This is a genomic window from Streptomyces spinoverrucosus, assembly GCF_006539505.1.
GTDB lineage: Bacteria > Actinomycetota > Actinomycetes > Streptomycetales > Streptomycetaceae > Streptomyces > Streptomyces spinoverrucosus.
The window spans coordinates 1-56159 of the sequence record NZ_BJND01000042.1 but is presented as its reverse complement, the minus strand read 5'-3'; the positions used below and the strand labels follow the sequence as shown (position 1 = coordinate 56159).

At 70.7% G+C, this 56159-nt stretch carries 50 protein-coding genes (1 of these 50 running past the window's edge); 31 read left to right on the top strand and 19 right to left on the bottom strand.

Annotated elements, in window-relative coordinates; translation table 11 throughout:
* Positions 1-13, top strand: partial view of a DUF4429 domain-containing protein gene (locus SSP24_RS26805; protein WP_141312272.1) — the 3' portion only. The gene continues 836 nt to the left of window position 1, outside the view; only the last 13 of its 849 coding nucleotides appear in the window; its start codon lies off the left edge, out of view; the stop codon is at positions 11-13.
* Positions 14-86: 73 nt separating this feature from the next.
* On the opposite strand, the gene SSP24_RS26800 is transcribed toward SSP24_RS26805, so the two are convergent.
* Positions 87-1103 carry an aldo/keto reductase gene (locus SSP24_RS26800; RefSeq protein ID WP_141312271.1) on the bottom strand — a complete coding sequence of 339 codons (1017 nt, stop codon included), beginning with the start codon at positions 1101-1103 and terminating at the stop codon, positions 87-89.
* Positions 1100-1666 (bottom strand): MerR family transcriptional regulator, encoded by a 567-nt coding sequence (locus SSP24_RS26795; protein WP_141312270.1) that lies wholly within the window; start codon positions 1664-1666, stop codon positions 1100-1102. The genes SSP24_RS26800 and SSP24_RS26795 overlap by 4 nt, the downstream gene beginning before the upstream one ends.
* Positions 1667-1775: 109 nt before the next feature.
* Between SSP24_RS26795 and SSP24_RS26790 the strand changes: the two genes are divergently transcribed.
* A complete protein-coding gene (locus tag SSP24_RS26790; protein ID WP_141312269.1) occupies positions 1776-2249 on the top strand; it encodes a GNAT family N-acetyltransferase in 474 nt (157 codons plus the stop codon).
* A gap of 19 nt (positions 2250-2268) precedes the next feature.
* On the top strand, positions 2269-3093 hold the full coding sequence (locus SSP24_RS26785) for a serine hydrolase domain-containing protein (protein ID WP_141312268.1): 825 nt from the start codon (positions 2269-2271) through the stop codon (positions 3091-3093).
* A gap of 6 nt (positions 3094-3099) precedes the next feature.
* On the opposite strand, the gene SSP24_RS26780 is transcribed toward SSP24_RS26785, so the two are convergent.
* Positions 3100-3750 carry a pirin family protein gene (locus SSP24_RS26780; protein WP_141312316.1) on the bottom strand — a complete coding sequence of 217 codons (651 nt, stop codon included), beginning with the start codon at positions 3748-3750 and terminating at the stop codon, positions 3100-3102.
* Between the two features lie 359 nt (positions 3751-4109).
* Between SSP24_RS26780 and SSP24_RS26775 the strand changes: the two genes are divergently transcribed.
* The 6 genes from SSP24_RS26775 (at position 4110) to SSP24_RS26750 (ending at position 11558) form a co-directional block, all read left to right on the top strand.
* Positions 4110-5315, top strand: coding sequence for a PucR family transcriptional regulator (locus SSP24_RS26775; RefSeq protein ID WP_141312267.1), 1206 nt, complete (start codon positions 4110-4112; stop codon positions 5313-5315).
* A gap of 89 nt (positions 5316-5404) precedes the next feature.
* Positions 5405-6316: an ACP S-malonyltransferase gene (locus SSP24_RS26770; protein ID WP_141312315.1), complete on the top strand. Its 912-nt coding sequence runs from the start codon at positions 5405-5407 to the stop codon at positions 6314-6316.
* A gap of 34 nt (positions 6317-6350) precedes the next feature.
* Positions 6351-7352 (top strand): ketoacyl-ACP synthase III, encoded by a 1002-nt coding sequence (locus SSP24_RS26765; protein WP_141312266.1) that lies wholly within the window; start codon positions 6351-6353, stop codon positions 7350-7352.
* An 81-nt stretch (positions 7353-7433) separates the two neighbouring features.
* Positions 7434-7682, top strand: coding sequence for an acyl carrier protein (locus SSP24_RS26760; protein WP_141312265.1), 249 nt, complete (start codon positions 7434-7436; stop codon positions 7680-7682).
* A gap of 82 nt (positions 7683-7764) precedes the next feature.
* On the top strand, positions 7765-9036 hold the full coding sequence (gene fabF / locus SSP24_RS26755; protein ID WP_141312264.1) for a beta-ketoacyl-ACP synthase II: 1272 nt from the start codon (positions 7765-7767) through the stop codon (positions 9034-9036).
* Positions 9037-9179: 143 nt separating this feature from the next.
* Positions 9180-11558 (top strand): SpoIIE family protein phosphatase, encoded by a 2379-nt coding sequence (locus SSP24_RS26750; protein WP_167529713.1) that lies wholly within the window; start codon positions 9180-9182, stop codon positions 11556-11558.
* A 12-nt stretch (positions 11559-11570) separates the two neighbouring features.
* Here the strand turns inward: SSP24_RS26750 and SSP24_RS26745 are convergent, their stop codons facing one another.
* Positions 11571-12461 carry a M24 family metallopeptidase gene (locus SSP24_RS26745; RefSeq protein WP_141312262.1) on the bottom strand — a complete coding sequence of 297 codons (891 nt, stop codon included), beginning with the start codon at positions 12459-12461 and terminating at the stop codon, positions 11571-11573.
* A 74-nt stretch (positions 12462-12535) separates the two neighbouring features.
* Positions 12536-12841: an AMP-binding enzyme gene (locus SSP24_RS26740; protein WP_141312261.1), complete on the bottom strand. Its 306-nt coding sequence runs from the start codon at positions 12839-12841 to the stop codon at positions 12536-12538.
* A gap of 61 nt (positions 12842-12902) precedes the next feature.
* Between SSP24_RS26740 and SSP24_RS26735 the strand changes: the two genes are divergently transcribed.
* Positions 12903-13481 (top strand): helix-turn-helix domain-containing protein, encoded by a 579-nt coding sequence (locus SSP24_RS26735; RefSeq protein ID WP_167529711.1) that lies wholly within the window; start codon positions 12903-12905, stop codon positions 13479-13481.
* 9 nt (positions 13482-13490) lie between these two features.
* Here SSP24_RS26735 and SSP24_RS26730 read toward each other — a convergent pair whose 3' ends face one another.
* The 3 genes from SSP24_RS26730 to SSP24_RS26720 all read right to left on the bottom strand — a co-directional run bounded on the left by SSP24_RS26730 (position 13491) and on the right by SSP24_RS26720 (position 16449).
* Entirely contained in the window at positions 13491-14927 is a 1437-nt protein-coding gene (locus SSP24_RS26730; protein ID WP_218037107.1) for a DUF1254 domain-containing protein, read from the bottom strand.
* 93 nt (positions 14928-15020) lie between these two features.
* Positions 15021-15644 carry a hypothetical protein gene (locus tag SSP24_RS26725; protein WP_141312259.1) on the bottom strand — a complete coding sequence of 208 codons (624 nt, stop codon included), beginning with the start codon at positions 15642-15644 and terminating at the stop codon, positions 15021-15023.
* Between the two features lie 310 nt (positions 15645-15954).
* Complete coding sequence (locus SSP24_RS26720; RefSeq protein WP_141312258.1) at positions 15955-16449, bottom strand: DUF3145 domain-containing protein; 495 nt, start codon at positions 16447-16449, stop codon at positions 15955-15957.
* A gap of 247 nt (positions 16450-16696) precedes the next feature.
* On the opposite strand from SSP24_RS26720, the gene SSP24_RS26715 reads away from it, so the two are divergent.
* Both SSP24_RS26715 and SSP24_RS26710 read left to right on the top strand, forming a co-directional pair.
* A complete protein-coding gene (locus tag SSP24_RS26715) occupies positions 16697-17590 on the top strand; it encodes an SGNH/GDSL hydrolase family protein (protein ID WP_141312257.1) in 894 nt (297 codons plus the stop codon).
* Positions 17591-17600: 10 nt separating this feature from the next.
* On the top strand, positions 17601-18569 hold the full coding sequence (locus SSP24_RS26710) for an aldose epimerase family protein (protein WP_141312256.1): 969 nt from the start codon (positions 17601-17603) through the stop codon (positions 18567-18569).
* Positions 18570-18637: 68 nt separating this feature from the next.
* On the opposite strand, the gene SSP24_RS26705 is transcribed toward SSP24_RS26710, so the two are convergent.
* Positions 18638-21076 (bottom strand): beta-glucosidase family protein, encoded by a 2439-nt coding sequence (locus SSP24_RS26705; RefSeq protein ID WP_141312255.1) that lies wholly within the window; start codon positions 21074-21076, stop codon positions 18638-18640.
* Positions 21077-21178: 102 nt separating this feature from the next.
* Here SSP24_RS26705 and SSP24_RS26700 point away from each other — a divergent pair, with 102 nt between their 5' ends.
* The 3 genes from SSP24_RS26700 (at position 21179) to SSP24_RS26690 (ending at position 23415) form a co-directional block, all read left to right on the top strand.
* Positions 21179-21754 (top strand): TetR/AcrR family transcriptional regulator, encoded by a 576-nt coding sequence (locus SSP24_RS26700; protein WP_141312254.1) that lies wholly within the window; start codon positions 21179-21181, stop codon positions 21752-21754.
* A gap of 58 nt (positions 21755-21812) precedes the next feature.
* Complete coding sequence (locus SSP24_RS26695; protein WP_141312253.1) at positions 21813-22076, top strand: hypothetical protein; 264 nt, start codon at positions 21813-21815, stop codon at positions 22074-22076.
* 115 nt (positions 22077-22191) lie between these two features.
* Positions 22192-23415: a pyroglutamyl-peptidase I gene (locus SSP24_RS26690; protein WP_141312252.1), complete on the top strand. Its 1224-nt coding sequence runs from the start codon at positions 22192-22194 to the stop codon at positions 23413-23415.
* 1 nt (position 23416) lies between these two features.
* Here the strand turns inward: SSP24_RS26690 and SSP24_RS26685 are convergent, their stop codons facing one another.
* Positions 23417-24205, bottom strand: coding sequence for an EI24 domain-containing protein (locus SSP24_RS26685; protein ID WP_141312251.1), 789 nt, complete (start codon positions 24203-24205; stop codon positions 23417-23419).
* A gap of 259 nt (positions 24206-24464) precedes the next feature.
* On the opposite strand from SSP24_RS26685, the gene SSP24_RS26680 reads away from it, so the two are divergent.
* Positions 24465-26978, top strand: a complete 2514-nt coding sequence (locus SSP24_RS26680; protein WP_141312313.1) for a M14 family zinc carboxypeptidase — start codon at positions 24465-24467, stop codon at positions 26976-26978.
* A gap of 52 nt (positions 26979-27030) precedes the next feature.
* Entirely contained in the window at positions 27031-28239 is a 1209-nt protein-coding gene (locus SSP24_RS26675; RefSeq protein WP_141312250.1) for a serine hydrolase domain-containing protein, read from the top strand.
* 88 nt (positions 28240-28327) lie between these two features.
* On the opposite strand, the gene SSP24_RS26670 is transcribed toward SSP24_RS26675, so the two are convergent.
* Positions 28328-28747 (bottom strand): organic hydroperoxide resistance protein, encoded by a 420-nt coding sequence (locus SSP24_RS26670; protein ID WP_141312249.1) that lies wholly within the window; start codon positions 28745-28747, stop codon positions 28328-28330.
* A gap of 105 nt (positions 28748-28852) precedes the next feature.
* Positions 28853-29875, bottom strand: coding sequence for an NADP-dependent oxidoreductase (locus tag SSP24_RS26665; RefSeq protein WP_141312248.1), 1023 nt, complete (start codon positions 29873-29875; stop codon positions 28853-28855).
* A gap of 126 nt (positions 29876-30001) precedes the next feature.
* Between SSP24_RS26665 and SSP24_RS26660 the strand changes: the two genes are divergently transcribed.
* Positions 30002-30442 (top strand): MarR family winged helix-turn-helix transcriptional regulator, encoded by a 441-nt coding sequence (locus tag SSP24_RS26660; protein WP_141312247.1) that lies wholly within the window; start codon positions 30002-30004, stop codon positions 30440-30442.
* A gap of 101 nt (positions 30443-30543) precedes the next feature.
* Positions 30544-31263, top strand: coding sequence for a class I SAM-dependent methyltransferase (locus SSP24_RS26655; RefSeq protein ID WP_141312246.1), 720 nt, complete (start codon positions 30544-30546; stop codon positions 31261-31263).
* 14 nt (positions 31264-31277) lie between these two features.
* Here the strand turns inward: SSP24_RS26655 and SSP24_RS26650 are convergent, their stop codons facing one another.
* The 4 genes from SSP24_RS26650 to wecB are packed head-to-tail and all read right to left on the bottom strand — an operon-like array spanning position 31278 to position 37075.
* A complete protein-coding gene (locus SSP24_RS26650) occupies positions 31278-33461 on the bottom strand; it encodes a glycosyltransferase (RefSeq protein ID WP_141312245.1) in 2184 nt (727 codons plus the stop codon).
* Entirely contained in the window at positions 33458-35365 is a 1908-nt protein-coding gene (locus SSP24_RS26645) for a hypothetical protein (RefSeq protein ID WP_141312244.1), read from the bottom strand. The genes SSP24_RS26650 and SSP24_RS26645 overlap by 4 nt, the downstream gene beginning before the upstream one ends.
* Positions 35365-35994 carry a class I SAM-dependent methyltransferase gene (locus tag SSP24_RS26640; RefSeq protein ID WP_141312243.1) on the bottom strand — a complete coding sequence of 210 codons (630 nt, stop codon included), beginning with the start codon at positions 35992-35994 and terminating at the stop codon, positions 35365-35367. Before SSP24_RS26640 ends, SSP24_RS26645 begins: the two co-directional genes overlap by 1 nt.
* Positions 35987-37075 carry a non-hydrolyzing UDP-N-acetylglucosamine 2-epimerase gene (gene wecB, locus SSP24_RS26635; RefSeq protein WP_141312242.1) on the bottom strand — a complete coding sequence of 363 codons (1089 nt, stop codon included), beginning with the start codon at positions 37073-37075 and terminating at the stop codon, positions 35987-35989. Before wecB ends, SSP24_RS26640 begins: the two co-directional genes overlap by 8 nt.
* Positions 37076-37113: 38 nt before the next feature.
* On the opposite strand from wecB, the gene SSP24_RS26630 reads away from it, so the two are divergent.
* The 3 genes from SSP24_RS26630 to SSP24_RS26620 are packed head-to-tail and all read left to right on the top strand — an operon-like array spanning position 37114 to position 41116.
* Positions 37114-38565 (top strand): glycosyltransferase family 4 protein, encoded by a 1452-nt coding sequence (locus tag SSP24_RS26630; RefSeq protein ID WP_229865137.1) that lies wholly within the window; start codon positions 37114-37116, stop codon positions 38563-38565.
* Positions 38566-38610: 45 nt separating this feature from the next.
* Positions 38611-39918 (top strand): nucleotide sugar dehydrogenase, encoded by a 1308-nt coding sequence (locus tag SSP24_RS26625; RefSeq protein WP_141312241.1) that lies wholly within the window; start codon positions 38611-38613, stop codon positions 39916-39918.
* A 34-nt stretch (positions 39919-39952) separates the two neighbouring features.
* Positions 39953-41116 carry a glycosyltransferase gene (locus SSP24_RS26620; RefSeq protein ID WP_141312240.1) on the top strand — a complete coding sequence of 388 codons (1164 nt, stop codon included), beginning with the start codon at positions 39953-39955 and terminating at the stop codon, positions 41114-41116.
* On the opposite strand, the gene SSP24_RS26615 is transcribed toward SSP24_RS26620, so the two are convergent.
* Positions 41072-41830, bottom strand: coding sequence for an SCO2400 family protein (locus SSP24_RS26615; RefSeq protein ID WP_141312239.1), 759 nt, complete (start codon positions 41828-41830; stop codon positions 41072-41074). The two genes, SSP24_RS26620 and SSP24_RS26615, sit on opposite strands and share 45 nt — an antisense overlap.
* Before the next feature lie 257 nt (positions 41831-42087).
* On the opposite strand from SSP24_RS26615, the gene SSP24_RS26610 reads away from it, so the two are divergent.
* The 8 genes from SSP24_RS26610 (at position 42088) to SSP24_RS26575 (ending at position 52339) form a co-directional block, all read left to right on the top strand.
* A complete protein-coding gene (locus SSP24_RS26610) occupies positions 42088-43254 on the top strand; it encodes a mandelate racemase/muconate lactonizing enzyme family protein (protein WP_141312238.1) in 1167 nt (388 codons plus the stop codon).
* Positions 43251-44255, top strand: coding sequence for a zinc-dependent alcohol dehydrogenase (locus SSP24_RS26605; protein WP_141312237.1), 1005 nt, complete (start codon positions 43251-43253; stop codon positions 44253-44255). Before SSP24_RS26610 ends, SSP24_RS26605 begins: the two co-directional genes overlap by 4 nt.
* A 134-nt stretch (positions 44256-44389) precedes the next feature.
* Positions 44390-45358, top strand: a complete 969-nt coding sequence (locus SSP24_RS26600) for a hypothetical protein (RefSeq protein ID WP_141312236.1) — start codon at positions 44390-44392, stop codon at positions 45356-45358.
* Positions 45359-45454: 96 nt separating this feature from the next.
* Positions 45455-46564, top strand: coding sequence for a multiple monosaccharide ABC transporter substrate-binding protein (chvE, locus tag SSP24_RS26595; protein WP_141312235.1), 1110 nt, complete (start codon positions 45455-45457; stop codon positions 46562-46564).
* 32 nt (positions 46565-46596) lie between these two features.
* The gene (gene mmsA / locus SSP24_RS26590) at positions 46597-48147 is read left to right on the top strand and encodes a multiple monosaccharide ABC transporter ATP-binding protein (RefSeq protein ID WP_141312234.1); all 1551 of its coding nucleotides are present in this window, start codon (positions 46597-46599) and stop codon (positions 48145-48147) included.
* Positions 48144-49388, top strand: coding sequence for a multiple monosaccharide ABC transporter permease (mmsB, locus tag SSP24_RS26585; protein WP_141312233.1), 1245 nt, complete (start codon positions 48144-48146; stop codon positions 49386-49388). Before mmsA ends, mmsB begins: the two co-directional genes overlap by 4 nt.
* Before the next feature lie 53 nt (positions 49389-49441).
* Positions 49442-50587, top strand: coding sequence for an aldose epimerase family protein (locus tag SSP24_RS26580; protein ID WP_141312232.1), 1146 nt, complete (start codon positions 49442-49444; stop codon positions 50585-50587).
* A 102-nt stretch (positions 50588-50689) separates the two neighbouring features.
* Positions 50690-52339 carry a pyridoxal phosphate-dependent aminotransferase gene (locus tag SSP24_RS26575; RefSeq protein WP_141312231.1) on the top strand — a complete coding sequence of 550 codons (1650 nt, stop codon included), beginning with the start codon at positions 50690-50692 and terminating at the stop codon, positions 52337-52339.
* Between the two features lie 90 nt (positions 52340-52429).
* Here the strand turns inward: SSP24_RS26575 and SSP24_RS26570 are convergent, their stop codons facing one another.
* Positions 52430-53863 (bottom strand): family 43 glycosylhydrolase, encoded by a 1434-nt coding sequence (locus SSP24_RS26570; RefSeq protein WP_141312230.1) that lies wholly within the window; start codon positions 53861-53863, stop codon positions 52430-52432.
* Positions 53845-54831: an arabinan endo-1,5-alpha-L-arabinosidase gene (locus tag SSP24_RS26565; protein ID WP_174864717.1), complete on the bottom strand. Its 987-nt coding sequence runs from the start codon at positions 54829-54831 to the stop codon at positions 53845-53847. The genes SSP24_RS26570 and SSP24_RS26565 overlap by 19 nt, the downstream gene beginning before the upstream one ends.
* A gap of 312 nt (positions 54832-55143) precedes the next feature.
* Between SSP24_RS26565 and SSP24_RS26560 the strand changes: the two genes are divergently transcribed.
* Positions 55144-55764: a DUF4328 domain-containing protein gene (locus tag SSP24_RS26560; protein ID WP_141312229.1), complete on the top strand. Its 621-nt coding sequence runs from the start codon at positions 55144-55146 to the stop codon at positions 55762-55764.
* The last annotated feature ends 395 nt before the right edge of the window (positions 55765-56159 follow it).

Here is a 56159-nt window from a genome sequence, read left to right as displayed (position 1 = left end):
GGCTGAGCTTTGATTTCGGGTGCGGGTCGTGGGGGCTGGTCGCGCAGTTCCCCGCGCCCCTGGCGGCGTGCAGTCCCCGGCGTCGGTTACTCCCTGCCTGCCGACGTGAACGTCATGTCCGCGTAGCGGGTGCCTGCCACCTTCGCGGCCACCGGGTCCAGCAGGGCGAGTTCCTCCTGCGTCAGCGTGATGCGCGTCGCCGCCGTGTTCTCCTCGACTCGGCTCGGCTTGCGCGTTCCCGGGATCGGGACGACAGCGAGGTCGTGTACGGCCGCCTGCTGCTGGACCCAGGCCAGGGCGATCTGGCCGAGTGAGGCGCCGTGTGCCTCGGCGACCGCCCGGATCGGTTCCAGGAGCGCCGCGTTCGCCGTGGCGTTGGCGCCGGTGAAGCGGGGCTGCTGGCGGCGGAAGTCGTCGGCGGTGAGGTCCTGCTCCGCGTTCACGAAGGAACCGGTGAGGAAGCCGCGGCCGAGCGGGGAGTACGGGACCAGGGCGACGCCCAGTTCACGGGCGGCCGGTACGACCTTCGCCTCGATGTCCCGGCTGAACAGCGACCACTCCGACTGCACGGCGGCGACGGGGTGCACGGAGTGCGCGGCGCGCAGTTCGTCGGCGGTGACCTCGCTGAGGCCCAGGTACTTGACCTTGCCCTCGCGGACCAGCTCGGACATCACGCCGACCGTCTCCTCGATCGGCACGTTCACGTCCCGGCGGTGCATGTAGTACAGGTCGATCACGTCGACGTCGAGGCGCTTCAGGCTCGCCTCGACGGCCTGGCGGATGTACGGCGGGTCGTTGCGGATGACCCGCCGGGTCGGGTCGTCCGGCGGGATCGACAGGGCGAACTTGGTCGCGATCACGACCTCGTCGCGGTGCGCCGTGAAGAACGGCGACAGGAACCGCTCGTTCTCACCGGCGCCGTACGCGTCCGCCGTGTCGTACAGCGTGACGCCCAGCTCCAGCGCCCGCTCCAGCGTCGCGCGGGACTCGCCGGTGTCGGAGGGGCCGTAGGCGAAGCTCATGCCCATGCAGCCGAGGCCCTGCACACCGACCTCGGGCCCGCCGTCGCCGAGCCGTACCGTCGCTATCGTGCTGTCGTTCATCGGGTCCTCTCCCCTTCGTGCGAGGCGTCGTGTGAGGTTTGGTGCGAGGCGTCGTGCGAGGCGTGCGCGCGGCCGGCGTCGCCGTAGAAACTGATCTTGCGGTCGAGTACGGCGAGCGTGTCCTGGAGTTCGGCGATCCGCTCCAGGACGTCCTGGCGGGTCGTCTCCAGCAGCTCGCGCCGCTCCGCGAAGGTGCCGTCGCCCTCGCGCACCAGCTCCGCGTACCGCACCATGTCGGCGACCGGCATACCGGTCAGCCGCAGCTTGCCGACGAGATCCAGCCAGTCCAGGTCGCGGTTGGTGTAGCGGCGCTGGCCGGTGTGCGACCGGTCGATGTGGGACATCAGGCCGATCCGCTCGTACCAGCGCAGGGTGTGGGCCGACAGGCCGGTGAAGGCGACGACCTCGCTGATCGTGTAGCGGTCCTGGCCGTCGGGGCGCGGGTGCCGGCGGGGCGGGGCGGAGCAGAGGTCGGTGCGGTTGGGGCCCTCCTCGTGGATCCCCTCGCGGGCCTCCTCGTGGGCCTTTTCGGTGGCTGCTGCCGTGGTCTGCATCACCGTCATGCGCTCCACGCTATGACCTTGGAGTGCACTCCAAGCAAGCGTGGACGGAAAGAGGAGGTCAAGAAAATCGGCAGGACGTGCGGGGGGTGCGGTGGCTAGCGTGCGGGTCATGAGTCTCGTACGCCGTGCCCTGCCGGACGATGCCGAAGAAGTACTGCGCCTGCGCCAGGTGATGATCGACTCGGTCTTCTCCGGCGGCTCCTCCGCCACAGACTGGCACATCGAGTCCCTGCCGGTGCTGCGGGAGCGGCTGGCCGATCCCGACGGGGACTTCGCGGCGTTCGTGGTGGACCATCCGGACCGGCCGGGGGCGCTGGCGGCGCTGGTGGCCGGAACGCTGGAGTACCGGATCGGCAAGGCGAGCAACCCACGCGGGCGGGTCGGACACGTCTTCAGCGTGGCCACGGATCCGGACGCACGCAGGCGGGGGTACGCGCGCGCGTGCATGGCGGAACTGCTGGAGTGGTTCCGCGAGCGGGAGGTCGGGCAGGTCGACCTGACCGCGTCCGCGGAGGCGGAGCCGCTGTACGAGTCGCTGGGCTTCGCACGGACCGGGGACCCCTTCATGCGGTTGATGCTCTGAGCGGGATTAGGCTCGGGGCATGTCCTTGCAGAGCTTGGCGTTGATCGACAACTGGCCGGTTCCCACCGCTGCGGCGGGGGTGGTACGGGCCGACGGTGCCGTGCTGGGGGTGCGGGGGCCGGTCGGGCAGCGTTTTGCGCTGGCGTCGGTCACCAAGCCGCTGGCCGCGTACGCCGCGCTGGTGGCGTACGAGGAGGGTGCGATCGACTTCGAGGAGCCGGCCGGGCCGCCCGGGTCGACGGTACGTCATCTGCTGGCGCACACCTCGGGGCTGGCCTTCGACGAGCACCGGGTGACGGCGCCGCCCGGGGAGCGGCGGCTGTACTCCAACGCCGGGTTCGAGCAGCTCGGGGACCATGTCGCCAAGGCGACGGACATCCCGTTCGCGGAGTATCTGCGGCAGGCGGTGCTGGAGCCGCTGGGGATGACGTCCACCAGTCTTGAGGGTTCCCCGGCGAAGGACGGGGTCTCCACGGTCGAGGATCTGCTGCGGTTCGCCGCCGAGGTGCAGGCGCCGCGGCTGCTCGATCCGCGTACGGTCGCCGAGGCGATGAGCGTGCAGTATCCGGGCACGAAGGGCGTCCTTCCCGGGTACGGTCACCAGAACCCCAACGACTGGGGGCTCGGCTTCGAGATCCGTGACTCCAAGTCGCCGCACTGGACGGGCGGTTCGTCGTCACCGCGGACGTTCGGTCATTTCGGGCAGTCCGGTACGTTCCTGTGGATCGACCCGGATGCGGGGCTGTCCTGCGTCGCCCTGTCGGACCGGGCGTTCGGACCCTGGGTGATCGAGACGTGGCCGGCGTTCACGGACGCGGTGCTGGCGGAGGCCCGCACGGCCTGAGGCCCATCAGGTCATCTCCCACATCAGCAGCTCGGTCGGCGTCACCCCCACCGCCTCCACGTCCTTCGCGTCCGTGATGCGGGCCGCGTCGCCCGGGCCCAGGTGCTCGGCGTCCACGGTGACTTCGCCGTGCACCACGTGGACGTAGACGTGCGGGGCGTCGGGGACCGCCGTGCGTTCGCCCGCGGCCAGTCGGCGTACGTGGAGCATCGCGCCGGCCTCCGGGACCGCGTACGGCGTCGCGTCCGCGATGCCGCGGACGATCTCGTACGCCGGGTCGCCGCCCGGCGACAGCGGGGCCAGCCACATCTGCACGAACGTCAACGGGCGCTCGCCGTCGTTGCGTTCGACGTGCCGCACGCCGGACGCGGCGCTCAGGCGCTGCACGTCACCGGCGCGGACGACCGTCTCGCGCCCCGTGGAGTCACGGTGCGTCAGCTCGCCCTGCGCGACCCATGTGACGATCTCGGTATGGCTGTGCGGGTGCTCCGCGAAACCGGCACCGGGGGCCAGGCGCTCCTCGTTGCACGCGATCAGGGCGCCGAAGCGCAGGTTGTCGGGGTCGTAGTGGGGGCCGAAGGAGAAGGCGTGACGGGACTCGATCCCGGCCTCCGCGTCACCTCCGGGGTAGCGCTCACCGGCGCGCCGTACGTCCATCACGCCCACCACCGTAGACCCGCCCGGGCCGACCGAGGCCCACACCGCGCAGGCCGACCGGCACCCGCCCCGACTCGGGGGCGGAGCAGCGCCCTGCAGGGGCGCGGGGAACTGCGCGACCAGCCACCACGCGCCCGCAGACGATCGACGGCCCATCGCGGCACCCGCGGAGCGCTTGGCTCCGGCGCAACCCCCACCGCAACCCACCCCGGGCCCCCCGCCCCACCGCACCCCACCCCGAGCCACATCCGCGCCCCCCCACCCGCAAACCGCACCCGCAAACCCCCGAACCCCCCGCCCCCACCCCTCACCCCCACCCGGCCACACGCCCCCGCGTCCGGATAAGGCAGTCTTGTCCCGTGCCCGAACCCGAAACCAGCGACCCCCGTACCGCCTCCCACGGCGTGCATCCGCACTCCGCGACCCTGAAGCGGCTGGAGAAGTCCTCCGGCAGTCTCGCCGCCCAGGCCATCGCGCGGATGGACGAGACGCTGCCGTGGTACCGGGCCATGCCCCCGGAGAACCGTTCCTGGATCGGGCTGGTCGCGCAGGCCGGTATCGCCGCGTTCACCGAGTGGTTCCGGCACCCGGACGCCCCGCAGGCGATCTCCACCGATGTGTTCGGAACCGCGCCGCGCGAGCTGACCAGGGCGATCACGCTGCGGCAGACCGTGGAGATGGTGCGCACCACCATCGAGGTCATGGAGAGCGCGATCGACGAGGTCGCCGCCCCCGGCGACGAGCGGATTCTGCGCGAGGCGCTCCTGGTGTACGCGCGGGAGATCGCCTTCGCCACCGCCCAGGTGTACGCCCAGGCCGCCGAGGCACGGGGTGCCTGGGACGCCCGGCTGGAGTCGCTGGTCGTGAACGCCGTGCTGAGCGGCGAGGCCGACGAGGGCGCGGTGTCGCGGGCGGCGGCGCTGGGCTGGAACGCGCCGGAGCATGTGTGCGTGGTGCTGGGGACGGCGCCCGACGGTGACTCGGAGCTGACGGTGGAGGCCATCCGGCGGGCGGCACGGCATGCCAAGCTCCAGGTGCTGACGGGTGTGCTCGGGGACCGGCTCGTCGTCATCGCGGGCGGCAGCGACAATCCGCTCGCCGTCGCCAGGTCGCTGATCGGGCCCTTCGCCGCAGGTCCGGTGGTCGCGGGACCGATCGTGCCGGATCTGCTGGCCGCGACCCGGTCCGCGCAGGCCGCCGCCGCGGGGCTGAAGGCGTGTTTCGCCTGGCAGGACGCGCCGCGGCCGGTGCTGGCGGACGACTTGCTGCCGGAGCGCGCGATCGCCGGAGACCCGAGCGCGCGCGAGCAGTTGGTGGAGGAGATCTACAGACCACTGGAGGAAGCCGGTTCCGCGCTGCTGGAGACGCTCAGCGTCTATCTCGAACAGGCGAGCAGTCTCGAAGGCGCCGCCCGGATGCTGTTCGTCCATCCCAACACCGTCCGCTACCGGCTTCGACGTGTGACTGACGTCACCGGCTGGTCGCCATCCGATGTACGTTCCGCGTTCACGTTGCGCATCGCGCTGATCCTGGGGCGTCTGGCCGATGGGGATCTCCAGCCCTAGTCTTTTGTCGGGGGCCCACAAAACCCCTTCCCGTTCTTCGTCCTTGTCCCCACGGGCGGCCGTGCCCGTACCCAAGAGAGAGTGTGAGAGTGCTCGTACTCGTCGCTCCCGGCCAGGGCGCCCAGACGCCCGGCTTCCTGACTCCCTGGCTCGAACTGCCCGGTGCCGCCGACCGCGTCGCCGCCTGGTCGGACACCATCGGACTGGACCTCGCCCACTACGGCACGAAGGCCGACGCGGACGAGATCCGCGACACGGCCGTGGCGCAGCCGCTGCTCGTCGCCGCCGGGATCCTCTCGGCCGCGGCACTCGGTGACATGTTGCCGGGCGCGGTCGCGGGCCACAGCGTCGGTGAGATCACCGCCGCCTCCTTCGCCGGCGTCCTCGACGACACCGCCGCGCTGACCCTCGTACGCAAGCGGGGCCTGGCCATGGCCGAGGCCGCCGCGATCACCGAGACCGGGATGTCGGCGCTGCTCGGCGGCGACCCCGAGGTGACCGTGCCGCATCTGGAGAAGCTGGGCCTGACCCCGGCGAACGTCAACGGCGCCGGGCAGATCGTGGCCGCGGGAACGCTGGAGCAGCTGGCCGCGTTGAACGAGGACAAGCCGGAGGGCGTGCGCAAGGTCGTCGCGCTGAAGGTGGCCGGCGCCTTCCACACCCACCACATGGCGCCCGCGGTCGACAAGCTGGCCGCGGCCGCCCAGCAGCTGACGCCCGCCGACCCGAAGGTCACCTACGTCTCGAACCGGGACGGTCAGGCGGTCGCCTCCGGCGCCGAGATCGTCGAGCGGCTGGTCGGCCAGGTCGCCAACCCGGTCCGCTGGGACCTGTGCATGCGGACGTTCCAGGAGCTCGGCGTCACCGCGCTGCTGGAGGTGTGCCCCGGCGGCACCCTGACCGGGCTCGCCAAGCGCGCCCTGCCCGGCGTGCAGACGCTGGCCCTGAAGACCCCCGACGACCTCGACGCGGCCCGCGAGCTCATCGCCGAGCACGCCTGACGCCCTGCTGACGCCCTAAGGAGCCGACTGCAACATGTCGAAGATCAAGCCCAGCAAGGGCGCCCCGTACGCGCGGATCCTCGGCGTGGGCGGCTACCGGCCCACCCGGGTGGTGCCGAACGAGGTGATCCTCGAGAAGATCGACTCGTCCGACGAGTGGATCCGTTCGCGCTCCGGCATCGAGACCCGGCACTGGGCGAACGACGAGGAGACGGTCGCCGCGATGTCGGTCGAGGCGTCCGGCAAGGCGATCGCCGACGCCGGGATCTCCGCCGAGCAGATCGGCGCGGTGATCGTCTCGACCGTCACGCACTTCAAGCAGACCCCGGCCGTCGCCACCGAGATCGCCGACAAGCTGGGCACGGCCAAGGCCGCCGCCTTCGACATCTCGGCCGGCTGCGCGGGCTTCGGCTACGGCCTGACCCTCGCCAAGGGCATGATCGTCGAGGGCAGCGCCGAGTACGTGCTGGTCATCGGCGTGGAGCGGCTGAGCGACCTGACCGACCTGGAGGACCGGGCGACGGCCTTCCTGTTCGGTGACGGGGCCGGCGCGGTCGTCGTCGGCCCGTCGAAGGAGCCCGCGATCGGCCCCACGGTGTGGGGCTCCGAGGGCGACAAGTCCGAGACCATCAAGCAGACCGTGCCGTGGACGGACTACCGGTCCGGCGAGGTCGAGCGGTTCCCCGCCATCACGCAGGAGGGCCAGGCGGTGTTCCGCTGGGCCGTGTTCGAGATGGCGAAGGTCGCCAAGGAGGCGCTGGACGCCGCCGGACTTGATCCGGCCGACCTGGACGTCTTCATTCCGCACCAGGCCAACGAGCGGATCATCGACTCGATGGTGAAGACACTGAAGCTGCCGGAGTCCGTCACGGTCGCCCGTGACGTACGCACCACCGGCAACACCTCGGCCGCCTCGATTCCGCTCGCGATGGAGCGGCTTCTGGCGACCGGCGAGGCGAAGAGCGGAGACACCGCGCTCGTCATCGGATTCGGGGCGGGTCTCGTGTACGCAGCGACGGTCGTTACTCTCCCCTAGGCACTCCGTGCCGGATCATGCGGTCCGGTGCGGGAAGCAGCACCGCCACACCCTCTGGAACACTACGAAGGAGCGCCTGACATGGCCGCCACTCAGGAAGAGATCGTCGCCGGTCTCGCGGAGATCGTGAACGAGATCGCCGGGATCCCCACCGAGGACGTCCAGCTGGACAAGTCCTTCACCGACGACCTGGACGTCGACTCGCTGTCCATGGTCGAGGTCGTCGTCGCCGCCGAAGAGCGCTTCGACGTGAAGATCCCGGACGACGACGTCAAGAACCTCAAGACCGTCGGCGACGCGACCGAGTACATCCTCAAGCACCAGTCCTGAGGCCCCTGGGCCGGTTCCTTCCGGCCCCGCCACCCGGCGGTGGCGCCGCTGAATCCTCGTATCCGTTGGAGAAAGAATTCCCGTGAGCCCGACCAATCGCACCGTGGTCGTCACCGGTATCGGCGCAACCACACCGCTGGGTGGCGACGCAGCCTCTACCTGGGAGGGCCTGGTCGCCGGACGTTCCGGCGTCAAGCCCCTGGAGCAGGAATGGGCCGCCGAGCAGGCGGTCCGCATCGCCGCGCCGGTCGCGGTGGAACCCACCGAGTCCATCCCGCGGCCGCAGGCCCGCCGCCTGGACCGCTCGGCGCAGTTCGCGCTGATCGCCGCGAAGGAGGCGTGGGCCGACGCCGGTTTCACCGCCAAGGCCGGTGAGGGCGCCGAGGTCGACCCGGACCGGCTCGGCGCGGTCATCGCCTCCGGCATCGGCGGTGTGACGACCCTGCTCGACCAGTACGACGTGCTCAGGGAGAAGGGCGTACGCCGGGTCTCCCCGCACACCGTCCCCATGCTGATGCCGAACAGCCCCTCCGCGAACGTGGGTCTGGCCGTGGGCGCCCGGGCGGGCGTGCACACCCCGGTCTCCGCGTGCGCGTCGGGCGCCGAGGCCATCGGCTACGCCATCGAGATGATCCGCTCCGGCCGCGCCGACGTCGTCGTCGCCGGTGGTACGGAGGCGGCGATCCACCCGCTGCCCATCGCCGCGTTCGGCAACATGATGGCGATGTCCAAGAACAACGACGACCCGCAGGGCGCGTCCCGTCCCTACGACGTCGACCGCGACGGCTTCGTCCTCGGCGAGGGCGCCGGTGTCATCGTCCTGGAGTCCGCCGAGCACGCCGCGAAGCGCGGGGCGCGGGTGTACGCCGAGGCGGTCGGGCAGGGCATCTCCGCCGACAGCCACGACATCGTGCAGCCGGAGCCGGAAGGACGTGGCATCAGCCACGCCCTGCAGAACCTGCTGGAGCGGACCGACCTCGACCCGGCGGAGATCGTGCACGTCAACGCGCACGCCACGTCGACGCCGGCCGGTGACATCGCCGAGCTGAAGGCGCTGCGGAAGGTGTTCGGTGATGACGCCGACCACATCGCGGTGTCCGCGACGAAGTCGATGACCGGGCATCTGCTGGGTGGTGCGGGCGGTGTCGAGACGGTGGCGACCGTGCTCGCGCTGTATCACCGGGTGGCTCCGCCGACCATCAACGTCGAGAACATCGACCCCGAGGCCGAGGCGAATGCCGATGTGGTGCGGGGTGAGGCGCGGAAGCTGCCCGTCGAGGGTCGTATCGCCGCGTTGAACGACTCGTTCGGCTTCGGTGGGCACAACGTGGTGCTGGCGTTCCGGACGGTTTGATTTTCGGTTGATCCGGGCCCGCCGTGACGTCGGCCTCCAGGACCCAGTTGTGGTCCTGGAGGCCGACGTTGTCGTGTGCCCGAGCCGAGCACGTCAATCACCGCCGATTGCGAGGCAGTAGCCACTGTGGGCAAATAGGAATAGTGAGTGCACGGCCGCGCGACGCCGCGCTCGTCCTCGACGAGCGGGGCACCGTCGCCCAGTGGAGCCCGGAGGCCGAGCGGCTCCTCGGCTACTCCGCGGAGGAGGCACTGGGCCGCCACGTCACCATGTTCCTGGACCAGCCACTGGGCGACATGGAGTCTGCCGGACAGATCACCGCGCGACACCGCGACGGCCGCCGGGTGGCGGTCGACGCGGCGATCAGCCCGCTGCCCCGACCCGGCGGGGACTGGAACTGGTCGGTGCGGCTGATCACCGCGTCGGACACTGTTCAGGAAGAGATCGACGCCGCACTGCTCCGGGCGCTGCTGACCGATTCCCCGCTCGGTGTTCAGGTTGTCGACGGCGACCTGCGGCTCGTGCGCCTGAATCTTTCCGGCCCGGGAGTCCGCGGTGTCGTGGGTACGGAGGCCATCGGCCGCCACATCCGCGACATCGCGCCAGGCCTGATCGACGAGGGGGTCGAGCAGAAGATCCGTCACGTGGTCGGGAGCGGTCAGCCCCTGAGTTTCCTGCACAGCGGCCGACCTCCCGCCGATTCCGCCCACGATCATGACTACTTGGTGACCCTGCTGCCTCTCAGGGACTCGGTGGGGCGCGGTATAGGGGCCCTCGTGGCCTCCCAGGATGTGACCGAGCAGGAAAGGGCGCGGGCACGCCTGGACTTCCTGGCGCAGGCAGGTACCCGGATCGGCACCACGCTCGACGTCCTCACCACGGCGAAGGAGCTGGCTGCCGCCGCAGTTCCGGCCATCGCTGACATCGCCACCGTCGACGTACTGGACGGCGTGCTCCACGGCGAGGCGTCCCCACCAGGCCCCGTCAGCAAGCAGTCCAGACTGCGTCGGGCGGCCTTCATGAGCGCTCGGGTGCTCGGCGCCCTGCCCGCCTACGACACCGGGGAGCTGGTCGAGTACCTGTTCCCGTCTCACATCGCCGGCCTGACCGGGACGCGCCCCATCTTGGTACCGCACCTTCAAAGCGGCGAGATGCCCGCCGACGACCGCCGCACGCCGCGCATCCGCGCCCACACGGCCCACTCCCTGATGGTCGTGCCCCTCGCCGCCCGCGGTGTGGTCCTCGGCCTGGCGAGCTTCTACCGGGCACGGGAGCCGGATCCGTACGGTGAGGAGGACCTTTTTCTCACTTCCGAACTCTGCGCGCGGGCAGCCGTGTGCATCGACAACGCACGCCAGTACACCCGCGAGCGCAACGCCGCCCAATCGCTGCAGCGCGCCCTGCTGCCGCGGTCCGCGCCGCCGCAGAGCGCCGTGGAGGTGGCCTGGCGCCATGAATCGGCCTACAGTCCGGGGGACTGGTTCGACGTCATTCCCCTCTCCGGCGCGAGGGTTGCGCTGGTCGTGGGCTGTATGGCCGGCCAGGGCATCGACGCCGCCGCCGCGATGGGACAGCTGCGCATGGCCATCAATACGCTCGCGGCCCAGGACCTTGCCCCCGACGAACTGCTCGGTCAACTTCACGACCTGGTGATGGGATTCAGCGACGAGCCCGCCGACGATCCCCGCACAGCATCGGCCAGGAACCACATGCAGGGGGCGACCTGCCTGTACGCGGTCTACGACCCCGTCTCGCGCCGCTGCACGCTTGCCCGAGCCGGCCACCCGTCGGTGGTGGTCGTCAGCCCGCAGGGCAAGGTCGATATCCCTGACATCCCAGAGGGTCCCCCGCTGGGCACCCAGCACCCGCCATACCGGACCGCAGGCATGGAGCTGCCGGAGGGAAGCACGCTTGCGCTGTTCACCAGCAGTCGGACACCGGCCGACACCTCTGACCGGTCACCTGCGGCCCACATGCTGTATCAGATCCTGAGCAGCAACCCGTACCGCACCCTGGGGGACAGCTGCGACGCGTTCATCCGTGCCTACGAACCCACCACAGGCGAGGGTTTCCTCCTGCTGCTGGCACGTACGCGGGCGCTGTCCGCGGACCGGGTGGCGACCTGGACCCTCCCCCCGGACCCCGCGGTCGTCACCACCGCCCGCACTTTGAGCCTTCGGCAGCTCGCCAACTGGGGTCTGGACGACCTGGACTTCACGACCGAACTGATCGTCAGCGAGCTCGTCACCAACGCCATCCGCTACGGGGCCGGGCCTGTCGGCCTCCGCCTGATCCGCGACCGCGGGCTCATCTGCGAGGTCAGCGACGGCAGCAGCACCGCCCCGCATCTGCGGTACGCCTACGAGACCGATGAAGGTGGCCGCGGCCTCTTCCTGATCGCCCAGCTCGCCCACCGCTGGGGCACCCGCTACTCCGCTCGGGGAAAGACCATCTGGACCGAGCAGACCATTCCGTGCGTGGGCACGGTCGGCCCAGGAGGAGGATCCGGCGACTGCTTCTGATCCTTCTGACGTTCAGCGGGCGCTGTGCTGCTTCCAGTAGCGGGTGTGCGGCAGGTCGTCGTCGAGCCAGTAGGCATCGTCCTCGGTGACCACGAGCATTTCCTCCCATTTCACGCCGATGTCGCCCTTGCCGATGTGCGGCTCGACGGCCCACAGGCCGGGCTCGCAGGGTTGGTCGGCGCCCTCGTTCCACAGCGGCGTCCGGTTCAGGCGCGGGCGGATGGCGGACGAGAGGAGATGGCCGCTGAGGTAGGCGAGGGCCTGCGGGCTGAATCCGTTGATCCGGAACGTGGGCAGGCGGGTGCCGGGAACCTTGCCGACCTTGTGCGCGATGACCGAACCGGGGTAATAGCTGTGGATGTTCTCAAAGCCCTGGTCGGCGATCAGCTCGTCGACCTGCCGGTAGATCTGGGCCTGGGTGGCACCGCTCCGGACGAGCTGCAGGATGAGCGTGCGGTACGGTTCGAGCGCCATGCGCGCCTCGTGGAACTCCTCGCTGTCATCGCCGCCGAGTGTGCACGAGTAGCCCATGTCGCAGGCGATGTTGCCGACCACGGGTCCCACGTCGAGGATGACGGCCTCGCCCTGGCGCAGGGGCCGGTCGGTGGGCTGGAACTGCTTGCCGAAGTGGGCCATCTTGGGGTTGAGGAGGCTGCCCAGTGCCCCGCCTTTGGGCTTGGTGAAGTCCCGGAACCGGGTCCGCTCGCCGAACCACGCGAAGCCGTAGTGGAAGAAGCGGCTCACTCCGTGGTCACGCAGCCAGTCCTCGACGGCCCGCGCGGCCTGCTTCTCGGTGATCCCTTCGTACAGCTGCGCCTCGACGGCTGCCACCGCGTCGTAGGCCAGTCGTTGGGCCGCTTTGAAGTCGGCGAGTTCCTGCTGGGTGAAGTGTTCCTTGGCCATGGGATTGCAACCTCTCGGAGGGAGTGCCGTGCTGGGTGTGCGGGTCGTGCGGCGGCCGTCGGCGCTGCCAGTGGCTACGACGAGGCGGGCGTGCCCCGGAGCTCGCGCTTGAGGATCTTGCCGGTGGCGTTGGTGGGCAGGGCGGGCAGGAACTCCACGATGCGCGGGTACTTGTAGCCGGCCATCGACTCCTTGCACCAGGCGATGAGCGCGTCCTCGGTGAGGTCGGCTCCAGGGGCGAGGACCACGCACGCCTTGACCTCTTCGCCGTGGCGCTCGTGCGGGACGCCGATGACCGCGGCCGTGCTCACCGCGGGGTGGGTGTGCAGGATTTCTTCGATCTCGCGCGGGTAGACGTTGAAGCCGCCGCGGATGATCATGTCCTTGGCCCGGTCACGATGTAGTACCAGCCGTCGGCATCCCGGCGGGCCAGGAACGGACATGCTGGTCGGGGTCTGCCACGGCCTCATCGGCAGGCTGCTCGGTGCCGACTGGAGACCGGTCGGCGTCACCCTCAACCACACCGGCCCGGACGACCCCAGTCCCTACCTCCGGGTCCTGGGCCCCGCCGTCACCTTCGAACAGCCGCGTTCCGGCATCATCCTGTACCCCTCCGACCTGGAGGCACCCAACACCCTCGCCGACCCCCGGCTGCGGCCCTACGCCCGGCAGTTCCTGCAGAACATCGCGCCCCCGCCCACCAGTGCCTTCACCGACCGCGTGCGCCAGGTCGTCGAGGCCCTTCTGCCCACCGGCCGCTGTTCCCTCGAACAACTCGCCCGCACCTTCGACATCGACCCGAGAACGCTTCAGCGGCGCCTCGCGGAGAGCGGCGAAGGCTACTCCTCGATCGTCGACTCGGTCCGCACCGGCATGGCACGCCGCTACGTGGGCGGCTCCAAGCGTCCCCTCACCGAGATCGCCGGCCTGCTCGGGTTCTCCTCCCTGGCCACCTTCTCGCGGTGGTTCCGCGGCCGCTTCGACACCAGCCCCAGCACCTGGCGCAACCGTCAGATGTGACTCGTACCGCTACTGGGCCTTGGTGACGGCGGGCGGCGTCCAAGTGCCGTTGATCACGCTCTCCTTCGGCCAGTACATGCGCAGCATCACGTTGAACTGGCCGGACGGGGCCGGGAGCCAGTTGGCCTTCTTGTCCTCGGCCGGGGCACCGTGCTGGATGTACAGATCCACCGAGCCGTCGGGGTTCGCGGTCGGTTTGGCGGTGTGCCCGACCGCGTATCGGTTGATCGGGTTGGGGACGAGGAAGCCGTCCGGGTTGTACATGGTCACTGACCAGAAGGCGTTTGCCGGAGGGGTCTGGCCGGGTGGGAAGTGGATGGTGTACTTGTTGGCGCCGGTGAGCTGCTGGCCCGTGTTGTCGACGAAGTTGATCGGGTAGATCGCGTCCTGCGGGAGGTTGGCGCCGAGCCCTTGCCAGTCGGTGGCCGCGCGCACTGTGTAGTTCGTGCCGTAGGTACCCAGGTCGGTGGCGACCCGCCAGCCGTTGACGTCCTTGCCGAGATTCGCGACGGCGGCCTGGATCTGCTTCTGGCCTTCGGACACGGACTGCTGCAGCGCCTTCGCGACATCGGGAGACACGTCGTTGAGGTCGAACGCCTTGCCCGGGCGGATGCCCAGCCGGGCGAGCTTGGCGACCATGGGGGCGTCGGCCGAGGCCGGGGGGTTGGCAGCCATCTCGGCGGCCAGGCGTGAGTAGAAGGCCTGGGCGTCCATCTGCTGCACCAGGGTCTTGGGCGCTGTGCTGGGGACGTTCGGGTCGACGCGCCCCTCGGGGGGCTTGTACGACTCGTCACCGTAGGCACTCAGCGGGCGGACGTCGTACTTGCTCACCAGCTGCTGCACCGCGGGCAGATCCGAGGGGCCGTTGAGCTGGGTGCGGCCGAGGATCCACGCGGTGTTGGTGGGCGACTTGATCTGCTTCACGCCGGCCGGCAGTCGACCGCGCCAGTCGGGGCCGGTGATGGCGTAGTCGCCTGCCTGCGTACCGGTCGTGCGCTTGCCCACCGAGTCGATCACGTTGGTCCAGGCGCTGAGGATCGGCATCAGGTAGTAGCGGCCGTCGGTGTCGGGTACGTGCAGCACGATCGGCTCGGCCGACAGATCCAGCCAGGCGTTCGTGTACAGCGTGTCGACGTTGGGCGAGACCACGGACTTCTGATCGGGGCCCGGGACGTCGGTCGCCTTCGCGAACTGGTTGATCGGCGCGCTGATGGTCGAGGGATCCGGGGTGGTGACGTTGGTCGACGCCTGCTCCGTGGCCTTCATCAGCACCAGCGGGTAGCCGTATATGTATGCCTGGACGGCGTCGTCGGTGAGGTCGTCCTGGGCGGGTGCGGCGCCCGCGGGGGCGGCCATGAACAGGGCGAGCACCGTCGCGACCGCGGAAGCGATTGCAGCGCGAGTCCGAGTTCTGCGGCGTGCGCGACGCTTGGTTACGAATGACATCCTGCTACCTCCTGGTCGCCCAAGCCATGGCGCCGTACGTGTGCGGTCGTGGGGTGGGCATGACCGTGGACGGTCGGCAGCGCACCTGCGGCGTCAGCGCGCGGTGGCCCGGGGACGCATTGCTGCTTCGTCGTACGGCGGAAGCGGCTTGATGAGGGGTTCGAGCATCGTGCGGGCATCCGACGCCGTGATGACGTCGGCGGGGTCGAGTTTGATGATCTCGGCCTTGTCCGGGTCGACCTCCCACACGTCCTCGCCGACAAGCCGGCAGCGGTCGTCGTAGGGCCAGACCATCTCCTCGGACGCCTTGTAGATGTACATCGCGTTCTCGTCGTCCACGTCGATCCCGACAGCTGCCAGGACCTTGCCCGGTTTGAACTGGTAGCCGGTCAGCTTGGAGGCGATCATGTGGTCGCTGACGGCGACTTCCTCGTCGTCGGCGTACATCACGCACTCGCCCGTCTCGGACCACTCCCGGTACAGGTTCTTGATCGCGTCCTGGCCCTCCAGCCGGACGTTCAGGCCCAGCGCGTGGAAGTGGTAGACGGGGTTCTCCACCATCATCTCGGGCGCGAAGATCTCCTCGTAGCGCCCGGCGATCTCCAGGTAGCGGTGGCGGTAGTACGCCTGGAGCATGAACCGGTGCCGGGGGTTCTCCGTCGTTTCCAGCAGGTTCTCTATCGCGCGGTTGGTCTTGGTGATGTCCAGCTTCGTCATGGCGATCCGGCCTCTCCCGGCTCTTCGCTTCCCCTGCGGCCCTTGGCGCAGTGGGCGAACGGGCTGCTCGCGGCGGCGTTCAGGGCCGGACGGCCCCTTCTCGGACGGATCGGAACTCTCGCTGATTCGCAACGGCACCTGCCCCTGGGATGTCGGCTCATCCGGCCCGTCGTGCTCGACGCGAAAGACCATCCCAGCATGTGATGCGTGCCCGTGACCTGCAACTCGGGCAGACGGCGCCAAGTGCGGGCCGGTGGGGGTTGTTCGCGCAGTTCCCCGCGCCCCTTGGGGACGGCACCTGAAGGTCGGTTCAGACCACCTGGTGCAACCAGCGGACCGGGGCGCCTTCGCCTGCGTACCTGAACGGCTCCAACTCGTCGTCCCACGGCTTGCCCAGCAGCTTGGCGATCTCGGCCTCCAGGTCCGTCTCCCCGCTCTGGCTGCGCTGCAGCGCCGCGCGGAGGCGGTCCTCGGGGATGAGGATGTCGCCGTGGATGCCGGTGACGGCGTGGAAGATGCCCAGGTCGGGGGTGCAGCTGTAGCGTTCGCCCTCGGCGGTGGGGCAGGGTTCGGCGGTGACCTCGAAGCGCAGGAGGTGCCAGCCGCGCAGTGCGGAGGCCAGCTTGGACGCCGTGCCGGGCTCGCCCTGCCAGGAGAACTCCGAGCGCCAGGTGCCGGGCGCGGCCGGCTGCCGGATCCAGTCGAGGCTGACGCGCATGCCGAGCACCCCGGCGACGGCCCACTCGACGTGCGGGCACAGCGCGCGCGGCGCGGAGTGCACGTACAGGACTCCACGTGTCGTCACCGGGACCTCCGGGCTGAGCGGGCGTGTTGCGGCTGGCTGGGCGGTGGTGGCCGGTCGGCCACGCTGATGGCGAGGCTACCGTGCGGCGGCGCAAGGAGTGTGACGTACCGTCGGTCCCAGGGCCCGGAAACTCCCGCCATTCACCCAGGGGGACGCTTGTACGGGCGTGACCCGTTGCACGCCGCGCGCCGGGAACCCTCGCGCGTTGTTATGGAGGGGGCCAAAGCGAGCGAGGGGTTGGCGGACGATGCGGAAGACCGGACAGCGGGGGCGGGCCGCGGTCGCCGTGTGCGCGGCGGCCGTGCTGGGTGTCGCGGGGTGCGATGCCGTGGGGGGCGACGCGTCGGGCCCGTCCACGACCGAGGCGCAGCGGGCGAAGCCGAGTCAGGCGCCGGTGTGGGACCCCAGCCCGGACTCGATCGCCGCCGTCGGTGACTCCATCACGCGCGGTTTCGACGCCTGCGAGGTGCTGTCGGACTGTCCGCAGGTGTCGTGGGCGACCGGCAGCAGTCCTGACGTGGCCAGTCTCGCCGTACGGCTGCTGGGCAGTGCGCGGGCCGCCTCGCACAGTTGGAACTACGCCGTGACCGGGGCGTCGATGGCGGATCTCCCAACGCAGATGGCGCGTGCGGCGGTGGCCGAGCCGGAGCTTGTGACGGTGATGGTGGGGACGAACGACGCCTGCCGGAGCTCGGCGTCGGCGATGACTCCGGTGGCCGATTTCCGCGCCGACTTCGAGGACGCGCTGCATACGCTGCGCAGTGCTCTGCCCAAGGCTCAGGTGTATGTGGCGAGCATTCCCGATCTGATGCGGCTGTGGTCCGAGGGCCGTACGCATCCGCTCGGCAAGATGGTGTGGAAGCTGGGCGTCTGCCCGTCGATGCTGCGCGACGCGGACGCCCTGGACGCGGCGGCCAACCAGCGGCGCGAGACCGTGCAGCAGCGGGTGGAGGACTACAACGGCGTGCTGGAGGAGGTCTGCGGGGCCGACGAGCGGTGCCGGTACGACGGCGGGGCGGTGTACGAGTACCGGTTCAGCACCGCGCAGTTGAGCGACTGGGACTGGTTCCACCCGAGCAAGGACGGTCAGGCGCGGCTGGCGGAGATCGCCTATCGGGAGGTCACCGCCGAGAAGCCTTAGGGTTTCGCTCATGAGCGAACACTTCGGCACACTTTCCGACGGCACGGCCGTGCACCGCTGGACTCTGGAGCGCGCGGGCGTACGGGTGCGGATTCTTTCCTACGGCGGCATCGTGCAGTCCGTGGAGGTGCCGGACCGGGACGGGCGGACCGCGGACGTGGTGCTGGGGTTCGGCGAACTGGACGGCTATCTGGAGCACCCCGGGCCCTACTTGGGCGCCCTGGTCGGGCGGTACGCCAACCGGATCGCGGGTGGCCGCTTCCCGCTGGACGGGCGGACGTACGCGCTCGCGCGGAACAACGGGCCGAACTCGTTGCACGGCGGTGAGCGCGGCTTCGACAAGCGGGGGTGGGAGATGACGCCGGTCGAGGACGGCGTCCGGCTCAGCCGGGTCAGCCCGCACGGCGAGGAGGGCTTCCCGGGGCGGCTGGAGGTCTCGGCGACCTACCGCCTCGATGCCACCGGCGCGCTGCGGATCGCGTACGAGGCGGTCACCGACGCGCCCACCGTGGTGAATCTGACGAACCACTCGTACTGGAACCTGAGCGGCTCCGGCAACGCGGGCGGGCATGAGCTGCGGATCGCCGCCGGGCGGTACACGCCGGTGGACGACGACCTGATCCCGACCGGGATCGCCCCGGTCGAGGGGACCCGGTTCGACTTCCGGACGGCACGGAAGACCGGTTCCGGGTACGACCACAATTTCGTGCTCGACAAGGGCGTGACCGAGACGGCGGTCGAGGTCGCGGAGCTGTCCGACCCGGCGTCCGGGCGGGTGCTGACGGTGGCGACCACCGAGCCGGGGCTTCAGCTCTACACCGCCGACCATCTGAGCGGGCCGTTCGCGCCCGGGGACGGCATCGCGCTGGAGACGCAGCACTTCCCCGACTCGCCGAACCGCCCGGAGTTCCCGGGCACGGTACTGCGGCCGGGTGAGGTGTTCCGCTCCGAGACGGTGTACGGATTCACCGCACGTTGATCCCGTGAGCCCCGGTCCGGATGTCAGGTCCCGGACCGGGGCTGCTCGGTGGGACGAATCGCCCTGGATCAGACGGTAGTCGTCAGCGTGATCCTGCGGTCCGCGATCGAGCGGCCCGCCTGGATCTCGTACGAACCCTTCACAAACGACCACGAGTTGCTCAACTCGTCCCAGATCTCGAACGCCCGGCGTGGCAGTTCGACGACGGCCTCGACGCTCTCCCCCGGCCCCGCCTCGACGCCCGCGAAGCCGGCCAGCCAGCGCGCCGGGCGCTCGGGGTCGGGCTCGGTCGGGGCGACGTACAGCTGCACGACCTCGCGGCCGGGGCGCTCGCCCGTGTTGCGGACGCGGACCTTCACCGTCGTACCGTCGATCTCGATGGATTCGTACGTCCAGTCGGTGTAGCCGAGGCCGTGGCCGAAGGGGTACGTCGGTGTCCTGCCCTCCTTGTCCCAGGCGCGGTAGCCGATGAAGACGCCTTCGGTGTACGAGAGTTCGCCGTCGGTGGGGGCGACCTGGGTGACCGGGGTGTCCGCCAGTGGGCCCCAGGTGGTGGGCAGGCGGCCGCCCGGTTCGTACGTCCCCGTCAGCACGTCGGCCAGCGCGGTGCCGCCCTCCTCGCCGGGGAACCAGGTCAGCAGCACGGCCGCGACCTGGTCACGCCAGGGCAGTTCCACCGGGGAGCCGGCGTTGACGACCACGACGGTGTTGGGGTTGGCGGCGGCGACGGCGCGGACCAGGTCGTCCTGGTGGCCCGGAAGCTTCAGGTCGGCGCGGTCGAAGCCCTCGGACTCCACGCGCTCGGTGGTGGCGACCACGACGACGGCCGTGTCGGCGGCGCGGGCGGCCTCGACGGCCTCGGCGATCAGTTCATCGGGGGCGCGCTGGGGCTCCTGGTGGACCAGGGCGAAGCTGACGACCTTCATCGGGATGCCCTCGGGGAGGTCGACGACGTGGGTGAGGGAGACCTCGACCGGCTCGCCCGCGGTGAGTTCGGCCTGGGCGCGGGGCACGGGGGCGCCGAAGAAGGCCCCGAAGGGGTCGTCCTTGGCGGGGCGCTGGATGTCGTCGTAGGACGTGGTGCCGTCGATGGTGAGGGTGAAGGCGCCCACGCCCTTGACGCCGAAGATGTGCGGGCCGGTCTCGCGGGGTGTGAAGGTGCCGGTCAGTTCGACGGTGTGGAGGGTGTCGTGGGTGACGCCCTCGGGGAGGTCGTTGCCCAGCCACTGGATCTGGCCGTTGGGGGCGAAGGCCGTGCCGATGATCTCGCCGGATGCGTCGCGGCAGATGGCGCGCAGTTCGAAGCCCTTGTCGGCGATGGCCAGTTCGGTGTTGGGGTCGGCGCCCACGGCGTAGCGCACCGAGCCCTCGGGGAGGGCGGCGGTGAGGCCGTCGAGCGGGGAGACGACGTGGTCGGGGAAGACGGTGGCGGAGCCGCCGCCAAGGACGCGGGCGTCGCGGGCGGCGGCGCCGATGAGGGCGACCGTGCCGGGCTTCAGGGGGAGCGCGCCTTGATTGCGTACGAGCACGAAGGAGCGGCGGGCGATCTCGCGGGCCAGTTCGTTGCCGTCGACGGGGGCGGGGAGTTCGGTGACGGCCGGGGCAGCGCTGTCCAGGATGCCGACGCGGGCGGCGAGGCGGAGGACGTTGCGTACGGCGTCGTCGACCTTCGCCTCGTCGACCCTGCCGTCCCGTACGGCCTGCGCGAGGGCCTCGCCGTAGACGGTGCGCGGGCCGGGCATCGCCACGTCGAGGCCGCCCTCGACGGCGCCGGTGGTGGAGCGGGCGGCGGTCCAGTCGGAGACGTTGATGCCGTCGAAGCCCCATTCGCCGCGCAGGATCTCGTTCACGAGGTGGTGGTGCTCGGTCATCGTCGTGCCGTTGACCGAGTTGTAGGCGGTCATGATGCCCCAGGGATGGGCGTTTTCGACGATCGCCTCGAAGGGGGCGAGATAGAGCTCGCGCAGGGCGCGTTCGCTGACGACGTTGTCCACCGTGAAGCGGTCGGTCTCGGCGTCGTTGGCGACGAAGTGCTTGACGGTGGTGGCGACGCCGCCGGACTGGACGCCCTGGACGTAGCCGCTGCCGATCCGGCCGGTGAGGTACGGGTCCTCGCTGTAGGCCTCGAAGTGGCGGCCGCCGAGCGGGGAGCGGTGCAGGTTGACCGTGGGGGCGAGCAGGACGTGGACGCCTTTGCGGCGGGCCTCCTGGGCGAGGAGGGTGCCGGCGCGGCGGGCCAGGGCGGGGTCCCAGGTGGCGGCAAGGGCGGTGGGCGAGGGCAGGGCGACGGAGGGGTCCTCGGCGGTCCAGCGCACGCCGCGTACGCCGATCGGGCCGTCGGACATGACGAGGGAGCCGAGGCCGATCTCGGGGAGGGCGGGCAGGGTCCAGGCGTCCTGTCCGGCCAGGAGGCGGGACTTGGTGTCGAGGTCCAGCTTGCGCAGGGCGGCCTCGACGGCTGCGTCGCGGGCCTGGTCGGCCGGGGTGGTGCTCGGGGATCCCGCCATGGGATGCCTCCTCGTGGAAGTCCGTGCGATGCCCCCATCGTGCATCCACCACCTGGTGACCGGTAGGTTTCGTTACCCCTCCGTTATCATCCGCCGGAGTCGATGTCGTACGGTGACGCCATGAGCGCGCGGGTCAGGAGCGAGGAACGGCGGGCCGAGATAGTGCGGGCCGCGCTGGAGGTGATCGCCGAGCGCGGATACCGGGGCGCGAGCCTGGCCGCGGTGGCGGAGCGGGTGGGGCTGACCCAGCAGGGGCTGCTGCACTACTTCCCGACCAAGGAAGCGCTGCTGGTCGCCGTGCTCAAGGAGCGGGACCAGTGGGACGCGGTGCCGGGCACCCAGTGGCGGGTCGACCTGCTCGCCTCGCTGGTCGAGTACAACGCGATGCGCCCCGGCATCATCCAGACCTTCTCCGCACTCCTCGGCGAGAGCGTCACGGAGGGGCACCCGGCGCGCGCCTACTTCACCGAGCGCTACACGCGGGTCCGCGACAGCATGGCGGCCGTCCTGCGCGCCGAGTACGGCGACCGCCTCCCGAACGGCCTCACCCCGGAACGCACCGCCCCCCTGCTGGTCGCGGTGATGGACGGGCTCCAGTACCAGTGGCTGCTGGACCCGGAGTCGGTGGACATGCCGGGGGCGTTCCGGGACTTCCTGGCACTGCTGGGCGAGAACTGACCCTCGTCTGAGTACGCGTACTCAGGCGCTCCCGCGGGCTCCGGGCGACCATGCCCGTATGAGGTGGAGGAACACCCTCGCGGTGCTCGGGCTGCTGCCCCTCAACGCCCTGGCGGTCGGCTACGGATGGCTGGCGGCCGGCATGACGGGGTGGGCGGCGAGCTTCGGCCCGGAACCGTACCGGCCGCCGATGACGGAACTGGGCGTGGCCTGCGGCGGGGTGGCGCTGATCGGCGTCGCGCTGTGGCTGGCCGGACTGCGGCGGGCCGCGGCGTTCCAGCTGGTTCCGCTGCTCGCGCTGGCCGTGTTGATGACCGGTTGAGACGCGACGCGCGGGCATCCCCCGCGTCACACACCATGGCGTGGACCTCTTCCGTCACGGGATACTGCGGCAGTCTCGGACCCGCACCCCACTGCGACGGAAGGACCCAAACCCCTTGAATTCCATACGTGTTGGCATCGGTGTACTCGGATTCGTGCTCGTGGCCGGGCTCGCCGCCCCCGCCACCGCCACCGCTTCGGCGGAACCGGCGTTCACCGTCGAGGAGCAGCGGCTGGAGCGGGCCGTGCCGCAGGAGATTCTGCGGCGGTCCGGATTCGACGCGGTGGCACCGGAGTTCGCCGAGGCGCTGGACGAGGCCCGCTCGTACGCGCAGGCCCACCGGATCGTCGTACGGGAAGGGTCGGCGCTGTGGCGGCGGGCGGTGGACCGGGCACAGGGGCGCGGGCCGGTCGAGGGGGATCTCAGCCGGGACGACGATCGGCCCTTGTACTGGGCGCGGTTGGGGATGACCCGGGAAGTGCGCAGCTGGGAGCCGGAGTTCGCGCTGGGTGAGCGGGGGCGGGCGGCGCTGCTGGACGCGTTGGAGCGGACCTCGCGCGGGCAGAGCGACATCCACTACCACGGCAAGGGCATGAAGCGGATCCTGGTCACCGGGTTCGACCCGTTCACCCTGGACCGGGACGTGCGGATCTCCAATCCGTCCGGTGCGACCGCGCTCGCGCTCGACGGCACCGTGATCCGCACGGCGGACGGCCCGGCGCGGGTGGAGACGGCCGTGTTCCCGGTGCGCTGGCAGGACTTCGCGGACGGCACGGTGGAGCGGACGCTACGGCCGTATCTGCCGAAGGTCGATCTCTTCGCGACCGTCAGTCAGGGCCGCGTCGGGCGCTTCGACATCGAGCGGACCAACGGGGCCTGGCGGGGCGGTTTCCCGGACAACGACAACGTCAGCCGGACGGAGACCATCCCGGTCACCGACCCGGCCTCGCAGCCGCAGTGGACGTCGACGACGTTGCCGTACGAGCAGATCGTGGCCGCCGGTACCGGGCCTTTCCCGGTGTACGACAACACCAGCGTGACGGAGATTCCGGCGGGCGGCACCGAGGCCGTCGTACGGCCGGACGGGCCGACCCCCGGGTCGACGGCACGCGCCGGGGGCGGCGGGAACTACCTCTCCAACGAGATCGCCTACCGGGCGACCCTGCTGCGCGACCGGCTCGGGCTGCACGACACCCTGCCCGGCGGGCATGTCCACACGCCCGTACTGCAGTTCGGCGCGGGCAACACCACCGAGGTCACCGACCCGGAGTTCGTGCGGAACCGGCTGGACATCATCGCGCAGGTACGGGCCATCGTGACCGTCGCGGCAGGGGCGTGACTCAGACGCCGGACGCGCTGATGGGGTCCTCGGCGTCCAGGACGATCTCCTCGTCCCGCAGGTCGCGGGCCAGCAGCGTCGCGCCCGCGACCGCGCCCGGCATCAGGAACACGGCGACGAAGGGGACGAGGAAGGCGAGCGCGAGGGGTGTGCCGAAGCCCCAGATCAGCGTCTTGCGGGAGCGCAGAAGGGCGAGCCGGTCGCGGAGTTCGACGCCGCGGCGCTGGAGGGCGACGGAGGTGAGTTCCTCGGTGAGGAAGAAGCCGGTGACGAAGAAGCCGATCACGGGTACGACCGTCTGACCGGCCACCGGGATGAAGCCGAGGGCGAACAGCAGCACACCCCACACGGCGGCACGGACCAGGATCCGGAGGCTGTCGCGGGCCGAGATCCACAGCTCCTTGTACAGGGGCAGGTCGGAGACGGGGGCCGTGCCGTCCGGGGAGACGTCACGGTCGACCGACTCGGACAGGGCCTCGTAGAAGGGCTGGCCGATCAGCAGCGTGACCGCCGTGAAGGTGAGGACGGCGAGCAGCAGGGCGAGGGCGAAGAGGACGGCCGTGAGGAAGCCGCGGAACAGGCCGAGCCAGGGGCTGGACCAGTCGTCGGCGAAAGAGGTCGCCCAGGCGACGAAGTCCTCGCCCCACAGCGCCAGTGCCACCAGGGCCGCCGCGTAGAGGACGAGGGTGATCAGGCCCGGGAGCAGTCCGAAGCCGTACTGCTTGCCGTGCCGAGCCGCCCAGCGCTGGCCCTTCAGGAGATAGCTGAAACCCGCCCCAAGATCGCGCATGGGGGAACCTTATCGGGGTGTCTCCCGTGGGCGGTCACACCGGCCTACCCGTGGGCGGTCACACCGGCGTAACGGCCACCACGATCCTGGCGTCCGCCGTGCGCCATCCGGGGCAACGGCCGGTGTGGGCGACACCAACGCCCTCTTGTTGCGGTTGAGTCGAACAGGTACACCTCGCCGTACCGATCTCAGGAACCCGGAGGAGGTACGCGTGCGCATCACGGGAACGACCTCTGCGAGACCCGTCCTGACCGTCCTGATGGCCACCCTCACCCTCACCACGGCCGGTTCACTCCTGCTGGCCGCCCCCGTCCCGGCCGGAGCGGACACCGACCCCGTCACCCGGCAGGAGGCGCAGGGCACCGCTCTCGACCACCGCCCCGCCAAGTCCCCGGCGAGCACCGCCCGTCAGGCGTTCACCGCGCCCGTCCCCGATCTCGCGGACGCATCCCGTGGTTACCCGCGTGAGCAGCAGCTCTCGCCGGACCCCGTGAACGCGGCCGACAAGTCCCTCAAGCTGGGCCTCACCCCGTACCACGCCATCGCGCCGAAGCTGAACGCCCTGCAACGCCTCGGCGACCGGGTGAGCGTGGAGATCGCGGGCCGCTCGGCCGGCGGCCACCGGCTCTATCTCGTCACCGTCACCGCCCCGGAGACGGCCCGTCAGACCCGCGAGCAGACCCGGATGCGCGAACTCATCGAGAACGCGCCGGCGACGGCCGCGAAGGACCCGCGCATCAAGGCCGCGTACAAGACCCCGGTCTTCTTCAACAACAACATCCACGGCAATGAGTGGGAGGGCACCGACGCCTCCCTGAAGCTCATCGAACGGCTCGCGACCGCGAACGACGCGCGGACCAGGGAGCTGCTCGCGCACAGCCGCCTGTACTTCAACATCACCGCCAACCCGGACGGCCGTATCGCCGGAACCCGCGCGAACGCGAACGGCTTCGACCTCAACCGGGACTTCGTCACCGCCTCCCAGCCGGAGGCGCGGGCGATGCGGCAGATCATGGTCGACAAGCAGCCGGCCGTCCTGCTCGACCTGCACGGCTACGTCAACGGCACCCTCATCGAGCCCACCACACCGCCGCACGGCGAGAACTACGAGTACGACCTCTTCCTGAAGCACACCTACGCCAACGCCCTCGGTATGGAGGCCGCCGTCAACGGCCTCGGCCACACGCCCGGGGAGGACGGCGTCGAGCCCGCGCAGATCCCGTTCCGGGACCAGGAGGAGGGCTGGGACGACTGGCCGCCCATCTTCACGCCGCAGTACGCGGCCTTCCACGGCACGGTCGCCGCGCACACGATCGAGATCCCGCTCCGCGTGAACAACGCCGCCTACGACACGCTGCCGCAGAGCGAGCTGCGCCGCCGGGCCGCGATCAACGTCGCCGTCGCGGGCGCCACGCTCGACGCGACCCTCGACTACGTGCAGAGCAAGCGCCGTTCCCTGGTCGCCGACCAGATCCAGGTCTTCCGGCGCGGTGCCACGGGGGCGGCGCAGGTGCCGGTGTCCGAGGAGACCGTCCCCGGCGTGCCCGGCATCGGTCCCGAGGACGTCTACACCACCACCTTCCCCCGCGCCTACGTCATCCCGGCAGGCGCCGCCCAGCGCTCCCCCACCGCCGCCGCGCGCCTGGTCGACCACCTGCTCGCCAACGACGTCCACGTCAGCCGTGCGGTGCATTCCTTCCGGCTCTCCGGCCGCTGGTACGCCAAGGGCTCGTACGTCGTCGACATGCGCCAGCCCAAACGCGGGCTCGCGAACGTGCTGCTGGCCGACGGGCGGGACATCAGCGACAAGGTATCGGTGATGTACGACATCTCCGGCTGGAGCCTGGGCCGACTGTGGGGCGCCACGGTCGAGCCGGTGAGGGGGCTGTCCCACGTGCTGCTGCACCCGGTGCGCGAGGCCACGCGCGTGGGGTACGTCGCCCCGCGCGGCGACCTCCGGCTGCGCGTCGACGATCCGCGCGAGGTGGCGGCCCTCAACTCCCTGCTCGCGCACGGCGTGCGGGTGCGGCAGGCGGCCGACGGCAGTGCGCTCGTGCCGGGCTCGGCGCGGCGGCAGGCTGCAGCCGCGGCACGGACGTACGACGTCGCCTTCGACGCCACGCGGCTGACTGGCGGCACCCCGCTGACGCGCGTGCGGGTGGCGGCGGCCGTCACGTCTGGTGAGCTGTTCGCGCTGCGGGAGATGGGCTTCGAGGTGACGCCGGTGTCGGCCGGGGTGCTGAACGCCGGGTTCGACTGGGCGGCGGTGGATGTGCTCTTCGTGTCGGCGGGGCTGTCGTACGACGACCTGAACCCGGCGGCGCGCACGGCTCTCGACCGCTTCCTCGACGGGCACGGTCTGGTCGGGCGCGGGGCGGCCGGAGCGGCGCTCAACGCCGACGCCGGGCTGCTGCCGGTCAAGCCCGTCGAGGGCAACGGGGACGCCAACGGGGTGGTGCGGGTGGTGAATTCCGGCGGCCGGATCACCGGTGGTGCGCCGGAGCACTCCTTCGTCTACGCGCCGATGTGGTTCACGGACCTCGGACGCGGGGTGCGGGTGGAACAGTCGTACGCGACCGGGAACCCGCTCGTGTCCGGGCACTGGCGTGCGCTGCCGGACGGCACCGGCGGGCCCTCCGCCGCGGCGGGGCGCGCGTCGGTGGTCAGCGGCGCGCACGCGGTGCTCTTCGGCACCGAACCACTCTTCCGTGATCACCCCAAGGGGGCATTCGCTCAGGTCGGGCGGGCATTGTTCACCTTGGCGACCAGGTAAACCACGGCACACACGCGAGCAGCGGACGGCCGAGGAGGCAAAAGGAGATCGGATGACGCAGGAGATCCACGGCACCGTCGCCGACGGCTACGAGGAAGTGCGCGCGGAGTTCGCCGCGTTCGTGACGCAGGAGCGGCCGGACTACGAGGGGCAGTTGTGCGCCTACGTGCACGGGCGGCGGGTCGTCGACCTGTGGGCGGGTCCGGACGGCGCCTCGGCCGAGTCGCTGTACGGCGTCTTCTCGTCCACCAAGGGCGCCGCCCACCTCGTCGTCGCACTCCTCGTCCAGGACGGCACGCTGGAACTGGACCGCAAGGTGACGTACTACTGGCCGGAGTTCGCCGCCGAGGGCAAGGGCGCGCTGACCCTGCGCGAGCTGCTCACGCACCGGGCGGGGCTGATCGGGCTCGACTCCGGGTTCACCGAGGAGGAGCTGGCGGACGACCGGGTGATCTCCGAACGGCTCGCGGACCAGCGGCCGTTCTGGCGGCCCGGCACAGCGTTCGGCTACCACGCGCTGGTGCTCGGCGCGCTCGCCGGTGAGGTGGTCCGGCGGGCCACGGGCCGCACCCTCCAGGAGGTGTACGAGGAGCGGGTGCGGGCCCCTTACGGGCTGGACTTCTACCTCGGGCTGCCCGCCGCCGAGGAGGTCCGTTTCCGGACCGCGCAGCCGATGCTGCCGACGCCCGAGCAGCAGGCGGTCCTGGACTCCCGGCCGACCGGCCCGCACACGCTCACCGCGATCGCCTTCAACTCGCACGTGTCCGGGGCGGGTGAGGCGGTGGACCACGCCAACTCCCGCCTCGTCCGCGCCAAGGGCCCGGCATCGGCGGGCGGCGTGGCGGCCGCGCGCGGGCTCGCCGGGATGTACGCGGCGGCGATCAGCGAGGTGGCCGGGCGGCCGCCGCTGCTGAAGCCGGACACGGTCGCCGAGGTCGGGCAGATCCACTGCGTCGGCTACGACCTGGTGGCCCGGGCCCACAAGGCGTACGGGCTCGGCTTCCAGGCGACGGCCGAGAACTGGTACCCGTTCCTGGGCGCGGGCGCCTTCGGGCACAGCGGTGCGGGCGGTGCGCAGGCCTTCGCCGATCCGCGCAGCGGGCTGGCGTACGGCTACACGCGGCGGCGCGGTGCGTTTCCGGGTGGGGCGGCGCCGGAGAACGAGAGGTTCGTGCGGGCGGTGCACGGGGTGGCGGTGAGGGTGGTTCAGCGGGCTGAGCGTGGTTCTTCCGGCCGTCTGACTGCGGTTCAGGCCGTCTGACCGTGACTCGGGCCGTCTGACCGTGGTTCATGGCGAAGGCCGCACCCCACGTCCAAGGGTGCGGCCTTCGTCGTACGCAACGAGTCCGTCAGACGAGCGTCACGGTGATGTTGCCGCGGGTCGCCTTGGAGTACGGGCAGACCTGGTGGGCCTTCTCGACCAGCGCCTTCGCGGTGGTCTCGTCGACGCCCGGGATGTCCGCCGAGATCTCGACGATGATCCCGAAGCCGTCGTCGTTCTTGCCGATGCCGACCTTCGCGGTGACGGTGGAGCCGGAGATGTCGGCGTTCTCCTGCCGGGCGACGACGCCGAGGGCGCCCTGGAAGCAGGCGCTGTAACCGGCGGCGAACAGCTGCTCCGGGTTGGTGCCGGAGCCGCTGCCGCCCATCTCCTTCGGCGGGTTCACGACGACGTCGAGCTTGCCGTCGTCGGTGGCGACCCGGCCGTCGCGGCCGTTCTCGGCGGTGGCGACTGCCGTGTACAGGACGTCTGACTGCTGGATGGGCATGCGGTGCCTCCTCGGTCCCCCCGGGACTCGCGCCCACGATCCCGGACGATTTCGGAAAGAAGTTACCGCATGCCGGAAAGTCAAGAAAGGCGCCGCGCCGTCGGCTCAGAGCTTGACGATCATCTTGCCGGTGTTGTCGCCGCGCAGGACGCCGAGGAAGGCCTCCAGGTTGTTCTCGATGCCCTCGACGACGGTCTCGCGGTACTTCAGGGCGCCCGAGGCGACCCAGGGGCCGACCTCCTGGACGAACTGCGGCTGGAGGTCGTAGTGGTCGCCGACCAGGAAGCCCTCGATGCGGCCGCGGGTCTGGATGAGGCGGGCGAGGTTCCTCGGGCCGGGGGCGGGCTCGGTGTTGTTGTAGATGGAGATCATGCCGCAGACGGCGATCCGGCCACCCCGGTTGAGGGAGCCGATGGCCGCCTCCAGGTGATCACCGCCGACGTTGTCGAAGTACACGTCGATCCCGTCCGGCGCGGCGGCCCGCAGCTGCTCGCTCACCGGCCCCGTCCTGTAGTTGAAGGCGGCGTCGAAGCCGTACTCCTCGACCAGCAGTTTGACCTTCTCGTCGGACCCGGCGGACCCGATGACCCGGGAGGCACCCTTGAGCTTCGCGATCTGCCCCACCTGGCTGCCGACGGCACCGGCGGCCCCGGACACGAACACCACGTCGCCCTCCTTGAAGGCGGCGGTGCGCAGCAGACCGGCGTACGCGGTGAGCCCGGTCATACCGAGGACGCCGAGGTACGTCGACAGCGGCGCGGCCTGCGGGTCGACCTTGACGGCGTTCTTGGCATCGACGGCGGCGTACTCGCGCCAGCCGAAGAAGTGCAGGACGTGGTCGCCGACGGAGATGCCCTCGGCGTTGGAGGCGACGACCTCGCCGACGGCGCCGCCCTGCATGACCTTGCCCAGCTCGAAGGGGGCGACGTAGGACTTGGCGGCGCTCATGCGGCCGCGCATGTAGGGGTCGACGGAGACGTACAGGTTCCGCACCAGCACCTGCCCCTCACCCGGGGCCGGCATCGGGGCCTCGACCAGGGCGAAGTCCTCGGGCTTGGGCCAGCCGACGGGGCGGCTGAGGAGGTGCCATTCGCGGTTGACGTCGGGGAGGGCGGGGGTGTCGGTCATGGCGGGCGCCTTTCCTCGTGATTTCGGGAGCAGAGACTTCGTTTCCGGAGGCAGATACTTCAGGACCTGAAACAACCATGCTCTTGAACATTTCATGCTGTCAAGTAACCGGGTACCCTGGAGACCATGGCCACACCTCACCAGACCCGCCCGGACGCGCTGACCATGGAAGTCGTCGACCTGATCGGCTCGGTCGTGGCCCGCTACCACGAGGAGTACGAGGAGGCGGCCGCCGACCACGCCCTGACCGGTGCCCAGGCGAAGCTGCTCAGCCTGCTCTCCCTGGAACCCCTGCCCATGCGCAAGCTGGCGCACAAGCTCAAGTGCGAGCCCTCGAACGTCACGGGCATCGTCGACCGCCTCGAATCCCGGGGCCTGGTCGAGCGCCGCCCGGACCCCGCCGACCGCCGGGTGAAGCTGGCGGCCGCGACGGACGACGGCCGCCGGGTGGCCCGCAGCCTGCGCGAGTCCCTGCGCTTCGCCCGGGAGCCGCTGGCGGGGCTGAGCGAGGAGGAGCGGCTGACGCTGCGGGATCTGTTGCAGCGGATGGTGGGCGTGGAGGGCTGAGGCCGGGTCCTCCTGCGCCGTCACGCCTTCCGGGTGGCGGCGGTAGCGAACCGCCGGACGGGTCCTGGGCCGCGGGTGCGGCGCGTCTCTAGCCTCGGCGCATGGCGAACCTGTGGGACCTCATGCGCGACTGCATCCCCGACGACCACGCCCGCCAGGTCACGTCCCGCTACTACCTCGACGAGGTCATGACCTCGCCGGGCGCGCCGGACCGGGTGGTCGATCTGGGGTGTGGGCGGGGCACGTCCGCCGCGCTCTTCCGCAGACACGATCCGAAGGTGCGGTGGGTCGGCGTCGACATCCGGGACTCTCCCGAGGCCCGGCAGCACCGGCCCGGCGGTGTTCCGCTGGTCCACTTCGACGGTGTCCATCTGCCGTTCCGCTCCGACGCCGTGCCGCTGATCTACTCGCACCAGGTCTTCGAGCACGTCTCGCGCCCGCGTGAGCTGCTGGCGGAGGTCGGGCGGGTGCTGCGGCCGGGCGGGCTGTTCATCGGCAGCACGTCCCAGTTCGAGCCGTACCACTCCTTCAGCCTGTGGAACTACACGCCGTACGGATTCCGGGTGCTGGTCGAGGAGGCCGGGCTGGCTCTGGAGGAGATCCGGCCGTCCCTGGACGGGGTGACTTTGATCATGCGGTCCTACGACCACCGGCGGAAGACCGAGTACGGGCGGTACTGGGACGAGGAGTCCCCGCTCAACACCGAGATCGACGGCTGGGCGAAGGACACCAAGCGGCGGACGGCACTGGTGAACCTGCGCAAGCTCACGTTCTGCGGCCAGTTCGCGTTCCGGGTCGCCAAGCCCGGGCGCCGGGCCTAAAGCCAGCCTGAACATCAGCCGGACACCAGCAGCTCCGTCCAGTCCCGGGCCACCCGGTGCAGTGAGAACTGCTCCCGCACCTGCGTGCGGGCCAGCTGCCCGGCGTCCCGCCAGCCGTCCTCGTCCAGTTCGGCCAGCGCGCTCGCCATCGTCTCCGGGTCCTGGTGGATCCACCGCCGGTCGTAGATCTCGTCGGCGCCGGGCCACGGCAGCAGGGCGGGGACGGCGGCGGAGGCCATGCCCTCGGCGGGGGCGAGGTGGAAGCTCTCGTCGTCGCTGGTGGACAGGACGTGTCCGACGCGCCGCAGCCAGCTCGCCACGTCCGCGCCGAACTCGTCGAAGACGACGGCACCTTCGAGCAGCGGCGAGGTCTGCATGCGGCGCAGTACGGCGTCGTAGTGCGCGCGTTCCTCGGGCTTGTTCCAGATCCACCAGTACTCCCAGGGCGGCTTGGACTTCACCGAGAGGTGCCAGCGACGGTCCCGGGCGCGCAGCGCCTGAAGGACGTCGAGGCCGAGGTCGAGGCGTTTGCGGCTGGGCGCGATGCCGATCATGCCGAGGCGGAAGCGGGCGCCGGGCGCCTTGGGGCGGTCGAGCTGGTCGGTGTCCACCCAGTTCGGGATGACCGTCACCTTGGACTCCGGCCAGCCGGTGTGCGCCAGGGTGCGGCGGGCGTAGTACGAGCTGACGCAGATCACCTGGTCGACGGCGTCGATGTCGACCTGCCCGGGCCACTCGGCGTCCAGTTCGAAGCGGTGCAGCCGGATGATCAGGCGGCTGCCCTGCCGCTTGTGGCGGCTGTACCAGACGGCGGCGGGACCGCACCACTCGACGACCACGACATCGGCCCAGTCGGCGAGTTCCCGGCTCGCGGCCGGATCGTGGCGGGCGAGCGCCGGCCAGGCGTCGACGCGTACGTCGAGACCGGGCAGCGTACGGAAGTGGTCCAGGAGCCGGGAGAGGAACTTCAGGTCGTGGCCCGCGATGCCCACGCGCAAGGGCCGCGTCCGGGCGGCCACGGCGGCCGGCGCCTCGGGGAAGGCCTGGTCGAGCTGGGCGCGCCAGCGTTCCGCCGCCGCCTGCAGGGTGTACCGGGCGGCGGCGTCCCGGCAGCGGTCGGCGGCGAGCCGCCGGGCCTCGGGCTCGCGCACGGCACGGGCGACCGCCTCGACGGCGTCGTCCAGTCCGGCGCGTCCGGGTACGTACAGCGGATAGTCGGCGCCGAGCAGCGCCTCGTGGGCGGGGGTGCGGTTGAGGACGACGGGCAGTCCGAGGGCGCCGAACTCCAGGACCTTGGTGGACAGTTCGAGGCTGGCGTCGAGGGCGGGCTCGCGCCAGCCGAGGCCGAGATCGCAGTCGGCGGCGAGGCGCATGGCCTCCTCGCGGGGCTGCCCGCCGTGGTGTTCGACGCCCGGGGTGACGGCCAGCGCACGGGCCATGGCGGACTGGAAGTCCGGGTGCCGGGGATCGTCGTGGATCTTGTCGCCGACGGCGTGCAGCTCCGCCCGGACGCCCCGTTCGGCGAGCAGGGCCGGCAGGCGGGTCATGGGCAGGGTGTTCCACAGGGGGGCGAACTTGCCGGTGTAGACGAGCCGGAAGGGGTCGTGCGGGCGCTCGTGCTCCGGCACCGGGGAGTCCGGCTCGGGCACGGCGGGCGGGCTGAGCACGCACTTGCCGCAGGCCTGGGGCACCCAGGTCTCCAGCAGGCAGCGCAACTCCTCGGTCTGGCACAGCAGCCGCTGGGAGGCCTGGGCGATACGGGTGAGTTCCGCGCGGGCCCCCTCGGTCATCTCGGCGGCCGACTGGGGGATGTCGGTGAGGTAGGCCCAGATCCGTCCCTCGAAGTCGCCGTCGGCGACCACGCGCCCGACCAGTCGCCGTCCGCGCAGCACCAGCAGGTCGCAGGGCTCGTCCGCGTCGAGCTCGGCGAGCACCTGGGAGGCCTGCACGGGCGACAGCGGCCGGTCGGCCTGTCCGGGCAGCAGCCGTTCCTCGTAGGGGCGGACCACCGTGACGCCCGGCAGTCCGGCCAGCGGGTCGATCAACCGCCCGGTGCGCACGGGGGCCTTGAGGACGAGCCGGGTCCGGCAGCCGGCCCGCGACAGTGCCTGCACCGTCGACTGGGCCCAGACGGCGGAGCCGTCGATGAGATTGAGGTCAACGTCGCCGTAGACGAGCGCGTTCAGTGTCCGGCTCATGTCGGCTCCTTCCCGCACCAGGCGAACAGGCGGTGCCCCTGCCGCGCCCAGGTCTCGGGCGGCGCGCCGGACGCCAGCAGCGACCGGCGTACCAGGAGGGGGCGCAGTTCGGGGACGAAGGTGTAGTCGTCGGCGGCGGGCGTGCTGCCCACCGCGTCGGCTCCGGAGTACTCCTGCGCGCACATCAGGTCGAGCAGCAGCGTGTCCGGGCGGTCCTCGGTGAGGTCGGTCCAGTCGGCGACCCAGGGGGCGAGGGGTGCGCCGGTGCGTACGGTCACGCCGGCGGCGGCGAGTTCGTCGAGTCCGGTGGGATCGGGTACGACGACCTCGCAGGGCCGGTGTTTCTGGTCCAGCACCTGGGCGGTGAGCCGGGCGATGTCGGCCCGGTCCTGTGGGGCGGCCAGCACGCAGACGCGGCGTTCGTCCAGCGGGTCGGGGGCGCCGATCCGGCGGGCCAGTTGCGACAGGCGTACGCGGGTGCTGTCCGCCCGGAACACCTCACGCAGCCGCTGCCTGCCGTCGGCCGCCGGGTCCAGGCTCGCCAGCCGCACACCGGCGTCCGCGTCGAGGACGGCGTCCCAGGCGAGCCGGGTGAGCGCGGGGGCCGCCGAGGCCGGGCCGTCCCGCCACAGCACGCAGGAGCGGCCCGCCGCCCGGGTCTCGGTGATGAGTTCGGCCAGCCTCCGGTCGAGGTCGGGGGCGAGTCCGGTGCCCGTGAGCGCCCAGGGGCCGTCGCCGGTGCAGGCGCTGAGCTGGACGACCAGGGCGTCCGGGTCGGTGCGCTGCACGACCAGCCGCCCGTCGTGCGGCAGCGCCCGGTTGACCACGGCGTCGGCCGCGAGGTGCGCGGCGGTGGCTTCGGTGAGAACCCCGGCGATCACCAGCCGGTCGCGGGGCATCGAGGCGAACGCGCGGTAGGCCAGGTGGAGCCGCGCGTCCGACACCGCCTCCCGCGCCACCGTCTCCGACGCGGTGCTCCGGGACGCGGGCCGCCCCTTGGACGCCGTACCCGGGGGCACGGAGCGCGACGTGCCCCGCCCCCGCAACCGCACGTACAGCTCCCGGGCCCCCGGCGCCACGCCCGTGGACGCCTGGTGCGATGTCGCCCGTCCCCGCCACAGCCCGTACAGCTCCCGTGGCAGCCGCGTCGCCTCGCGCCGGGGTGAGCGGGCCGCCGACACCAGGGCCCGCCCCACCCGCAGCGAGGTGGAGCCCTCCAGCATCGCCACGCGCGCCTCCAGCAGGCCGACCCGGTCCCGGGCCCTGTGCAGGGCGGCCGCCAGCCGGTCCTTCTCCCGAACGGCGGCGGCGAGGCGCTCGGCGAGGCCGTCCTCGTGGGCGGGCCCCCGGGCGCGTTCCGCCTCCTCGGCATCGCGCTCCAGGTCCAGCACACGGGCCCGCAGCGACCGCGAGACGAGGTCGGCGAGGACGTACTCGTCGGCGATCCGCAGCGCGGTGGCGAAACCCTCCGCCGGGACGGGCCTGCCGGACCAGTCGTGGGGCGGCAGGAGTTCGTCCGTGCGGACGAACACCGCGCCCGCGTGCAGGTGCTCGTAGTCGAGCGGGGCGGCGCGCAGCACCTGGCAGTGGTGGGCCACCAGGGCGTCGAGGAGCCGGTGGTAGGGCAGTTCGGGCCCGTGGTGGCCGAAGAGGATCAGGCCGCGGCCGCCGGGGCGCATGCGGTGCAGTACGGCGAGACAGTCGGTCTCGGTGCCGTGCAGCGCCGGATCGGGGCCGTACGACACGAGCACCAACTCGCTCTCGCCGATGTCCCGTTCGCCCTGGTGCAGGGCGACATCGCCGGGGAGGTGCAGATAGGGCTCCAGGTCGAGCCCGCCATCGGTGGCGTCCACGACGGTGGTGACGCCGTCCAGGTGAGGGTGGAGCAGATCGGTCAGGCGCATCAGCGGGTCCTCGTGAAGACGTGGAAGCCGACCTCGTTCTCGCGGAAGCCGTACGGGGTGAACAGGGTGTGGCGCAGGCCGAGGGGTTCGAGCAGCGCGGTGTACTCGGCCGTCGGGCGGTGCAGGATGTAGTCGCCGCGCGGCCGGCGGGTGCCGATGTCCTCGTCGGTGAGGATCAGCCGTCCGGTGATCCGCACCAGCGAGGCGAGGTTGCGCAGGCCGGTCGCCCACTCCTCGTCGTCCAGGACGTGGAAGAGGACGTCGACGCAGAGCACGACGTCGTACGGCCAGGGGCTGCGCCACTCGTCGAGGGCGGCGACGGCGTAGCGCGGGCGGCCGCCCTGGGCGCGGGCGTGCGTGACGGCCTCCTCGCTCGCGTCGAAGGCGTCGACGCGGTGGCCGCAGCGGGCCAGGGCGCGGGCGAAGTGGCCTTTGCCGCAGCCCGCGTCGAGCACGAACAGCGGGGCCTTCTCGTCGGCCAGGTCGCCGATCAGCGGGAGCAGGGTGCCGAGCCGCAGTGCGTAGAAGATCTCGTTGCCCGCGCGGTCCAGGCCGATGTGGCCGCCGGACGCGAGGTCGTCGTGCACGCGGTGGCGGGTGTCCCAGTAGGCGCGGGTGACCTCAGACATGGTGGTCCAGCCAGCGGGTGACCTCGGCGGCGATCCGGGCCCCGGCCCGCCCGTCCCACAGTGGCGGGCCCTCGTCGGGCGGCGGCTGTCCGCCGTCCAGTACCTTGCGCAGCGCGGGTACGAGTTCGGCGTGGCCGACGAGGCGGTTGGTGCCGTGGGTGACGGTGACCGGGCGCTCGGTCGTGGTGCGCAGGGTCAGGCACGGCACGCCCAGGACGGTGGTCTCCTCCTGGACGCCGCCCGAGTCGGTGATGACGGCGGCGGCGCCGCGCACCAGGCTCATGAACTCGACGTACCCCAGCGGGTCGAGGACGTGGACGCCCGGTGCGCCGTCGAGGCCCGCCGCGCCGAGTGCCGCCCGGCCGCGCGGGTGCAGGGGGACGGCGAGGTCGAGCAGCCGGGCCGCCTCGGTCAGGGCGCGCGCGGCCGCCTTGGCCGCCTCGGGGTCGTCGACGTTGGCGGGGCGGTGGAGGGTGACCACGCCGTAGCGCTCCGGCAGTCCGTACGCGGCCCGGGCGGCGGCCGGGTCGAAGTGGTCCAGGTGGGTGAGCAGGGTGTCGATCATGGGGTTGCCGACGAGATGGACCCGGCCCGGGTCGACGCCCTCCCGGGCAAGATGGCCGACCGCCTCTGGGCTGGTGGCGAACAGCAGCTCGGCCAGCTGGTCGACCAGCCGCCGGTTGACCTCCTCCGGCATCGCCATGTCGAAGCTGCGCAGGCCCGCCTCCACATGGGCGAGCGGCATGCCCAGCTTGGCGGCGACCAGGGCGGCCGCCAGCGTGGAGTTGACGTCCCCGTACACCATCACGAGGGCGGGATCGCGCGCGGTCAGCTCACCCTCCAGGGCGATCAGGAGGTCGGCCGTCTGCCGGGCGTGGCTGCCGGAGCCGACGCCGAGATCGGTGTCCGGCTCGGGCAGGCCGAGTTGCCGGAAGAAGATGTCCGACATCCGTTCGTCGTAGTGCTGACCGGTGTGCACCAGGACCTGGTCGCAGCCCGCCGTGCGCAGTGCGGCGACGACCGGGGCGGCCTTGACGAAGTTCGGTCGGGTGCCGACGACGTGGAGTACACGGCCGTTCATGTCGTACTTTCTCCGCTCTCGCCGCCTAACGTGACGGCATGTCGCGTCATATCCCCCGTGCGCTCAGTCTGGCCGCATCCGTGGCATGGGGCGAGCTGCGCCATGACCCCCTCCGGGCGGCACTGCTGGGGGTACGGCTGCTGCCGTCGCCCGTGCGGCGCCGGGTGAGGGCGCTGGAACGACGGCTCACCGAACGGGCCCGGACGGCCGGTCCGGCCGCTGCTCCATCCGGGGTACGGGTGCCCGCGCCGCCCGCCCGGACGGTCCGCCCTGTGCCGGGCCGGGTGCTGCATCTGGTCACCAACGGGCTGCCGTTCAAGCACGCCGGCTACACCGTGCGCACTCAGCAGATCGCCGAGGCGCAGCGCGCCGCCGGGCTCGATCCGCATGTGGTGACGCGGGTCGGGTTCCCGGTGGCGCAGGGGGTGCTGGACGCCCGCCCGGTGCAGACGGTGGGCGGGGTGCCGCAGCACCGGCTGCTGCCGCCGTGGCTGCCGTACGGGCAGGCGGCGGTGCTGGCCCGCAACGCCGAGCTGGCCGGCCGGCTGGTGCAGCGGCTGCGGCCCGCAGTGCTGCATCCGGCCACCGACCACGGCAACGGGCGGGTGGCGTTGGCGCTGCGCGCCGCTTACGGGCTGCCGGTGGTCTACGAGGTGCGCGGCTTCCTGGAGGACACCTGGCTGACCCAGGCCCCGGGGCGGACCTGCGCCGACCCGACGTACCGGGCGCGGCGCGAACTGGAGACGCACTGCATGCGCGAGGCGGACCTGGTGCTGACGCTGGGCGCGGCGATGAAGGCGGAGATCGTGGCGCGCGGGGTGCCCGAGGAGCGGGTGCTGATCGTGCCGAACGCGGTGGGCGAGGAGTTCCTCGCGCCGCTGCCGGACGGGGCGGCGCTGCGGGCCCGGCTGGGGATCGCGCCGGACGATTTCGTCGTCGGCACGGTCAGCAGCCTTACTCCACACGAGGGAATCGGCACATTGCTCCATGCGGGTGCCGAGCTGAGGCGTCGCGGGGTGCCGCTGCGGCTGCTGATCGTGGGGGACGGACCGGAGCGCGCGGCGCTGCTGCGGCTGGCCGGGCGGCTGGGTCTGGCCGACGGTGCGACCGTGTTCACCGGCCGGGTGCCGTACGCCCAAGTGCGGGACTTCCACGCTGTGTTGGACGTGTTCGCGGTGCCGCGCACCGACGAGCGCGTGTGCCGGTTGGTGACACCGCTGAAGCCGGTCGAGGCGATGGCGAGCGGGCTGCCGGTGGCCGCCAGTGACCTACCCGCACTGCGGGAGCTTGTCCAGCCGGGAGTGACCGGACTCCTCGCCCCGCCCTCCTCCACACAAACTTGGGCAGATGCGATCGAAACCCTGCTTTACAGTCGAAACCGTCGGGCCGAATGGGGAGCGGCCGCCCGCGAGTTCGTGGCGCGTGACCGCACCTGGAAGCGCGTCGCCGCGACCACCCGCGAGGCGTACCGCGCCCTCGGCTGCGCTTGAGATGCGGGCCCGGCAGGTCCCGCGACGAGGCAGGGGTGAAGCCCTATGCAGGTCCAGCAGACTGAACCGCTCGGGGAATCAGCGATATCCAACGCCGTCGAACTGGCGGTGATCGGGCTCGGCTACGTCGGGCTGCCGCTCGCGCGGGAGGCGGCGACGGTCGGCCTGAGAGTCGTGGGCCTCGACCGGGACCCAAGGGTCGTCGACGGGCTCAACTCCGGCCGCTCCCACGTCGACGACGTGTCCGACGAGGACGTCCGCCGGATGCTGGCGGCCGGCTTCGTGGCGTACACCGACGACGACTGTCTCACCCGCGCCCAGACAGTGGTGATCTGCGTGCCGACCCCGCTGAACGGGGACGGCGGGCCCGATCTGAGCGCGGTCACCGCCGCCGTCCACGCCGTGGCGGGACGGCTGCGGCGCGGCCAGCTCGTCGTGCTGGAGTCCACCACCTATCCGGGCACCACCGAAGAGGTGGTACGACCGCTGCTGGAGCTGGAGTCCGGGCTGCGGGCCGGACAGGACTTCGCCCTCGCCTTCTCACCGGAGCGCATCGACCCCGGCAACACCGGGCACGGGCTGCGCGACACCCCCAAGGTCGTCGGCGGCTGCACCCCCTCCTGCGCCGCCCGGGCGGTCGCCTTCTACGGCAAGCTCGTCGACACGGTCGTCCAGGCGAAGGGCACCCGCGAGGCCGAGATGGCCAAGCTGCTGGAGAACACCTACCGGCACGTCAACATCGCCCTCGTCAACGAACTCGCCGTCATCAGCCACGAGTTGGGCGTCGACCTGTGGGACGCGATCCGCTGCGCCAGCACCAAGCCGTTCGGCTTCCAGGCGTTCCGGCCCGGCGCCGGAGTCGGCGGGCACTGCATACCCATCGACCCGAACTACCTGTCGTACAAGGTGCGTTCGTCGCTCGGGTACGAGTTCCGGTTCGTCGAGCTGGCCCAGGAGATCAACCGGCGGATGCCGGAGTACGTCGTCCGCCGCGCCCAGGACCTGCTCAACACCGCCGGCCGGCCGCTGCACGGCTCCCGGGTGCTGCTGCTCGGGGTCACCTACAAGCCCGACGTGGCCGACCAGCGGGAGTCCCCGGCCGTGCCGGTGGCCCGGCTGCTGCGGCAGCGGGAGGCCGAGATCCTCTTCCACGACCCGCACGTCCCCGAGTGGTGCGTGGACGACGTGCCGGTCCCTCGCGTCGACGACCCGATGGCCGCCGTGGCCGAGCACGACCTGACGATCCTGCTCCAGGACCACTCCTCCTACGACCTGCCCGCCCTCGCCGACGCGGCCCGCCTGCTGTTCGACACCCGGGGGCGGATCTTCCGGCCCGGGGTCGAGGTGCTGTGACGGCCCGCCTTCGGGGACGAAAGGTGCTGCTCTGATGCGGATACTCGTGGTCACCGTCGTCCACCATCCCGAGGACGCGCGCATACTGCACCGGGAGATCGCCGCCCTGACGGAACGCGGCCACCGGATCGTGTACGCCGCTCCGTTCAGCGCGCGTGGAGTCGTACCCCGCCCCGGTGTCGAGGGCGTGGACCTCCCCCGGGCCGCCGGTCGTGACCGCCGGGCGGCGCTGCGCTCGGCGCGCGCCCTGCTCGCCGAGCGCGGACCGGAGGCGGACGTGGTGCTGCTGCACGACCCGGAGCTGCTGCTCGCCCTGCCCGGCACCCTGCGCCGGTGGCGGCGCGCGGGCCGGGCGCCGGTGACCGTGTGGGACGTGCACGAGGACACGGCGGCGGCGCTGACGATGAAACGCTGGGTGCCGGCGGCGCTGCGGCCACCGCTGAAGCTGGCGGTACGGGCGGCGGAACGCCTGGCGGAGCGGCATGTGCGACTGCTGCTCGCCGAGGACGCCTACCGGGCGCGTTTCCGCCGGCCCCATCCCGTCGTACCGAACCTGCCGACCGTACCGCCCGGCTCACCGGAGCCGCCCGGCACGGACCGGGTCGTCTACCTGGGGCACCTGTCCCGGGCGCGCGGCGCGCTCGACCTGATCGAGACAGCCCGCCTGCTCGGGCCGGACGTGCGGGTCGAGGTGATCGGCGCGGCCGACCCCGACGTACGCGGCGCGCTCACCGCGGCCGACCGCGACGGCATCCTGCACTGGCACGACTACCTCCCCAACGATCGCGCGCTCGCCCTGCTCTCCGGCGCCCTGGCAGGCCTCTCCCTCCTCCACGACCAGCCCAACTACCGCCACTCACGCCCCACCAAGGTCGTCGAATACATGGCCCACGGCGTCCCCGTCGTCACCACGCCGAACCCACTGGCGGCCGACCTGGTGACGCGACACCGCTGCGGCCTCGTCGTCCCCTACGGGAACCCGGCGGCGGCCGCGGACGCGGTACGGCGCCTGCGCACCGACGCGGCCCTGCGCCTGAACACCGCCGAACGCGGCCGCGCGGCGGTACTGGCCGAACTCGACTGGGCCGAGCGGGCGTCGGAGTTCACGGACCGGCTGGAGACGTGGGTGAAGGAGGCGGCCGCCGGACAGGCCTCAGGTGCACCACCACAGGAACCGGTCGCACGTCTCCGAGGGTGACGGGTCCGGAGTCGGTACCGACGTCGTCGGGTCCGCCGTCGGGGTCGGTGTCGGGTCCGGTGCGGGTGGGGCCGCCGGGGTGGAGGTCGACGGGTCGGGGGCCGTGTCCGACGGGGTCGACTCGTCCTCCTCCGTCGGGCTCGGCGACTCCTTGTCGTCCTTCTCGTCCTTGTCCGACTCCGACGGGGACGGCGACGTCGAGGCGTCCGGGGAGGCCGTGCCCTTGCCCGGGGTGACGCCCGTGGAGGCGTCGGTCAGCGGGTCGGTCGTCTCGTCCGACTGCTCCGACGCGCCGCCGTCCGCCGAGGCGTCCCCGGCCGCCGCCGGATTCGGGGCCGATCCCGGGGCGTCCAGGCCGAGTTCGGCGAGGCTCAGGGCACCGGCGGCCAGCACGAAGCCCGCCGTGATCAGCAGGGTGCGGCGACGCCGCCGGCGGTGGGCCGCGGCCTTGCGATCGCGACGGCTGACGTTCGACTGGCGGCGCCGGGACCCGCGCCCGGGGCGGTCGTCGTCGAGGTCGTCGGCGTCCTCGTCGTACGGTTCGTACGACTCGTCGGGCTCCGCCGTCCGCACCACCGTGACGACGTCCGTCCGTACGACGGTGTGCACGACAGTCTCCTCCGCGTACGCGCGAAGCTGTTCGGCAGGCGTCCCGCAGCCGGGGCAGGCGAGGGCGCCATTCAGGTGCCGTCGGCACGGGTGGCAGTAGTCCATGACGCGGGAAGGTTAAGTTCCCGATTGGTAACGTTCCTAGTCGCCGCTGTGAATGTTCTGTGCGGAACAATCACTTCCGGCGCGTCGACTTGAGGGCAAGCCACTCGCATCATCCCGAAACCGGCCGTCGAAAGTGTCGAAACCGTTATGCGTTCGACCCATTGACACCCCCACCGCCGCATCCTTACTGTCACGCCAGCATTTCGAACGAGTGACGAAATTTCGAACAGAGCCGACGTTCACGAGGGGCAACTGCCGTGCGCATCACCGGAATCAGCACGCACGTGGTCGGGACGCCGTGGCGCAACCTGACCTACGTCCAGGTGCACACCGACGAGGGGATCACAGGAGTCGGGGAGACCCGGATGCTGGGCCACACCGACGCCCTCCTCGGCTACCTGAAGGAGGCCGAGGCCAACCACATTCTCGGTTCCGACCCATTCGCCGTGGAAGACCTGGTACGCCGTATGAAGTACGGCGACTACGGCCGGGCCGGCGAGATCGTGATGTCCGGGATCGCCGTGATCGAGATGGCCTGCTGGGACATCAAGGGCAAGGCCCTCGGCGTGCCGGTGTGGCAGCTGCTGGGCGGCAAGGTCACCGACAAGGTCAAGGCGTACGCCAACGGCTGGTACACCACCGAGCGGACCCCGGAGGCCTACCACAAGGCCGCCCAGGGGGTCATGGAGCGCGGCTACAAGGCGCTCAAGATCGACCCCTTCGGCACCGGGCACTTCGAGCTGGACCACCAGCAGACCCTCTACGCCGTCTCCCTCATCGAGGCCGTGCGGGACGCCATCGGTCCCGAGGCCGAGCTGATGCTGGAGATGCACGGCCGCTTCTCCCCCGCGACCGCCGTCCGGCTCGCCCACGAGCTGGCGCCCTTCAAGCCGGCCTGGCTGGAGGAGCCCGTCCCGCCGGAGAACCTCAAGGCCCTGGAGAAGGTCGCCGCCAAGGTGGACATGCCCGTCGCCACGGGTGAGCGGATCCACGACCGGATCGAGTTCCGCGAGCTGTTCGAGAGCCAGGCCGTCGACATCATCCAGCCGGACGTCGGTCACATCGGCGGCATCTGGGAGACCCGCAAGCTCGCCGCCACCGCCGAGACCCACTACATGCTGGTCGCGCCGCACAACGTCGGCGGGCCGGTGCTGACGGCCGCGTCCCTCCAGGTCGGCTTCACCTCCCCCAACTTCAAGATCCTTGAGCACTTCAACGACTTCGCCGACGCGGAGATCAAGAAGGTCGTGAAGGGCGCCCCGCAGGTGGACCCGGAGGACGGCTGCTTCCACCTCTCCGAGGCCCCCGGCCTCGGCGTCGAGCTGGACACCGACGCGGCCGCCGAGTTCCCGCAGCAGCAGGCCCGCTTCGACCTGTGGGCCGAGGGCTGGGAGCAGCGCAAGCCGAAGGGCACTCAGAAGTGAGCACCGCCGTCGTCATCGAGGCGCCCGGCGAGCACCGGCTCGTCGAGCACTCGCCCCGCCCGCCCGCCGCCGGAGAGGCGCAGGTGCGGGTGCACGCCGTCGGCATCTGCGGCAGCGACCGCGAGGTCTACCAGGGCAACCGCCCCGAGGGGTACGTCCGTTACCCGCTCACCCCCGGCCACGAGTGGTCGGGGACGGTCACCGAGGTCGGCCCCGGCGTCCCCGCGTCCCTGGTCGGCCGCAAGGTGGTCGGTGAGGGCTTCCGCAACTGCCAGGTGTGCGACCGCTGCCACGCCGGTGAGACCACGTTGTGCAGCGCGGGGTACGAGGAGACCGGGTTCACCCAGCCCGGCGCCATGGCCGCCACGCTCACGCTCCCGGCCCGGCTGCTGCACGTCCTCCCGGACGACTGCGACCTCACCGCCGCCGCCCTGCTGGAACCGGCCGCCTGTATCGCGGCTGCGGCGATCAAGGCCAACGCCCTGCCGGGCGAGCGGGTGGCGGTGGTGGGGACCGGGACGCTCGGCATGTTCGCCGTGCAGTTCCTGAAGGCGGGCTCGCCGTCCGAGCTGCTCGTGGTGGGCACGCGCAACGACCGGGAGCAGCTGTCGCGGCAGTACGGTGCCACCGACTTCCGCACCAAGGACCAGGAACTCCCCGACGACTTCGACGTCGTCATCGAGACCGCCGGGTCCGCCGACGCCGCGCGCACCTCCGCCGCGCTGCTGCGGCGCGGCGGGCGCCTCGTCCTTACGGGGATCCCGGCGCCGGGTGCCGACGGTCTGGACCCGACGGACCTGGTGGTACGGCAGCTGGAGGTGCACACCGTCTTCGGGGCGCCGCCGGACGCCTGGGCGCACACGGTGCGGGTCTTCGGCGCCGGGCTGCTGGATCCGGTGCCGCTGGTCACCCACGAGCTGCCGCTGACCGAGTTCTCGCAGGCCATCGAGCTGGTCGGAGCCGGCGACCCGAAGGTCGGCAAGGTCCTGCTCCGCCCCTAGTCGTACGCCGGTACGGGGGCGACCTGACGGCCGCCGTACCGGCGTACCCCAGCCTTTCGCATTGCCAGTGCCGCGAACCTCGAATTCCCAGTGCCGCGAACCTCGTCCGAAATACCGAACACGAAGGACAGCTTGTGACCGACGCTTCCGCCACGGCAGCCCGCAGGCCCGGTGAGCATGCGCTCACCGCCCTCGGCCTGGGCGCGCCCGCCCTCGACCCCGCCGACGCCTCACCGCACAGCTTCCCGGGCGGTGGCCGCTGGCGCACCGAGATCCCCTCGTGCGAGGGTCCCGAGGCGCTGGCGGTCGTCCTCAAGGAGTCCTCGCGCCTGGATGTGCCGATCCATCGGATCAGCCAGGGCAGCGGGGTGTGGATGCTGACCGACGCCGAGATCACCGAGATGGTCGAGGCGACCGGTGAGCGTGACATCGAGCTCTGCCTGTTCACCGGCCCGCGCGGCACCTGGGACATCGGTGGGTCGACCCGTACCGACTCCCGGGGCGGCGGCCTCAGGGCGCGCGGCCACGACGCCGTCGCCGGGTGCGTCGAGGACGCCGTACGGGCCACGGAGCTGGGCGTCAAGTGCCTGCTCGTCGCGGACGAGGGCGTGCTGTGGACGCTGCACCGGGCGCGCGTCCAGGGCATCCTCCCGGCCGACACCACGCTCAAGGTGTCGGCGCTGATCGGGCCCGTCAACCCGGCCGCGTACGCGGTGTACGAGCACCTCGGCGCCGACTCCGTCAACGTGCCCAGTGACCTGACGCTGGATCACCTCACCGAGATCCGCCGGGCGTCGGGCGCGCCCATGGACATGTACATCGAGGCCCCGGACGATCTCGGCGGCTATGTGCGGATGTACGAGGTCGCCGAGCTGATCCGGCGCGGCGCACCGCTCTACCTGAAGTTCGGCCTGTCCAAGGCACCCGGGATCTACCCCTACGGGCACCATCTGCGGGAGCTGACGCTGGCCACGGCCAAGGAGCGGGTGCGGCGCGGCCGGCTCGCCCTCGATCTGCTGGCCCGCCATGGAGCGGACGGCGACATGGCGCCGCTCGGCTCCCGGCTGCCGGGCGAACTCCGCCGGTTCGAAACCTCGTCATAACGTTCCGGAAAACGGGCTTACAAAACAAGACACAGCCGCGCACAATCCCACAACACCCGTCTCGGTTCCTCCCGGCACACATCAAGGATGATGATCATGCGTAACCGCAGAGCCGCACTCTCCGCCGTAGCCGCAGCCGCCTCCCTCGCCCTCACTCTGACCGCCTGCGGCCAGAGCAGTGAGGGCGGCAGCGAGGAGAACAAGGGCAGCAGCGAGGGCGCCACCGTCGGCATCTCGATGCCGACCAAGTCCTCCGAGCGCTGGATCGCCGACGGCGACAATGTCGTCAAGAACCTGGAGGCCAAGGGCTTCAAGACCCAGCTGGTCTTCGGCGAGGACAAGCCCGACCAGCAGGTCTCCCAGATCGAGAACATGATCGCGCAGGGTGTGGACGCGCTGATCATCGCGGCGATCGACAACAAGTCGCTGAACAACGTCCTGCAGCAGGCCAAGGACGCCGACATCCCCGTGATCTCGTACGACCGGCTGATCCTCAACACCGACGACGTGGACTACTACGCGTCGTTCGACAACGAGAAGGTCGGCCAGCTGCAGGGTACGTACATCGCCGAGAAGCTCGGGCTGACCTCCGGCGAGGAGGGGCCGTTCAACATCGAGCTGTTCGCCGGTTCGAACGACGACAACAACACGCGGTACTTCTTCCAGGGTGCGATGAGCGTCCTGCAGCCGTACATCGACGAGGGCAAGCTCGTCGTCAAGTCCAAGCAGACCAGCCTGAACCAGGTCACCACGCTGCGCTGGGACGGCGCCCAGGCGCAGCGGCGCATGGACGACATCCTCACCGCCTTCTACAAGAGCGACGCCGTCGACGCGGTGCTCTCGCCGTACGACGGCATCTCCATCGGCATCATCTCGGCGCTGAAGTCCGACGGCTACGGCACCAAGAGCAAGCCGCTGCCGGTCATCACCGGGCAGGACGCCGAGGTCGCGTCGCTGAAGTCGATCAAGGCGGACGAGCAGACGCAGACCGTCTTCAAGGACACCCGCGAGCTCGCCAAGGTGGCCGCGAACATGGTCGACGCGCTGCTCAACGACAAGAAGCCCGAGGTCAACGACTCCAAGACGTACGACAACGGCGCGAAGGTCGTGCCCGCGTACCTGCTGGAGCCGATCAGCGTCGACAAGGCCAACTACCAGAAGGTCGTCATCGACTCCGGCTACGTCAAGGCCAGCGACGTCAACTGACCGCCGCACCCTAGGGATTGGAAGGCACGACCATGGCGGGACCCGTCCTGGAAATGCGCTCGATCGTCAAGACCTTTCCCGGCGTCAAGGCGCTGTCGGACGTCACGCTGACCGTCCGGCAGGGCGAGGTCCACGCCATCTGCGGGGAGAACGGCGCCGGCAAGTCGACCCTGATGAAGGTCCTCTCCGGCGTCCACCCGCACGGCTCGTACGACGGGGAGATCCTCTTCGAGGGAGAGGTCTGCCGGTTCAGGGACATCAGGGCGAGCGAACAGCACGGCATCGTGATCATCCACCAGGAGCTGGCGCTGGTGCCGTATCTGTCCATCGCGGAGAACATCTTCCTCGGCAACGAGCACGCCACGCGCGGGTTCATCAACTGGAACGAGACCCTGCGGCACGCCAGTGAGCTGCTGCGCCGGGTCGGTCTCGACGACCACCCGGAGACCCGCGTCGCCGACATCGGCGTGGGCAAGCAGCAGCTCGTGGAGATCGCCAAGGCGCTGTCGAAGAAGGTGAAGCTGCTCATCCTGGATGAGCCGACCGCCGCCCTCAACGACGAGGACAGCGGCAAGCTCCTCGATCTGATCCTGGAGCTGAAGAATCAGGGCATCACCTCGATCATCATCTCCCACAAGCTGAACGAGATCCGCAGGGTCGCCGACTCGGTGACGATCCTGCGCGACGGGCAGTCCATCGAGACGCTCGACGTGAAGGCCGCGGAGACCACCGAGGACCGGATCATCAGCGGCATGGTCGGCCGCGACCTCGACAACCGGTTCCCCGATCGCACCCCGCACGAGGCGGAGGTGGGCGCGGCGCCGGCGCTGGAGGTCCGCAACTGGACCGTGCACCACCCGATCGACCGGGAGCGCAAGGTGGTCGACGACGTGTCGCTGCACGTGCGGCGCGGGGAGATCGTCGGCATCGCGGGCCTGATGGGCGCCGGCCGTACCGAGCTGGCGATGAGCGTCTTCGGGCGCACCTACGGCCGGTACGCGGGCGGCACCGTCCTGAAGGACGGCAAGGAGATCCGTACGAAATCCGTGGCGGAGGCGGTGCAGAACGGCATCGCGTACGTCACCGAGGACCGCAAGCACTACGGCCTCAACCTCATCGACACCATCAACCGCAACATCTCGCTGACCGCCCTGAAAAAGGTCGCCAAGCGGGGCGTGGTCGACGAGCACGAGGAGCGGCAGGTCGCCGAGGGCTTCCGCAAGTCCATGAACATCAAGGCGCCGACCGTCTTCGAGCCGGTGGGCAAGCTGTCCGGCGGCAACCAGCAGAAGGTCGTCCTCAGCAAGTGGATCTTCGCGGGTCCGGATGTGCTGATCCTGGACGAGCCGACGCGCGGCATCGACGTCGGCGCCAAGTACGAGATCTACACGGTCATCGACCAACTGGCCGCCCAGGGCAAGGCGGTCGTCTTCATCTCCTCCGAGCTGCCGGAACTGCTCGGTATGTGCGACCGCATCTACACGATGGCCGCGGGGCGGCTGACAGGTGAGTTCCCGCGTGCCGAGGCCACGCAGGAATCGCTGATGCGCCAGATGACGAAGGACAAAGAGGTAACCCGATGAGCACGGATGTCACCGCCAAGAGCCCGGCCCCGGCGCCGCCCGGCAAGAGCGGGTCGGCCGCGGGCGGCGGCCTGCTGCAGCTGATCCTGGACGGTATGCGCCGCAACATGCGGCAGTACGGCATGCTGATCGCCCTCGGCCTGATCGTCGCCTTCTTCGCGGTCGCGACCGACGGAGACCTGCTGCTGCCGCGCAACGTCTCCAACCTGGTGCTGCAGAACAGCTACGTCCTGATCCTCGCGATCGGCATGATGCTCGTCATCATCGCGGGCCATATCGACCTGTCGGTCGGCTCTTTGACGGCGTTCGTGGGAGCCTTCGCGGCCGTACTGACGGTGCAGCACGACGTGTCGTGGCCGGTCGCCGTGGTGCTGTGCCTGATAGCGGGCGCGGTGGCGGGTGCCGTGCAGGGGTTCTTCATCGCGTATCTCGGCATACCGTCGTTCATCGTCACCCTCGCCGGGATGCTGATCTTCCGCGGCCTGACGGAGATCCTGCTGGAGGGGCAGACCCTCGGCCCGTTCCCGGACGGACTGCAGAAGATGGGCAACGGCTTCCTGCCGGAGGTCGGCCCGGAGACCAACTACCACAACATCACGCTGCTGCTGGGCTTCGCCCTGATCGCCTTCGCGGTCATCCAGGAGTTCCGTGACCGCAAGCGCCAGCAGGAGTTCTCGCTGGAGGTGCTGCCGAAGAACATCTTCGTGCTCAAGCTGGTCGTCATCGTCGCCGCGATCCTCGCCCTCACGCTGCTGCTCGCCAGCTACAAGGGCGCGCCGATCATCCTGCTCGTCCTGGGTGTGCTGGTCGTCGGCTACGGCTACGTCATGCGCAACTCGGTGTTCGGCCGCCACATCTACGCGATCGGCGGCAACCTCCCGGCGGCGAAGCTGTCCGGTGTCAAGGACAAGAAGGTCACCTTCTACATCTTCCTGAACATGGGCGCGCTCGCGGCCCTGGCGGGCCTTGCGATCGCGGCCCGGCTCAACGCGGCCTCGCCGAAGGCCGGCCTGAACTACGAACTGGAGGCGATCGCCTCCGCGTTCATCGGTGGCGCGTCCATGAGCGGCGGTGTGGGAACCGTGCTCGGCGCGATCATCGGCGGTCTCGTCCTCGGCGTGCTGAACAACGGCATGAACCTCCTCAGCGTCGGCACCGACTGGCAGCAGGTCATCAAGGGCCTGGCCCTGTTGGCGGCGGTCGGCTTCGACGTATGGAACAAGCGCAAGTCCGGTTCGTAACTCAGCTCGGGCCCCGCCGAAGGCGGGGCCCCATCCTTATGCAGGAGCCGCACATGGACATGAGCAGACGTACCGTCATAGCCGGGGCCGCCGCCACCGGTATCGCTGCCGCCGGAATGGGCAGCGCACACGCCACGGGAGGCAGGAAGCCGGTGAAGTCGCTCTTCGGGAAGCTCGCCGACGGCACGAAGGTGTACAGCTGGGCGCTGGAGAACGGCGGCACCCGGCTGAAGGTCCTCTCCTACGGCGGGATCGTGCAGTCCCTCGAAGTCCCCGACCGGCGCGGGCGCTACGCCAACGTCTCCCTCGGCTTCGACAACATCGAGGACTACGTCGCCAAGAGCCCGTACTTCGGCGCCCTGATCGGCCGCTACGGCAACCGCATCGGCAAGGGCCGCTTCACCCTGGACGGCAAGGCCCACCAGCTCTCCGTCAACGACGGCGAGAACAGCCTGCACGGCGGCGCGCAGGGCTTCGACAAGCGGGTGTGGGACATCGAGCCGTTCACCAAGGGCTCCGACGTCGGCCTGTACCTGTACTACACCAGCGTCGACGGCGAGATGGGCTACCCCGGCACGCTGAAGACCAAGGTCACCTACACCCTCACCCGGCACGGCGACTGGCGCATCGACTACGAGGCCACCACCGACAAGGCCACCGTCGTCAACCTCACCAGCCACGTGTACTGGAACCTGGCCGGCGAGTCGAGCGGCACGATCTACGACCACGAGCTGTCCATCGCCGCCTCCCGCTACACGCCGGTCGACTCGGGGCTGATCCCCACGGGCGAGCTGGCGCGGGTCTGGGGCACCCCCTTCGACTTCCGCCGCACCAAGACCGTCGGCGAGGACATCCGCGTACCGCACCAGCAGCTGCTGTACGGCAAGGGCATCGACCACAACTGGGTCCTCGACAAGGGCCTCACGGCCCGCCCGGAGCACATCGCCACGCTCCGCGACCCGTCCTCCGGCCGCACCCTGAAGATCGCGACCACCGAGCCGGGCCTGCAGTTCTACTCCGGCAACTTCCTCGACGGCACTCTCGTCGGCACCGGCGGCACCGTCTACCGGCAGGGCGACGGGCTGTGCCTGGAGACCCAGCACTTCCCGGACTCGCCGAACAAGCCGTCGTTCCCGTCGACGGTGCTGCGGCCGGGGCAGACCTACCGCACGACGACGGTCCACTCGTTCAGCGCGTGACTTCATACTTTCGTCACATGTGTTGAACGGGGTCACTCCGGCCTCCGTATGTAAGGGCGGCCCGCGCTCCCCCGCGCGGGCCACCCTTGGACGGAGGTTCCCTTGGCTGACAACGTCACCTCGCTGTTCCGCGGCACTGCGGCGCACAGCCCGTCGATGGCGGCGCTGACGCGGGAGAGCGACGGGTCGGGCCCGGTGGACTTCTGCATCCCCTGCAACCCGTACTTCCCCACCCCCGCGATGTTCGACGAGATGGCGGGCAAGCTGCGGGACATCATCACGTACTACCCGAGCAGCGCCGACACCATCACCGCCGAACTGTGCAGCCTGCTCCAGCTCCCGCCGCAGTGCGTGGCGATGGGCAACGGCTCGACCGAGCTGATCACCTGGATCGACCACCTGCTCGTCCGGGAGTCCCTCGCCGTCCCCGTCCCCACCTTCGGCCGCTGGACCGACCAGCCCATGGAGACCGGCAAGCGGGTCGACATGTACCCGCTCCAGGAGTCCAGCGGCTTCGCCCTCGACCTCGCGCAGTACGCCGAGTTCATCCGCGCCCGCGGCACCCGGGTCGCCGTGATCTGCAACCCCAACAACCCCGACGGCGGCTTTCTGCACAAGCACGCGATCGTGCAGTTCATGGACGCGATGGCGGACCGGGACCTGGTCGTCATCGACGAGTCGTTCCTGGAGTTCGCCGACGCCGAGGCCGAACCCAGCGTCGTACAAGAGGCGATGATCCGCCCCAACGTCGTCGTGCTGCGCAGCCTCGGCAAGAACTTCGGCCTGCACGGCATCCGCTTCGGCTACCTGGTGGCCAATCCCGCCCTCGCGGGCCGGGTGCGCTCCATGCTGCCGAAGTGGAACCTCAACTCCTTCGCCGAGCATGTGGTGTTCATGCTGAAGGAACACGGCACGGAGTACGCCCAGTCCCTCCAGCAGGTCCGCCGTGACCGCCTGGAGATGGCCAGCCAGCTCTCGGCGCTGCCGGGTCTGACCGTCTACCCCTCCCAGGGCAACTTCCTCTTCGTGCGCCTCCCCGTGGGCGCCGAGGGCACCGTGGTCCGGGACCGGCTGCTCACCGAGCACCGGATCCTGGTCCGTGAGTGCGGCAACAAGATCGGCTCCTCCAGCCGCTTCCTGCGACTCGTGGTGCGCCCCCAGGTGGATGTGCGTCGCCTGGTGTCCGGCCTGGAACAGGTGCTCTACGGGACCAGGAGGGGAGCCGCCGTGCCCGAGCTGGGCACCGGGACCAGCTACAGCTCGGGTACGGCGGCGGTGGACCGGCTGGTCAGTGCCACCAACGGGGCCGGTATGCAGGGCCTTGCCGCTCAGGCCGTCGCTGCCGGTCCCGTTGGTGCGGTTGGCGCCGCCGGTATGCCGGGGCCGGCGGTCGGCCCGGCGGTCGGCGGTGGTGTGCCGATGCCGATGCCGATGCCGGCGGCGGTGCAGGGGTTTCCGCAGCCGCAGGTGCCTCAGCAGGTTCCGCAACCGGCGATGCCCCAGCCTGCGGTGCCTCAGCCCGCGGTGGCTCAGGCGGTCCCCCAGCCGACGCCCGTCCCTGTCCCCGTCCCTGCTCCCGCCCCCGCTCCCGGCCTCACCCCGCCCGGCGTTCCGGCGCGCGGTGGTCTCACCGCGGCGCAGGTCCGGGGCACCACGGGCCCGGGCGCCCCGGGGCTGACCCCGGCCGCGGCGACCGGCTGGCCGGGGGCGACCAGTTGGCCCAACGCGGCGGGGATGGGGCAGGCCGGGTAGCGCCTTCTCGCCGTAGGGGTGTTGTGTGTGGGCGGGTGCGGGTCCGTTGTGGCTGGTCGCGCAGTTCCCCGCGCCCCTGGGGTTGGCTGTCTACACCGGTGTTAGACGCCACTGTTGGCAGGTGTTGTTCAGCCATGTCCACTGGCGTACGTCTGTTCCGTCCGCCGTCCCGCAGTTCGCCACGTCGGCTACCTTGCCGGTGGCCTGGTTGACGATCCGGACGTGACCGCTGTCCGTGGCCAGGAAGCGGAACCGCTGGCAGGTGTTGTTCAGCCAGGACCACTGGCGCAGGTCGGCCCCGTCGGCGGCGGAGCAGTCAGCCGTGTCGAGCACCTTCCCGGTGGCGACATTCACCAGCCGGTGGGTGTCGTCGCCGAGGTCTTCGATCCGCCACCGCTGGTTGTTGCCGCCGTGGCAGGCGTACTGCTGCACATTGGCCCCGTCGGCGCTCGAACTTCCGGCGAGGTCGAGGCACTTGCCGCTGTTCCGATTGACCACGGTGTACGTCGTCGAGGCGGCCGCCGGTTCGCCTGACGGCCCGGCGAGCGAGGCGCCCAGCCTCACCGGCGTGCCGAAGTTCGGGGTGCCGTCGGCGTTCCAGGTGAACCTCTGTGCCCGGGTGGTACGGCCGTTGTCGCAGCCCTCGCTCGCGTTGTCGTTGGCGTGGTAGACGATCCAGCTCTCGCTGCCGTCCGGCGAGGTGAAGAAGCCGTTGTGACCGGGCCCGTACACCCCGTTTCCGTCGCTGCGCTGGAAGACGGGCGTGGACTTCTTGCTCCAGGAGGCGGCGGACAGCGGGTCGGACCCGGTCAGCTCCAGCTGCCCGAGCTTGTAGTCGGGTGTCCAGCAACCGCTCGCGGAATAGATCAGAAACGTCCGCCCGCCGCGCTGGAGGATCTCCGGCCCTTCGTTGACCGTGCCGCCCTGCCGCTCCCAGTCGTGGGTGGGCGTGGAGATGGTCGAGAAGGACCCGCTGACGGTGTACGGATTCGACATCCGGGCGGCGACGAGATTCTGCGTCCCGCCACTCGCACTGCCGAACAGATACAGCTGACCGTTGATGGTCCCCACCGTCGGATCCAGCATCCAGGCGGAGTTGAGCTGACCCCGGTAGGTGTACGGCCCCATCGGGTCGGACCCGGCGCTCTCCAGCACATGGCTGCGCTGGGTCGGGATGTAGTCGGAGACGTTCTGCCCGGCGACGTAGTACAGATACCAGCGCCCGTTGAGGAAGTGCAGCTCGGGCGCCCAGATGTTGCAGCACCGCGAGGCCGCGTCACCCTTCCACACCTGCACGCTGGGCGCGATGGCGAGCCCGGCCAGGGTGGTGGACTTGCGGATGGTGATGACGTCGGTCCAACTCGTACTGACCAGGTAGTAGTTGCCGTTGTGGTACGAGATCCAGGGGTCGGCGCCCTTGACGGACTTGACCGGGTTGGTGAACGAGGCCGCGCTCGCCGGGGACTGTCCCAGCCCGAGCAGGAAGACCAGCGCGGCGAGCATCATCAGTAGGCGACGGGCCATCCGCTGCTCCAGTTGAGAAGGTTGATGCCGAGCTTGGGGGTGCCGTTGTCGTTGCCGTCGTAGTAGTGGTAGACGATCAGGTCCCCGTCGACGTCGTTCATGATCGACTGCCCGCCGGGCCCGATGACGCTGCCGTGCGATTCGAGCACGGGCGTCCCGCCGTTGTTCATCATCGAGACGCCGTTCCTGTCGTAGTACGGCCCGGTGACGCGCGTGGCCCGCCCGACCTTGACCTTGTACGTGGAGCTGGTGCCGGCGCAGCAGGTGTCGTACGAGGCGAAGAGGTAGTAGTAGCCGTTGCGTTTGACGATGAACGGCGCTTCGACGGCCTTCGTCCCGGTCGGGCGGGAGGCGAGCGAGTACCGGGTGGTGTTGCTGGAGAGCTGCTTCCCGGTGGACGGATTGATCTGGATCATCTTGATCCCGGTCCACCAACTGCCGAAGGACAGCCACCACTTGCCGTCGGAGTCCACGAAGAGGTTGGGGTCGATGGCGTTGTAGTCGCTGGAGGAGCTGGAGGAGTAGACGATGCCCTGGTCGGTCCAGCTGCCCGGCCGGCCGGTGCTGGAGGTGGCGAGGCCGATGGCGGAGGTGTTCGAGCCGAACTTCGAGACGGAGTAGTACAGCAGGTACTTGCCGCCGTGGTACGAGATGTCCGGCGCCCAGGCCTCCGGCACGGACGAGTAGCGCGACCACCAACTCGGCCGCGAGGAGAAGGCGTCCGCGCCCGCGCTGAACGCGATGCGGTCGGTGGAGGTCTTGTTGGCGATGCCACCGCCGGTGGCGTAGAGCAGGTACTGCCCGGAGGGGGTGCGGATCATCGAGGGGTCGTGGGTGATGACGGAGCCCGTGACCCGGCCGGGGTTGGGGTAGGCGTTCGCCGTACTCGGGATTAGGGCGAGGAGGGCGGCGGCGGGGAGGGCGAGGAAGGCGATCCTTCTGCGGCTGATGCGGCTCTTGCGACTCATGCGGCTCAAGGGGACGCTCCTGTTCTGTATGTCGAACAACGATCGTCACTGCGAACGGAACGTAGAATCGAACCACTTGCGCGTCAATGGCCTCGACAGGTCGATCTCGGCACGGCCGGTGCGGAGTTGGTCGGCTGCCGGGAATGGCATGGACGAAACAGCAGGTCAGGCGTATCGTTCCCCGCGCAGCGATCTTCCGTGGGCAACTGCGTTCCTTTTCCTTGCCCGTGGGGGGCCTCCGTCGTGTCCGTGTTCGGGAATCCACACCCGCCTGCCCTGCTGCCCAGACCGATCCCGCGCCCGTCGCGCTGGGTGACCATCACGGTCTCGGTGTTGCTCGCGGCGGCGGCCCTCAGTGGTGCGTTCGCCGTGTATGCGGGCGTCCGCCTGTACACCCTGATCGAGGGCGACTTCGGCTTCGCCACCGCACCGCAGGCGCAACTGGACGCCGCTTTCTCGCGGTACGAAACGGCCGGAAGAATCCAGGGCTACGCGTACGTACCCTGTGCCGTCATGTTCATCGTCTGGTTCTTCCAGATGCGCCGCAGCACCGGGCCGCTGGCGCCGGACCAGTTCCGCAACGGCCCGGGCTGGGCCATCGGGGCCTGGTTCATCCCGATCGCGAACCTCTGGATGCCGTACCGCATCGCGCTCGACATGTGGGGCGCCGCATCCCCGCTCCCCGCCGACGGCGTACCGTCCCGTTCCCCGATCTGGCCGGTGAACGTGTGGTGGGCGCTGTTCGTTTCCCAGACCCTGCTCGGCCGGTACGCCGCTCAGCAGTTCAACAAGGCCAACACCCTCGGGGAAGTGCGCGACGCGGTCATGCGGTACATGGTGTCCGACGCCCTGGAGATCGCCGCGGCCGGCGCCGCGGTGTACTTCGTCGTCCGGCTGACGGACATGCAGCAGCGGAAAGCAGCGGCGTGGTAGTCCCGCCGGAACCCCGTCCAGCTTCCCCGGTTGAGGCCGCCCGCTTCTTGACCAGTGTCGTGCTTCCACGGCCCGAGTAAAGAGCGCTCCACTCCGCTGCGCTGCGTTCCGCGTCGCCTACCGGCGACGGCCCTTGCGGGCCGCCCTTGACTCGGCCCGTTCCAGCACGGGTGAGAAGCGAACGGGCGGCCCGGAAAGGCGGGTGCCCAGGTCGGCTTGCGGGCAACATCGGCCGCGCAGTTGACCGGCGTCGGCGGGCGCGGTCGCGTCTCGGGGCACGCCGGGTGGTCTTGGCGGCTTGCGGTGGGTGAGTGAGCGAGTGAGTGAGTGGGCAGCACTGGCACCTTTGGGACACTGTCGCACCTGTCTGACTGGGGCGTTCGTCCTCTCCGGGG

What these genes read in the sequence shown, in the direction of transcription:
- SSP24_RS26745 (WP_141312262.1), bottom strand. Translation starts at nt 12,461, where the DNA reads ATGGCCAAGGAACACTTCACCCAGCAGGAACTCGCCGACTTCAAAGCG.
- SSP24_RS26615 (WP_141312239.1), bottom strand. Translation starts at nt 41,830, where the DNA reads ATGGACTACTGCCACCCGTGCCGACGGCACCTGAATGGCGCCCTCGCC.
- SSP24_RS26580 (WP_141312232.1), top strand. Translation starts at nt 49,442, where the DNA reads ATGGACATGAGCAGACGTACCGTCATAGCCGGGGCCGCCGCCACCGGT.
- SSP24_RS26725 (WP_141312259.1), bottom strand. Translation starts at nt 15,644, where the DNA reads ATGACGAAGCTGGACATCACCAAGACCAACCGCGCGATAGAGAACCTG.
- SSP24_RS26760 (WP_141312265.1), top strand. Translation starts at nt 7,434, where the DNA reads ATGGCCGCCACTCAGGAAGAGATCGTCGCCGGTCTCGCGGAGATCGTG.
- mmsA (WP_141312234.1), top strand. Translation starts at nt 46,597, where the DNA reads ATGGCGGGACCCGTCCTGGAAATGCGCTCGATCGTCAAGACCTTTCCC.
- SSP24_RS26675 (WP_141312250.1), top strand. Translation starts at nt 27,031, where the DNA reads ATGACGCAGGAGATCCACGGCACCGTCGCCGACGGCTACGAGGAAGTG.
- SSP24_RS26670 (WP_141312249.1), bottom strand. Translation starts at nt 28,747, where the DNA reads ATGCCCATCCAGCAGTCAGACGTCCTGTACACGGCAGTCGCCACCGCC.
- SSP24_RS26740 (WP_141312261.1), bottom strand. Translation starts at nt 12,841, where the DNA reads ATGATCATCCGCGGCGGCTTCAACGTCTACCCGCGCGAGATCGAAGAA.
- SSP24_RS26620 (WP_141312240.1), top strand. Translation starts at nt 39,953, where the DNA reads ATGCGGATACTCGTGGTCACCGTCGTCCACCATCCCGAGGACGCGCGC.
- SSP24_RS26715 (WP_141312257.1), top strand. Translation starts at nt 16,697, where the DNA reads ATGCGGAAGACCGGACAGCGGGGGCGGGCCGCGGTCGCCGTGTGCGCG.
- SSP24_RS26570 (WP_141312230.1), bottom strand. Translation starts at nt 53,863, where the DNA reads ATGGCCCGTCGCCTACTGATGATGCTCGCCGCGCTGGTCTTCCTGCTC.
- SSP24_RS26705 (WP_141312255.1), bottom strand. Translation starts at nt 21,076, where the DNA reads ATGGCGGGATCCCCGAGCACCACCCCGGCCGACCAGGCCCGCGACGCA.
- SSP24_RS26680 (WP_141312313.1), top strand. Translation starts at nt 24,465, where the DNA reads ATGGCCACCCTCACCCTCACCACGGCCGGTTCACTCCTGCTGGCCGCC.
- SSP24_RS26710 (WP_141312256.1), top strand. Translation starts at nt 17,601, where the DNA reads ATGAGCGAACACTTCGGCACACTTTCCGACGGCACGGCCGTGCACCGC.
- SSP24_RS26730 (WP_218037107.1), bottom strand. Translation starts at nt 14,927, where the DNA reads ATGTCATTCGTAACCAAGCGTCGCGCACGCCGCAGAACTCGGACTCGC.
- SSP24_RS26655 (WP_141312246.1), top strand. Translation starts at nt 30,544, where the DNA reads ATGGCGAACCTGTGGGACCTCATGCGCGACTGCATCCCCGACGACCAC.
- SSP24_RS26735 (WP_167529711.1), top strand. Translation starts at nt 12,903, where the DNA reads ATGCTGGTCGGGGTCTGCCACGGCCTCATCGGCAGGCTGCTCGGTGCC.
- SSP24_RS26660 (WP_141312247.1), top strand. Translation starts at nt 30,002, where the DNA reads ATGGCCACACCTCACCAGACCCGCCCGGACGCGCTGACCATGGAAGTC.
- SSP24_RS26650 (WP_141312245.1), bottom strand. Translation starts at nt 33,461, where the DNA reads ATGAGCCGGACACTGAACGCGCTCGTCTACGGCGACGTTGACCTCAAT.
- SSP24_RS26685 (WP_141312251.1), bottom strand. Translation starts at nt 24,205, where the DNA reads ATGCGCGATCTTGGGGCGGGTTTCAGCTATCTCCTGAAGGGCCAGCGC.
- mmsB (WP_141312233.1), top strand. Translation starts at nt 48,144, where the DNA reads ATGAGCACGGATGTCACCGCCAAGAGCCCGGCCCCGGCGCCGCCCGGC.
- SSP24_RS26795 (WP_141312270.1), bottom strand. Translation starts at nt 1,666, where the DNA reads ATGACGGTGATGCAGACCACGGCAGCAGCCACCGAAAAGGCCCACGAG.
- SSP24_RS26790 (WP_141312269.1), top strand. Translation starts at nt 1,776, where the DNA reads ATGAGTCTCGTACGCCGTGCCCTGCCGGACGATGCCGAAGAAGTACTG.
- SSP24_RS26625 (WP_141312241.1), top strand. Translation starts at nt 38,611, where the DNA reads ATGCAGGTCCAGCAGACTGAACCGCTCGGGGAATCAGCGATATCCAAC.
- SSP24_RS26695 (WP_141312253.1), top strand. Translation starts at nt 21,813, where the DNA reads ATGAGGTGGAGGAACACCCTCGCGGTGCTCGGGCTGCTGCCCCTCAAC.
- SSP24_RS26700 (WP_141312254.1), top strand. Translation starts at nt 21,179, where the DNA reads ATGTCGTACGGTGACGCCATGAGCGCGCGGGTCAGGAGCGAGGAACGG.
- chvE (WP_141312235.1), top strand. Translation starts at nt 45,455, where the DNA reads ATGCGTAACCGCAGAGCCGCACTCTCCGCCGTAGCCGCAGCCGCCTCC.
- SSP24_RS26640 (WP_141312243.1), bottom strand. Translation starts at nt 35,994, where the DNA reads ATGTCTGAGGTCACCCGCGCCTACTGGGACACCCGCCACCGCGTGCAC.
- SSP24_RS26765 (WP_141312266.1), top strand. Translation starts at nt 6,351, where the DNA reads ATGTCGAAGATCAAGCCCAGCAAGGGCGCCCCGTACGCGCGGATCCTC.
- SSP24_RS26800 (WP_141312271.1), bottom strand. Translation starts at nt 1,103, where the DNA reads ATGAACGACAGCACGATAGCGACGGTACGGCTCGGCGACGGCGGGCCC.
- SSP24_RS26665 (WP_141312248.1), bottom strand. Translation starts at nt 29,875, where the DNA reads ATGACCGACACCCCCGCCCTCCCCGACGTCAACCGCGAATGGCACCTC.
- SSP24_RS26785 (WP_141312268.1), top strand. Translation starts at nt 2,269, where the DNA reads ATGTCCTTGCAGAGCTTGGCGTTGATCGACAACTGGCCGGTTCCCACC.
- SSP24_RS26780 (WP_141312316.1), bottom strand. Translation starts at nt 3,750, where the DNA reads ATGGACGTACGGCGCGCCGGTGAGCGCTACCCCGGAGGTGACGCGGAG.
- SSP24_RS26630 (WP_229865137.1), top strand. Translation starts at nt 37,114, where the DNA reads ATGTCGCGTCATATCCCCCGTGCGCTCAGTCTGGCCGCATCCGTGGCA.
- wecB (WP_141312242.1), bottom strand. Translation starts at nt 37,075, where the DNA reads ATGAACGGCCGTGTACTCCACGTCGTCGGCACCCGACCGAACTTCGTC.
- SSP24_RS26565 (WP_174864717.1), bottom strand. Translation starts at nt 54,831, where the DNA reads ATGAGTCGCAAGAGCCGCATCAGCCGCAGAAGGATCGCCTTCCTCGCC.
- SSP24_RS26645 (WP_141312244.1), bottom strand. Translation starts at nt 35,365, where the DNA reads ATGCGCCTGACCGATCTGCTCCACCCTCACCTGGACGGCGTCACCACC.